The sequence below is a fragment of the Streptosporangium sp. NPDC053982 genome (assembly GCF_055585205.1).
This window is the reverse complement of sequence record NZ_JBVJKQ010000011.1, coordinates 311228-366841: the sequence shown is the minus strand read 5'-3', so window position 1 is coordinate 366841 and position 55614 is coordinate 311228. Positions and strand designations below refer to the sequence as shown.

Genomic DNA, 55614 nt, shown 5'->3' with positions numbered 1-55614 from the left:
GCCGCCGAGCCGGCCCTCGAACCTTTCAAACCCGCCGAGACCGGTCGTTCCACGGCCTCCGCCGAGCCTCCGCTCGAACCCTTCAGACCCTCGGGATCCGCGTCCGGGTCCTCCGGGCCTTCTGGATCCTCTGGGCCCGTGTCCGAGCCGTTCGAGCCCGCCGGGACCCCTGCCGACCCCGCCGAGTCCTCGCTCGAACCCTTCAGGCCCCCGGCTCCGAAGCTCGAAGGGTTCTCCTTCGGGAGCTTCGAGTCCCGCGGCGCCGACCGGGACCGCGACCGGCCCGGTTCCGGGGCCGCCGAGCCGGACGCCGCCGCGGAGCCGGCCGTCACCGACCCCGTACGGCGAGCACCCGAGACGTCCGGCTCCGGGGCGTCGAGCCCGGAGATCCCCGGGTCCGGAGCGCCGAGTCCGGAGATCTCCGGGCCCGAGAGGCCGAGCCCGGAGACCCACGGGTCCGGGAAGCCGGAGCCGGAGGCGTCCGCCGCCGGGACGCCGGGTTCGGAGGCGTCCGGCTCCAAGGCGTCCGGTTCGGAGCGGCCCGGTTCGAAGGCGTCCGGTTCGAAGGCGTCCGGTTCGGAGCGGCCCGGTTCGGAGCCTCCCAACCCCGGCGCCCCCGGCCCGTTCGGGGCCCCCGTCGCCTTCGGCGCCGACCGGCCGCAGCCCGGCGCGCCGGAACGGCAGACCCCCGGCTCGTTCGGCCCGGCCGCCTTCGGACTCTCCGACCCCTCCGGCCCGTCCGGCCCTTCGCCCTTCGCCGGGGGTTGGGACGCGCCTTCGGCTCCCCGGGACGGCACGGCTCCCGCGCCGTCCCCGGACGATCGAGACGGCCGGGACCGCGACGTCGCCCCCCGTGGGGAGGCCCCCTTCTCGCCGGAGCACCACGAGCGGCCGTTCACCCCGGCCGCCTCGGCGACCTCGGCCACTCCGGTGGACGCTCCGGATCGAGAGAGGTCCCCCGCTCCCGGGCAGGACCGCGACAGGCCCTCCGCTCCCGGGCGGGACCGGCCCGCCGACCGCGGTGACAGGCTCGCCGCCTCCCGCAAGGACAGAGGTTCCGCCTCCTCCGGCGGGGGCAACTCCTTCTTCCCCGACGAGGACGAGTACGAGGACGAGGAACTGCGGGAGCCGTACCAGCCGCGCCGCCGCCACTCGGCGCCGCCGCCCGCGTTCAGCGCCCCCTCCCGGCAGTCCTCGGGCACCTCCAGGCCGTCGGCCGACAGCCTGGACCCCGACTCGCTGCTCCGGGGCCGCCGAAACGGGCCGTCCAGCGGCTGGCGCAAGCTGGTCTACCGGGCCACCGCCGGCCTGATCAAGCCCGGCGAGTCGCCCGAGGTCCGTCGCCGCGGCGAACTGATGACCCGGGCCCGTACCCCGGTCGCCACCGGCCACCACCGCGTCGCCGTACTCAGCCTGAAGGGCGGAGTCGGAAAGACCACCACCACGGTCGGTCTCGGCGCGACCCTCGCCCAGATCCGCGGCGACCGGGTCATCGCGGTCGACGCCAACCCCGACCGCGGGACCCTTTCGGACAAACTGGAGCTGGAGACCTCCGCGACCGTCCGCGACCTGCTCAACGAGCGCAAGCAGATCAAGCGCTACGTCGACATAAGAGCCTTCACCTCGCAGGCGCCGTCGCGGCTGGAGGTCCTCGCCTCCGACCGCGACCCGTCGGTGTCGGAGGCGTTCAGCGCGTCCGACTACCAGGCGGTGGCGCAGGTCCTGGAGAACTTCTACTCGATCTGCATCACCGACTGCGGCACCGGTCTGCTCCACTCGGCCATGTCGGGAGTCCTGGGCCTGGCCGACCAGCTCGTCCTGGTCAGCTCCCCGTCCGTGGACGGCGCCCGAGCCGCCTCGGCGACCCTCGACTGGCTGGAGGCCCACCACTACGAGGACCTGGTCCGTTCGGCCACCGTGGTGCTGTGCAGCGTCCGTCCGAGGTCGAAGTCGACCGTCGATCTCGACCGGCTGGAGGCCCACTTCGCGGCCCGCTGCCGCGCGGTGATCCGCGTCCCCTACGACCCCCACCTGGAGGAAGGCGCCGAGATCGACCTGGAGCGGCTGCAGCCAGCCACCCGCGACGCCTACCTGCGGCTGGCCGCCTCCGTCGGCGACGGCTTCGCCGGACAGCAGGTGCCGCAACCCTGACCCGGACGGCGGCTCCGGCTTTCGGACAGCCGCCCCCGGGTTTCCGGCCCATGGCCGGAGCGGAGCGCCACCGAGTCGGGGACGCGCCGGTGGCGGTGAGAGGCTAAGGTGCAATCTGACACGTTCTTCGGGCGTGTCGGCCGGGAGAGCTCGCCTAGTGGACGATGGCGGCGGTCTTGAAAACCGCTAGGGCCGGCGACGGTCCTCGTGGGTTCGAATCCCACGCTCTCCGCTCACCACACGAAACGGCGCCTGACCAGGGGATTCCCTTCGGTCGGGCGCCGTTGGCCGTTTCGGGGGTGCGCAGTCGTAGGCCACCGTGAGCGGCTCTCGGCCGGGGGCCGCGGGATATACGCGAAATGATCTTCACGGTGACGGTCTTCTGGCCAGCCTTGACGGTGGGGTCGGCGTCCATGACGGCGACCTGCCACACCGGCTCACCGGTGGTCTTGTCCTTCGCGTGGACGGTCCGGTCGCCGGTGGAGGCGGTGAAGTCCTTGACCCGCTCGACCTCGCCGACGATGGGGCAGCCGTGCGGGAAGACCTGCTCGAAGCTGACGGGGACGGGGTCCTGAATCGCCATGGCGGATCGGTTCTTCATGGATGGTGATGGACAGCGGGATATTCGCTCGTCCATTTGTCCGAAAGAGTTGAGGCCGTCTTCCTCAACTTGTCCGAACGAGTGTTCATGAGGAGAGGGTGAGGCTCACCGCTGGCCGACATGCCTCAAAGGTTCAGTGACAGCGGATGTCCAACCCCGCGTCAGTGCCGTCGTTCAGCTCTACGAGTACCGGTCGGGGACCATGAACCGACTGCTCCGACGACGGCCGAATCCAGGCGGTGATGCTCGGCCGGCTCGACTCGACCCCCGCGATGTCCGCCCGCTTGTAATGGGCGAGGAGCTCCTCGATGGGCAATTCGGTGCTCAGGGTGAACCGGGCGCGGTAGTCGCAGTGGTTGCCGTTGCCCCGCAGCGCGATGGAGCCCTCCGCGTCGTTGCCCGCCCAGTATGTCTTCGGGGGCAGGGGGTGGTCCTCGAAACGTTCGATCAAGCTGTCCAGCTTCGCGTCATTGACCCACATGGGGGCCTTGACCAGCAGAAACAGGCCGGCCACCGGTAGGAGCACCGCCAGCAGGCAGCCGCCTCCCGCACCGCGCCGGAAAGACCGTCTGACCGGGGGATCCTCGCCGGGGGCAACAGGAGTATCAGACACGGCACCCTCCGGCGTCGGTCCAGGTCACGGGATGGACATCCTGTGACTCATGGAGATCGCCTGGTAAGGCTACCCCCATCACCAGGACCACTGTCCCCGCCGCGTCATGTACGGTGGCCGGCACCTCAAACACCGGCTTGGAGGAGCCGAGTACCTCGGCCTCGTCCTTGGGGAGGTTCCGGGCCGTCAGCCGTTCGGTGATGTGGTCGGTCTCTGCAAGCAGGACGTCAGGAACCCGGCTTTTCCGTCTCTGATCAACGACTCGTGGGTGCCGGGATGTCCGCCTTTCGGGAATCGATGACGGTGACTGCCCGGCTGATCAGGATCACCATGCCGACGATCATGATCACCACACCCGAAAGTTCGGCGAACGCTGCCATGACGTACTCGCCGTCCGGATCGCCGACTCCGGACGGTGAACCGTTGAGCCATCGTGATGCGGCCATCGCCTGGTGCAGGACCAGAGCACCGAACGCGAAGGTGATCCCTCCCAGGACGAAGTCCGGAGGTGCCGTCCGGAACAGCTCTCTGGAAGAGAAGGCCTTCCAGACTCCGGCCACCAGTGAGATCGGGACCAAGAAGAACCAGCCGACCTCCAGGCTCATGATCGCATTCAAGCGCAGGTGCTCGAATCCGTCACCTCGGGGAGAGTGCAGGAGCGGGATCATCAGGATCCCGCTGAGGAGTCCGATGGCGAGGAAGCGGAAGAACCACATGGCCGACATGATCTCGGATGGCGGAGAGGGTGGGTCAAGAGTCGAGGTGGGAGGGCTTCCGCGGACGGAAGGGCATGATCGGCTCCTGGGCCATGGTCGGAGAGGGGTGAGGAGCCTGCGGGATGACCTTCCGTCGTTCGGGTCGGGGAAGACGCTTTCGCCCTGGTCAGAAGCTCTGTCGTCGTCTGGAACGCGGCCCTCTTGAAACCGCTGGGGCCGCCGACGGTCCTCGTGGGTTCGAATTCCACGCTCTCCGCCCTGTGATGTCTCCGGACATCGGAAGCCCTCGAACCCGCGGGATCGAGGGCTTCGCCTTGCTGGGGATCTCCTTAGCCGGGCGTCGTTGATCGTTTCGGGGGATGCGGCCGGGCGCCGCCGTATCGGCCCGGCCCCGGCCTGCCCGGGACCTCCGGCCGGCAGGCCAGGCCATGGCCCTCGGAGGTCACCGCAACAATGACCGCCCGGTGGGGACGAGCCGCAGCCGTTGCGGAGACCTCGCCCACCGCTCGGAAAGGACGGGCAGCACCTCCTCCGTCCAGCGTTCCGCGCGCCGCAGGGAAGCCAGATGCCCGTCGAGCCGGCCTTCGTCGGCGAACCGTGCGAACCACACGAAGACCTCTTCGCCGGTCCGTACCGGCAGCGCCGGGAAGGTGTTCGGGGCGTGCTCCGACCGCAGATACGCCAGTGGCTCGCCGCCGGTCTCGGCGAGCACGGGCCGGACCCGTCGCTCGAAGAACTCGACGAACGCGGTGTCGAACGGGCCGGCGCCGTGCCAGATCGTGGCGAGGACGAGCGACGGCGGCTCGCCGGGGGCCGGTCGGGCGTCCGCCGGCGCCGGGAAGCCGCCCCGCGCCGAGGCCGGCCGCAGCAGTAGCACGTCATCGGAGTCGATCATCGTTGCGTTCGCCTCGTCGCGGTGTGCCCGCCAGATCGGGCCGCCGTAGAAGCTCTCCAGCGCCTTCGCGCGGCTCGGCATGTCCTCGAAGCCGCGGAGCCATACGAACCGGTCGGGATCGTCCAGGTCGCGGAACTGTCCCAGGACGGTCATGCCCGTCGCCTCCTGGGTCTCGACGAACTCCCGGTCGAACAGGTCGATCAGCACGTCGCGCCGTCCCGGGTGCAGCGTGTACTGCCGCAGTTCGACGATCGGGCACCGTACGGCTTCCATCAGGGTCACTCCTCGTTCAATGCTGTAACAATCTCTGTTACAGCAACGGCCGTGCTGTGACGCGGCGGGATTCGAACCGCCGCGACGTCGATTACTTCGTCAGCGTCTCGCGAAGCATGTCGGCGATGGAGGTGTCCGCCAGCTCCCGCCGGATGGCCCGCTCGACCCGGTCGTAGGTCTGGTTGAGGGCGGGCCGGATGCCCCGGCCGACCGGGCACTCCAGGTTGGGCTCGGTGTGGTGCAGGCCGAACGGCTGTTCGCCCCCGACCGCGTCGTACACCTGGAGCATGGTGATCTCCTCGGGCGCGCGGGCCAGGCTCCAGCCCGCGCCGGCGCCGTGGCGGACCTCCACGAGACCGGCTCGCCGCAGGTCGCCGAGGCTGCGCCGGATGATCACAGGGTTGGTGTTGACGCTGGCCGCGACCTGGTCGGAGGTCAGCACCTCCTGGCCGCGGCGTCGCGCCAGCGCCAGCCACGTCAGCGCATGCGTCGCGATGGTCAACCTGCTGTTCGCCGCCATCACCCCTCCTTGTCGTAACATCTTCTGTTACAGCCGTACGGTGGTCAAGCCGCGTCGACGGGCCGCTGTCGCGGAGGCGCGGGCGAGGACCGGCGGCGTGGCCTGGAGCGGCTGGGCTCATCCCCTTCCGTTCGCCGCGTGCCTGGCGCCCACCTCACGGCCGAACCGCGCCGCCGGATTTCGTGGAACCGGCGGCTCGGGCCTGGCCTCTCAGCCCGAGCCCGCCGGGAACCGGGTCGCCGTCCCGTCCGCCGCCGATGCCGTGCGGTGCGCAGGGAGGGCGCCGGTGGGACCAGAGATCAGGAGAGGGTGTCCTTGACCTTGAGCTGGCCGTTGTCGATCACGAACTTCTGGTTGTCGTTGGGCACGCACTGCCACAGGTAGACCGGCGTGCCGTTGGTGCGGGCATTGGTGACGTCCAGGCATACGCGGTTGCCCGTGTTGAGGGTGGACTTGAGGATGATCAGGCCCTTCTGGACCACCCAGAGCTGGTTGGCGTTCCCCAGACACTGCCACTGGTACACGCGGGTGCCGTTGGCGCGGCCGTTGGAGGCGTCAAGGCACATCTGCTGGCTCTTGCCGACGGTGTCCTCCACCTTGATGAGGCCGTCCTCGATGACGAACTTCTGGTTGGTGTTGTTGTCCTGGCACTGCCACAGGTACATCTGGGTGCCGTTGCCGCGGCTGTTGCTGACGTCGACGCACGCCGGGGAGCCGGCCAGGGCCGTACGGCCGGCGTGCTGACGGGTGGAGGCCGTGGCGGGCAGGGTGGTGACCGTACCCACTGCGGCGTAGACGACGGCGACGGCCAGCAGGCGGTGAGCAATCATGGTTGTCCCCCGAGAGAATTGATCAAGACGCCAGCACCATGTCATCACCGAATGTCACTTATCAATCACCCGGTGCATGAAAGCCGTCACGTGGCGGAGCAGGAGCAGGAGCAGGAGCAGGAGCAGGAGCAGGAGCAGGAGAGTGGGCCGGGGTGAGTCTCGCGGCGTTCGCCAGGCCCGTTGGGCGGTCCCCGTGTATGAACGAATCATGACCGCGCGATATGACGGCCAGGCCGAGTGGTACGACGGCTACATCGGACCCGGCGCCCAGGCCAACGCCGCCTGGATCGTTGATCTTCTCGGCCCCGGGAAGGGCCTCTGCCTGGACCTCGGGTGCGGTACCGGCCTGTACCTCGAAGCCATCAGGTCCACCGGCCGCACCGTCGTCGGCCTGGACCACTCGGCCGACCAGCTACGCCTGGCCCGCGCCAGGGGCGGGGCCCCGCTCCTGCGGGGAGACGCCACGAGGCTCCCGTTCGCCGCGGGCGCCTTCGACACGGTCACCGCGCTGTGGGTCTCCACCGACGTCGGCGACTTCGCCGGTCTGGTGAAGGAGGCCGCCCGTGTGCTGCGGCCCGATGGGATGCTGCTGTTCTACGGCGTACACCCGTGCTTCAACGGCCCGCACATCGAGCCGCGCCCGGACGGGGCGGTGGTCATCCACCCCACGTACCGGATCGCGGGCTGGCACAGGCGTTCGCCGTGGTGGCGCGAGGGCGGTCTCCGCGACAGGGTGGGCATGAGCCACGTGCCGCTGCCCGACCTGATCAACGCGTTCGCCGGCGCGGGGCTGAACATCGACCGGGTGACCGAGCCGCGCGAGGACCCCGTTCCCTACGCCCTGGCGGTCAGGGCGTTCAGGGCGTGAAGCGAGCGGCGGCCGGGCCGAGAGCGCAACCCGCAGCGCTGCCCGTCTCCTCCTGGACAAGGGATGGAGCATTCACGATGTGGGTCATGTGCTGATGTCGCCTCATCGGCGCGTCTCCGAGATCCTCGGTCTCGACGCCGAGTAGGTCGTAAGCGCTCACGCGGTTTCCTGTGGAGAAGCCGTGCAGGCGGTGTGAGGGTGTGCCGGGAGATCTGGTCGGGTCACGTCCGCGTCATGAGACTGCCGCCATGCCTCCGGTGAAGGACCCCGTGAAGAATCCGGGGAAGAAGGCGCCCGGCTGGGCCAGGTGGACGCTCCTCATGGCGTCGCTCGGGTGGCTGCTGCTGACCGTCGCGTCCTACCTGTCACTGCCGATGTTCCAGAAGATCTGGTGGTTCGGCAGGCTCGTGACCGGGGTGTTCTGGACCTGGGCCGTCCTGTGGTCCTTCGCCGCGGTGCTGGCCTACCTGTCGCTCAGGGCTTACGTCCGGTTCTTCGCCATGCTGGTGGTCACGGTGACCCTGGGAGTGGTCGTCTGGGGGATCGACTGGCAGGTCGTCTATATCGGCAGCCAGATCCGGCTGCACCGGGAGGAACTCGCCGCGCTCGTCGAGGCGAACGCGAGGGGGCGGCGGCTCACCGCGCCGTGGTGGATGGAGTACCTGTCGAAGAACGGCTGGGTGCGTCAGCAGGGAGAGGTCGTCTACCTCCCGGTGTTCGAGGACTCCTGGCGGGCGGAGAGCGGTGCGGGGATCGCCCATCTGCCGGCCCCGCCGACCGCGGAGACGATCGTCCGGACCGCCGCCGGTGACATCGGCCGTCCCGTCCGTGACCTGGGCGACGGCTGGTGGTGGGTGGAATAGACCGGCTGCGCAGGCAGGCCCCGGCGGTGGACGCCGTCGTCTCGGCGTGCCCGTCGGCAGGAGGGCCGCCGGAGGATCACACTCTTGTATTCCAACACATACGGGTGTAAACACATATGAAACCAAACCGAAACGGCGGTGAATCAACACCATGTACGCCGAGGAGCGGCAGCAGGAGATCCTGCGGCGCGCCCGGGAGGCCGGGCGGGTGGACGTCATGGCGCTGGCGGAGGAGTTCGCCGTCACCACCGAGACCATCCGCCGTGACCTGACCGCGCTGGAGCGCGCGGGCGTGCTGCGGCGGGTGCACGGCGGCGCCATCCCTGTGGAGCGGCTGGGCTTCGAGCCGGCCCTGGCCGCCAGGGACGAGGTGATGACCGCAGAGAAGGAGCGCATCGCCAAGGCCGCCCTCGCCGAGCTCCCGGAGGACGGCGCGGTCATCATCGACGCCGGGACGACCACCGCGCGGCTCGTCCAGGCACTGCCGCCCGACCGGGAGCTCACGGTCATCGTCAACTCCCCGCCCCTGGCGACCGCGCTGGCCGTACGGCCCGGCCTGAACGTGATCATGCTGGGCGGCCGGGTGCGCGGGCGGACGCTGGCCACCGTCGACGACTGGGCCCTGCGCCCGCTCGCGGACCTGCACGTGGACGTGGCGTTCATGGCGGCCAACGGCTGCTCGGTGGACAAGGGCCTCACCACCCCCGACCCGGCCGAGGCCGCGATCAAGCGGGCGATGATCGGCGCGGCGCAGCGGAGCGTGCTGCTCGCCGACCACACCAAGTTCACCAACACCTACCTGGCCCGCTTCGCCACGCTGGCCGAGATCGACCTCGTGATCAGCGACGCCGGCCTGGACGCCGTGACGGCGGCCGAGATCGCGGCGGCCGGTCCCGAGGTGGTGCGCGCATGATCGTGACGCTGACCCTCAACCCCAGCCTGGACCGGACGATCGAGATCGGGTCGCTCGACCGCGGCGCGGTCATCCGCTCCGCGGCCACCCATCTCGACCCGGGCGGCAAGGGGGTGAACGTCTCCCGCGCGCTGCTGGCCAACGCCGTCGGCTCCCGCGCGGTCGTCCCCTACGGGGGAGAGGAGGGCAGGCGGCTGATCTCCCTGCTGTCGGAGGAGGGCATCGACATGGTGACCGTGCCGGTCACCGGGCCGACCCGTTCCAACATCGCGCTGGCCGAGCCCGACGGCACGGTCACGAAGATCAACGAGCCGGGCACGGCCCTGTCTTCGGCCGAGCTGGACGCCCTCGCCGAGGCGGTGCTCGGCGAGGCGGGTTCCGCGGACTGGGTGGTCGCCTCCGGCAGCCTCCCGCCCGAGGTGCCGGTCGACGTCTACGCCCGCCTCTGCCGCCGCTTCGCCCGCGCGGGCATCCTCGTCGCGGTCGACACCAGCGGGCCCGCCCTGAGGGAGGCCCTGGAGGCGGGGCCCGCGCTCATCAAGCCCAACCGGGAGGAGCTCGCCGAGGCGACCGGCCGGGCGATCACGACGCTCGGCGACGCGATCGAGGCGGCCTCGACGCTGCGCTCCCGGGGCGCGGGCACGGTCCTGGCCAGTCTCGGGCCCGACGGCGCCGTCCTCCTCGAAGGCGACCAGGTCTGGTACGGCGAGGGCCCGGTCGCCGAACCCCGCAGCACCGTGGGAGCCGGCGACGCCATGCTGGCCGGGTTCCTCGCCGCCGGAGCGCGGGGCGAGGCCGCGCTGGCCGAGGCCCTGGCGTGGGCGACGGCCGCCGTGGGGCTGCCCGGCAGCCGGATGCCCGGTCCGGACGACATCCGCCGCGACCACGTCCGCACCTTCGCGGCCGATCCCGCCCTGCCGCTGCGGTCCGGAGGCTGACCGGCCGTGACCGATCCCGCCCTGCCGCCGCGGTCCGGAGTCTGACGGCCGCCGATCCCGCTCTGCCGCTGTGGTCCGGGGGCCGACAGCGGCGCACCACCACCCCCCGACCGGCGGCCCCGACGCGCCGCCGGTCACCCCGGAAGGAGCACACCGGATGAGCACCGACTACACACCCACCGTCCAGGGGACGGGGGCGAGAGCCACCATCCAGCGTTTCGGCGGGCACCTCGCCGGAATGATCATGCCCAACATCGGCGCCTTCATCGCCTGGGGCCTGATCACCGCGCTGTTCATCCCCACGGGCTGGCTGCCCAACGAGACCCTGGCCGCCCTCGTCGAACCGATGGTCAAGGTCCTGATCCCGGTCCTGATCGGCTACACCGGCGGGCGGATGGTCCACGGCCAGCGCGGTGCCGTGGTGGGCGCGGTCGCCACCATGGGCGTGATCGTCGGCGCCGAGGTCCCGATGTTCCTCGGCGCGATGATCATCGGTCCGCTCGCCGCCTACCTGATCAAGCTGGTGGACGGCTTCACCCAGGACCGGACGAAGGCCGGCTTCGAGATGCTGGTGGACAACTTCACCGCGGGCATCGTCGGCGGCGCCATGGCGATCCTGGGCGTCCTGGGCATCGGCCCGGTCATCCAGACGGTGACCAGGGCGGCGGGCGAGGCGGTCGGCTGGCTGGTGGGCAACAACCTGCTCCCGCTGGCCTCGGTCCTGATCGAGCCCGCCAAGGTCCTGTTCCTCAACAACGCCATCAACCACGGCGTGCTCAGCCCGCTGGGCGTGGCCGAGGCCGCCGAGAGCGGCAAGTCCATCCTGTTCATGCTGGAGAGCAACCCCGGCCCCGGTCTCGGACTGCTGCTCGCCTTCCTGTTCTTCGGCCCCCGGGCGCTGCGTCCCAGCACCCCCGCCGCGATGATCATCCACTTCTTCGGCGGCATCCACGAGATCTACTTCCCGTACGTCCTCATGAAGCCGCGCCTGATCCTCGCGGTCATCGCCGGCGGCGCGGCGGGGGTCTTCACCTTCATCGTCACCGGCGCCGGCCTGGTGGCCCCGCCGTCCCCGGGCAGCGTCTTCGCCTACTTCGCGGTGACCCCCAGGGGCGGCTGGTTCTCCTCCGCGGCCGGGATCGTCGTCGCCACGATCGTGTCCTTCGCGGTCGCGGCGGTGCTGCTGGGCTTCGGCCGGGGCGAGAAGGACGCGGACCCGGGCGCGGACCCCGGCACGAACGCGGATCCGGGCACGGAGGCGACCGTTCCCGCCACCTCATCCGCCACCAAGGAGGCATGACCCATGGCCGGCATCGACGGCAAGGACATCCGCAAGATCGTTGTGGCCTGCGACGCGGGCATGGGCAGCAGCGTCATGCTCGCCACCCAGGTCCGCCGCCAGCTCAAGGGGGCGGGGGTGGAGGTGGTGCACACCCCGGTCAACTCCATTCCCGGCGACGCCGACGTGGTGCTCTGCCACGCGGGACTGGCCGACCGCGCCAGGGCCGCGGCCCCGGGCACCGTACTGGTCCCCTTCCAGGTCTTCATCGGCGACCCCGCCGTGACGCGGCTCGTCGACACCATCAAGAAGGGCGGGACCGTCGGTGGCTGAGACGGCGCCCCTTCCCCTCGACCCGCGCGCCGTACGGCTCACCGCCTCGGCGACCGGCCGGGACGACGCGATCCTGCAGTGCGGCCGGGCACTGATGGAGGTCGGCGCGGTCGAGGCTCCCTACCTGGACGCCATGCTGGAGCGCGAACGCGCGGTCTCGACCTACATGGGCGAGGGGGTCGCGATCCCGCACGGCACTCTGAAGGCCAAGGAGGTCGTCAGGCACGACGCCCTCTGCGTGCTGCGCTTCCCGGACGGCGTCGACTGGGACGGCGAGCGGGTGACGGTGTGCGTCGGCATCGCCGCCCGCGGCGACGGCCATCTGCGGCTGCTCTCCGCGCTCGCCCGGATCCTGATGGACCCCGAGCGCGCCCGTGCGCTCCGCGAGGCGGATGAGGTCGCCGAGGTGCTGCGCCTGCTGGAACCGATCGAGGAGGAAGAATGAAGGTCGCCCGTTTCCACGCTCCCGGTGACATCCGGGTCGAGGACGCCGACGAACCCGTCGCCGGGCCCGGGGAACTCAGGATCCGCGTGCGCAACTGCTCCACCTGCGGCACCGATGCCAAGATCCTCAGGTACGGCCATCACCACATCAGGCCGCCGAGGGTCATGGGCCACGAGATCGCCGGGGAGGTGGTCGACGGGACGGGCGGCTGGGCGCCGGGCGACCGGGTGCAGGTGATCGCCGCCATCCCCTGCGGCCGGTGCGGCGAGTGCCTCCGGGGACGGATGACGGTCTGCCCGAACCAGGAGTCGATGGGCTACCACTACGACGGCGGCTTCGCCGAGTACATGGTGGTGCCCGAGAAGGTCCTGGCCGTGGACGGCGTCAACCGCATCCCCGAAGGGGTCGGCTTCGCCGAGGCGTCGGTGGCCGAGCCGCTCGCCTGCGTGCTCAACGGCCAGGAGCTGGCCCGGGTCGGCGAGGGCGACGACGTGGTGGTCATGGGCTCGGGTCCCATCGGCTGCCTCCACGTACGGCTGGCCCGCTCGCGCGGAGCCGCCCGGGTGTTCCTCGTCGACGTCAACGCCGGACGGCTGGAGGCGGCGGCGTCGCTGGTACGGCCGGACGCCGCCGTGCACAGCGGGGACGGCTCCGGGGACGTGGTGGACCAGGTGCTCAAGCTGACCGAGGGCCGGGGCGCCGACGTCGTCATCACCGCCGCGGCCTCCGGCGCGGCCCAGGAGCAGGCGCTGCGGATGGCGGCCCGGCAGGGGCGGATCAGCTTCTTCGGCGGCCTGCCCAAGGACGATCCGATCATCCGGTGCGACTCCAACCTGGTGCACTACCGGGAGCTGACCATCGTCGGCGCCAACGGATCCAGCCCGGCGCACAACGCCCAGGCCCTGCGGCTGATCGCCGACGGGAAGGTCCCCGTCGCGGATCTGATCACCCATCGGCTGCCGCTCCCGGAGGTCCTCGACGGGATCGGCATCGTCAGCCGCGGCGAGGCGATCAAGGTCACCGTCGAGCCCTGACCGACCCTGACCGACCCGACCGACCCTGACAGACACCGACCGACACCGACCGACACCGACCGACACCGACTGGCCCCGATCGGCCTCGGCCGGCTTCGGCCTGCCCCGGCCGGAGCGGTCGGTCTCGGTCCCGGCCCACACCGTGCCCCCTCGACCCGGCCGGCCGCCCCTTGGCCCCGGCCGGCGTTTCCCCGCCCCCGCCAGAGAGGAAGTCCGGACATGCCGGAAAGGACAGTCGTCATCGCCTCGCGTACGGGTCTGCACGCCCGGCCCGCCAAACTCTTCGTCCAGGCCGCGGCGGCGCAGGGGGTGCCGGTGCGGATCCGGCTCGGCACGGGCAAGCCCGTACCCGCCACCAGCATGCTCGCCGTGATGGCCCTCGGAGCGGGACACGGCGCCGAGGTCGTGCTGGAGGCCGAGGGGCCGGGCGCGGACGCCGCGCTCGACTCCCTGGCCGGGCTCCTCTCCCGCGACCTCGACGCCGAGGAGGCGCCCGATGCCTGACCCGACGCCCGCGCCCGTCCCCGTACCCGAGACTCCCGTATCCGTACCCGGGACGGCACCGGTCCCCGGGAGGACGGACGAGGCCGGGACGGAGAGCGGTACGGCGGCCGTGACCGGGCCGGCGGCGCCCGGTGGACTCGCGTCCGGGACGTTGCGCGGGCTGGGCGTCGGTCCCGGACGGGCCGCGGGCCCGGTCTTCCGGATGGCGGGCCCGCCTCCGCTCCCCGCCCCGGTCCGGGGCGCCGACCCGGACCGGGAACGCGGTGAGGCGCTGCGCGCGCTGGCGGCCGTCGCCTCGGAGCTGGAGGGCCGGGCCGCGGTCGCGTCCGACCCGGCCGCGAGCGCGATCCTGGAGGCGCAGTCATTCATCGCCGCCGACCCGGGCCTGCTGGAGTCGGTGGAGGGGAACGTCGCGGTGGGGATGGACGCCGCCCACGCCGTCGACGCCGCCTGCGCCGGCTACCGGGAGGCGCTGCTGGCGGCCGGCGGCCTGATCGCCGAGCGCGCCGCCGACCTCGACGACATCCGTAACCGGGCCGTCGCCGAGGTTCTGGGCCTCCCCGTGCCGGGCGTCCCCGATCCCGGCCACCCGTTCGTCCTCGTCGCCGACGACCTCGCCCCCGCCGACACGGCGGGACTCGACACCGGCACCGTGCTCGCCCTGGTCACCGAGCGGGGCGGGCCGACCAGCCACACCGCGATCCTCGCCCGCGCGCTCGGCCTGCCCGCCGTGGTCTCCTGCCCGGGTGCCATGAGCATCGGCGAGGGGACCCGGGTGGCGGTCGACGGGACCACCGGGGAGGTCCGTACCGGCATCGGGGAGGAGGAGGCCGCGGAGATACGGCGGCGCGCCACCGCCGACCGTCTCCGGCGGGCCGCGAGCGGCGGCCCCGGCCGGACCGCCGACGGCCACCCGGTCGAGCTCCTGCTCAACATCGGCTCCGCCGCCGACCTGAGACCGGAGGCGGAGGCCGAGGGGGTGGGGCTCTTCCGCACCGAGTTCCTCTTCCTCGACCGCAGGGAGGCACCGGGCTTCGACGAGCAGGTCGCGGCGTACGAGGAGGTCTTCCGGGTTTTCCCGGGAGGGAAGGTCGTCGTCCGCACGCTCGACGCGGGGTCGGACAAGCCGTTGCCGTTCCTCGGGGTGGGCCGGGAGCCCAACCCCGCGCTGGGCGTCCGGGGACTGCGCGTCGCGCGCGGGCGGCCCGCCGTACTAGACGTCCAGCTCGACGCGATCGCCGAGGCGGCCCGGCGGTGCGGCGCGGAGCCGTGGGTGATGGCGCCGATGGTCTCCACCGTGGCCGAGGCGGACGACTTCGCCGGGCGGGCGCGGGCGCGGGGGATCACTCGCGTCGGAGCGATGATCGAGGTCCCGGCCGCCGCGCTCCGGGCGGACCGCCTGCTGGAGCGGCTCGACTTCCTCAGTATCGGCACCAACGACCTCAGCCAGTACGCCTTCGCCGCGGACCGCCAGCACGGCGAGCTCGCCGACCTGCTCGACCCCTGGCAGCCGGGGCTCCTGCGGCTGGTCTCCGAGTGCGCGCGGGCCGGGCGGGCGGCGGGCAAGCCCGTCGGGGTGTGCGGGGAGGCCGCGGCCGACCCCCTTCTCGCTCCCGTGCTGGTCGGGCTGGGCGTCACCAGCCTGTCCATGTCGGCGCCGGGCGTCGCGCAGGTCCGGGACGCCCTGGCCCTCCGCTCCCTGGAACGCTGCCGGAACGACGCCCGGACCGCCCTGGAGGCCGACGACCCCGCACAGGCCCGGCAGGCGGTCGCCGCGGGCGGACCGCCGTGAACCGATCACCCGGCCGGTCGTCGCCCCAGCGGGAACGCGGCGACGGTGTGCCAGGAACCGGGTTCCCACGAGCCGCTGATGAGCAGGACGTCCTCGACCGCGGCCCGGATCGGCAGATGCGCGGAGACGGTCCGGGCGGCCCGGCCGAGGACGTGCCCGGGGGCGTCGTGCCCGACGGTCAGATGCGGCACCGTGTCGGCGTGGACGCCCTCGTAGGGCGGCGCCTCCGGAAAGCGCCGCCACACCGCGGCGGTGAGGTCGCGGAACGGGCGATCGGGCCGCGGGGCGAGCCACACGACCGACTCGCCGAACCAGGAGACGTGGGTGAAGACGACGTCGAAACGCGGGACGGCCGCGATCGTGCCGGTGAGGGCGGCGAGCACCTGAGAATCGATCCGTCCGGGCGGGAGGAAGGGGTAGAGCACCGTCACGTGGGCCGGCACGCCCCAGGCCGCCGAGGCGTCGAGCGCCGCCCGGAAGGGGCCCACCGCCTCCTCGGCCTCGGGTATCGGCACGACGAGGGCGGTCTGGGTCGGCTCCATGGCCTCAGTCTCCGGCCACCGCGGGCGGCGATCCACCTGATTTTCCACGTCCGCTGGAGCGGACGGCGGACCCGCGTCCATCACCCGATCGGGTGGCGGGACTCGCGGAGACGGGCGGCCGGTCAGGGTCGTGGCGATGCCGATCCACGGTGAGGCTCCGCAGAACGGAACCTAACGCGCGGGTGCGGACGCCTCGCGGGCGGAGACGAGGACGTCGAGGATGGCTCGCGTCTGGGACCAGGGGACCGGGCTCGGAGCGCCCTTGATCATCGCGAGGAACGCCTCGATGACGCCCTCGTAGCCGAGGTCGCGCGCCGGTGTCGCGCCGCCCTCGATGAGGACGGACTCACTGCCGTCGCGCCGGTGGAGCACGATCTCGTACGACTCGGTGTCCGACACGCCCAGGACCTCGACCGTTCCCGGGACGCCGTTCGCCCAGCGCATCGCGAGCACCCCGGTGTCCTCCGAGCGCAGCCCCTCGTACGCGCGGATCGACCCGGCGGCGCCGGCGAGCCGTACGTCGGGCCCGAGCAGTGCGACGAGCAGCTCCACCCCGTGCACGCCCATGGTGACGAGCGTGCCGCCGCCCTCATCGGGCGTGTCCTGCCAGGGGTTGTAACCGGTGGCCCACAGTCCCACGTCGTGCCGTACGGTCGCCCGGACCGCGAGGACACCCGTGAGATCGACCCCGGCGGCGGTGAACGCCGGGGCGAAGCGCAGCACGGACGTGGACATGACCCGGTCGGCGACCGGCGTCACCAGCCGGTCCACGGCGTCGAGCTGGGCGCGGGTGGCCGCGGCGGGTTTGTTGACGAAGACCGGCGCGCTCGTGTCCAGCACGGCCGCGAGCGCGTCCGGCACCCGCGGTCCCGGGACGGTCAGCACGACACCGTCCGGCCGGGTGGCGAGCAGGTCCGTGAGGCCGCCGGACACCGTCGCCCGCGGGTGTTCGTCGGTGAACACCCGCAGGCGCTCCGGATCCGGCTCCCAGACCACCAGGTCGGCGTGGCGCCCGAGACTGCGGGCATCGGCGTACGGGTGGCTGGTGGCCAGACCGGCCAGGGCGATGAGCACGGGACTCAGGATAGAGGAGGCGTCACGGCCGGTACCGGTACAGGCGGGGCCCCTCGGCGAAGTGGACGTCACCGGAGGAGTGCACCGCCAGGTGCTGGAACGCGCCCTTCTTCAGCGTCACGTGCCTGCGGTCGCGCGGGTCGAGTGAGAACAGCTCCCGGCCCGCGTGGGTGCCGTACAGCAGCCGGTCGACCGGGTCGAAGGCGAGCCGGCCGCCGGCGCTCCGGCTGTCCGACAGGGTGACGCGGCCGATGACGCGGCGCGCGCGCACCTCGACCGAGAAGACCTCGCCGCCCGCGATGCCCCACAGGCGACCGCGGTCGTCGAAGGTCAGCGCGGGTATGGCCGGTTTGCCGGGCGCGGGGACGATGTCCCACAGCAGCCGGTTCTCCGCGACCGACCAGGCGAAGAGCCGCGCCTCGGTCTGGGTCGGCTCGGTGGCCGACTGGCCGCCGTAGATGGAGGTGCCGCCGTAGAGGACGCCGTCGCGGTAGGCGAGGGAGACGATGCTCTGATCCTTGATCAGGTCGCGTTCGGTGTGCTTGAGCCCACCGGTCACCGGATCCCAGATGGCCAGGACGCCGCCGAGCCGCCCCAGGTCGGGCATGGTCCCGGCCGCGAGGTAACGTCCGGCCGAGGCCAGCGCGCGCGGGCGGATCTGCTTGTCCGCCGCGAAGTCGAACAGCCGGGCCGGGTTGGCCGCCGGGCCGGGTTCGGGACTCGGCGAGTACTCGGTGCTGTTCCACGGCAGCGCCGGGTCGTAGGCGTACACCCGGGCCTGGGGGTAGGCGCCGACGTAGAGCTTCCCGGCGTGGGAGGTCATGGCCTCACTCTGGGAGAAGGTGTGGAACTCCTCCCGCGCCCCCGTCGCCGGGTCGAGCGCGGCGAAGCCGCCGTTGAGGAAGCCGCCCGTGTAGACGCGCCCGTCCGGGCCCTCCGCGATCGCGGTGATGTCGATGGGCTCGCCGGGGATGTCCGTCTGGACGAATGACTTCGCCCCGGTCTGGGGGTTGTACCGGAACTCCAGGCCCCGCCAGAGCAGGCCGACCAGGCTCCTGCCCGGGTAGCCGTCGATGCCGAGCTCGGCCCAGCCGATCCCGCGGCTGTTGGCGACCCGGCCGGTGATCGGCATCCCGGTGGAGGTGACGGCGCGCGTCGCCGGGTCGTACCGGACGAGCTCGCCGGACTTGACGAGGTAGACCCCGCCGCGCTCGTCGGGGGCGGACACGTCCAGGCCGTGCGCCGCGTCGAGAGTGTCGGTCCACGCCCCGGCCGCGAGGTCGTACACGCGCAGGGAGCCGGGTGACGCGTCACCGAACCGGACGTAAAGATGATCACCGCTGACGTTCACGTCGTACGCCCACTTGCCGGCCGGGTCGAGGCCGTCGGGGGTGGGCAGGCCGCGAACGCTCCCGGTCGCGGCGTCCACCGCGAGGACCGCGGCCGGAGCCTCGGTGCCCACGTAGATCGTGCCGTCGTGTACGGCGATGCTGCGGGTGTAGTCGTGGGTGGGCGAGAGCCTGCCGTAGTCGCGGAAGCCGGTCGCGGGGTTGTAGGCGAACAGCCGCCCGCCGGGCGAGGTGCCGCCGTAGACGGTGCCGTCGGGTCCGGCCGCGAGGGACCAGACGAAGTCATCCGACGCGATCGGGCGGCCGAGGTCCCGGACCCCGCCGGCCTCGGTCCACCGGTAGAGCCGGCCGTCGCCGTATGAGCCGACGTAGACGTCCCCGGCGGGGGTCGCCTCGACGGCGTAGGAGCCGCCCGCGCCCGGCAGGTCGTAGCGGGCGAGCACCTCGCCGGTCGCGGGGTCGACCGCGTTGAGCCGGGCGGGGGTGCCCGAGGACGCGCTCCACAGCACGGTCCGGCCGCCCGGCCCGGGGGCGACCGTCCCGCCGATGAGCAGGACGTCCTGGAGGGGGACGCCGAGGTCCTCGATCGTCCCCGCGCCGGCGGCGGGGAAGGCCGGCGAGGCCGGGGAGGCCGTGAGCATCCCGGCCGCCAGGAGGCAGGCGAGCAGGGATCTCCAGATGCGGTTCATGTTCTCCGTCCGGGGGGTGTCAGCAGAGACGGTAGGTGTGGAAGTTCTCGTTGCGCGAGAGGTACATGTGTCCGTCGGGCCCCTTGAGCAGGAGCGAGATCGGGCGTGCGATGAGGGTGAAGGCGAGGGTGGTCCGGTCGATCCGGTAGGCCTTGCCCTGGGCCTTGCCGTAGAGGCGGCCGTCGGAGCCGAGGGTGATGGCGGTGTCGAGCCAGACCTGGGTCTGGGAGCCCCACGCGTAGGTCTGGTGCCTGGCCGTACGGAGGGTCGTCCCGGTGGCCGGGTCCATCTCGAAGACCGCGTCGGGGGTCAGGCCCCACAGCATGCCCCGGTCGTCGAAGGTGATCGAGCCGAGCGCGAGGTCGCCGGGGACGGGTGCGGTCCGCCACAGCACCTTGTCGGTGGCGATGTCGTAGGCGAAGACGTACGCCGCCGTGTCCTGTGGCACGCCGGTGGCGCCGAAGGCGGAGGTCGCGCCGTAGAGGACGCCGTCACGGTAGGCGAGGCCGATGACGCTGTGACCCGGGACGATGTTCCGCCTGATGACGGCCTCGCCGGTCTCCGGGTCGAGCAGGCCGAGCGCACCGCCCACGGTCCCGGCCTTGGGGACGGTGCCGAAGGCCAGCCGGTCGCCCGCCGAGACCATTGCGAACGGGCGGTCCTGTTCCTGGCCGGCCAGGTTGAGCAGGAGACGGGGCCGCGAGCCGTCCCATTCGTAGATCCGGGCCCACGGGTAGACGCCCAGGTAGAGCTTGCCCTTGTGGGTGACCATCCCCTCGCTCTGGCCGACGTTGGGCCAGAACTGCGACTCCCCGGTGGCCGGGTCGTAGGCGGCCAGGCCGCCGGTGAAGAAGCCGCCGGCGTAGATCCGCTGGTCCGGTCCGGCCGTCATGGAGCGGATGCTCACCGGCTGCCCGGTCAGCGTGGCGTCCAGCAGCTCGCCCCGGCGGGTCTTCCGGTCGTAGTGCCAGATGCGGCCGGTCGAGCCGGTCCCGATGAGGGTGGTGCCGGACCAGCCCAGGACCCTTGCCGCGCCGCCGCCGAAGTCGGTGAAGCCGGTGCGGGTGATCTTCTCGGTCTTCAGGTCGTAGGCGACGAGTTCGTCGTGCTGGACCAGGTAGACCTGGTGGCCGTGCCGCCCGCCGCCCACGGTGAGGCTGTCGACGTCGTCCACCAGGTCGGTCCAGGCGCCCGAGGCGAGGTCGTAGACGCCCATCGGGTTGCCGTCGGTGGAGGTGGCGAACCGGACGAGCAGGTGGTGGCCGACGACGTCCAGGTCGTAGGCGGTGCCGTGGCCCTCGATCGGCGGTTCGATGACGGCGGTGGTCGTGCCGTCCCTGACGACGGCCACCTTCATGCTCTGCGCGCCGACGCCCGCGTACACCGTGCCGTCCTCGCCGACGGCCAGGTCGCGGACGTACTGCTCGCCGGGGACGGGGCTGCCGAGGTCGGTCGTCTCGCCGGTGGCCGTGTCGTGGCGGAAGAGCCTGCCGGAGGGCGAGGTGCCGCCGTAGACGGACGTGCCGTCGGCGGCGACCGTCCAGACGAAGGTCTCGCCGGCGAGCGGGACGCCCAGCTCGCTGACCGTCCCGGTGTCCGGCGCGTACCGGAACAGCCGTCCCATCGCGTTCGCCGCCGCGTTGTACGAGCCGACGTACACCGAGTGGTCGGGCGCGACGGTCACGGCCCACGAGCCGAGCGCCAGCGGGAGCGGGCGCTCGGCGACGAGGCGGCCGTCGAGCGCGTCCCGGACCCCGAGGATCGCGGGCCCGGACGCGCTGGAGGTGACGGAGTAGACGCGTGGACCGCCGGGCGCGTCCGGGTCGTAGGCGGCGCCCGCGGTGGTGGCGCCGCTCAGCGGGAGCCTGCCGAGGGTGGTGAATCCGCACCCCGTGGGCGGCGCGGCGGCCGCCCGGGCGGGGGCCGGTGGGCTGAGCGGGGACAGAGGGGAGATGGGGGAGAGCGGCGTGAGCGCGAGGACGAGCGCGAGCGCCGCGGCCCGCCCCGCGCGTGATCGGAAAGCCGGCATGCGGTTCTCCTTTTCCGGTGAGGGCACCAGAGGGCGCCGGGGGAGTGTCCTGCCGGTGGCGGGCGGGTTCCCGCCCCCGCCCGGCCGCGCCGGCGTCACGTCAGCACCTTGTGCAGGGCTTCGACGAGGTCGGCGGGGTCGTCCATGAGCATGTTCTGGCGGACCCAGACCACGGTCCGGGCCGCCTCCTTCGCGGCCGGGCAGGGCTCGGCCCGCGCCGCGTGGAGGGCGTCCAGGGTGCCCAGGGGCGGGTATCCGGCCTCCAGCGGCACGCCCTCGGCGGCCATGGCGGCCAGCAGCCGGGCCCGGTCCACCGACGGGTCGTGGCGGAGCATGAGGAGGTGGCGCGAGTCGCGGGTGGTGCCGGGCGGTGCGGGCACCGCGCTGACGGGCAGGCCGGTGAGGTCGAGCGCGCGGCAGAACGCCTCCCGCCGGTCGATCTCCGCGTCGAGCCGGTCGAGCCAGGGCAGCAGGAGGGCGGCCTGGATGTCCGTCAGCCGCAGGTTCCAGCCGACGGCGGGATGGCCGTACCATTCGCCGCCGAGGGCGCGGCCGACGTTGCAGGCCGACCAGATCGCCGCGTGCGCCGCCGCGTCGCGGCAGACGATGAGACCGCCCTCGCCGGCGGTCATGGCCTTGCTCGACTGGAAGCTGAACACCCCGGCGTCCCCGAGACCCCCCACCGGCCTGTCGCGGTATTCCGCGCCGTGGGCCTGCGCGGCGTCCTCGATCACCTTGAGTCCGTGCCGGGCGGCCACCGCGGTGATCTCGTCCATCTCCGCCGGGCCGCCGGCCAGGTGCACCGGCATGACCGCGGCCGTCCGGCCGGTCACGGCGGCCCCGACGGCGGCGGGGTCGAGGCGCAGGTGCCCGGGGTCCACGTCGACGATGACCGGGGTCGCGCCGGTGAGCAGCACGGACGTGGCCGAGGCGACGAAGGTGTACGCCGGGACGATCACCTCGTCCCCCGGGCCGATCCCGAGTCCCCTCATCGCGGCGAACAGGCCGAGGGTGGCGTTGCCCACCGTGACGCCGTACGGGACGCCGGACCGGCGGGCGAAGGCGGCGGCCAGCTCGGCGCAGACCGGGCCGCCGCCCCACCGGCCGCTGTCGAGCACCTCGGTCACCAGGGCGCGCTGCCGGTCGTCGAGGGGCGGCGGCCACTCGGGCCAGGGGCGGGTGCGGACGGGGACGCCTCCGTCGATGGCGGGTTTCACGGCTGGTTCCTCCCGAGGACGCGTGCGAGGTTGCCGCCGAGGACGCGCGCCCGGTCGTCGTCGGTGAGCGGTGCGAGGGCGGCCCGTCCGAAGCCCTGCCGCAGGTCGAGGAAGCAGGCGTCGGAGCCGTAGATCACCCGGTCCGCCCCGGCCAGCTCGACGAGCCGGGCCGTCCAGCGGCCGGTCATCTTGGAGCCGCAGGTCTCCAGGTAGAGGCTGGGATGTTCGGCCGCGATGCGGGCCGCGCGGGCGAAGCCGTACGGGTGGAGCCCCGCGTGCCCCATCAGCAGCGGGACCCGCGGGTGTCGGCGGGCGACGGTGCCGAACCGCTCCGGGTCGCTCCACGGCGAGTCCGTCTGGCCGTGCGCGAGGACCGGCAGGCCCAGCTCCCAGACGGGTTCGTAGCGCGGATCGTCCAGGCGGCACTGATGGACGTCCGGGTGGAGTTTGATCCCCCAGATCCCCGGGGAGCCGACCGGGTTGCGCCGGTGCGGGTTGTAGACCTCCCAGACGCCGAAGCGCCCGGGGTGCGCGGCGGCGGCCTCGAAGGCCAGCCGGTTGCCGGTGACCGGGTCGGGGCCGACGGCGAGCAGATGACTGACGCCGATGGCGTCGATGCCGAGGCGGTCCATGAGGCCGACCATGCCGTCGGCGGACGGGTCGGGGATGAGGAAGTCGGGCCAGGTGCCGAGGTGCCCGTGGGCGTCCAGGATCATCGGCCCGCCTCCCCGAGCAGATCGCCCCCCGCGGCGATCAGGGCCACGTCGTCCGGGGGGAGGTCCAGGTGGTCGAGGAGGAGACGCGGGCCGCAGTCGTCCATGACGGGCGCCCCGGTGCCGAAGACCAGGCGGCGCGCGCCGAAGCGCTTTGCCAGCCACTCGACCCCGCGCTGGGTGTTCACCGTGCCGATCTCCAGGTAGACGTTGGGGGCCTCCGCCATCAGTTCGGCGACGGCGCGGAGCCGCCGGTAGCCGGGATTGAGGATCAGGAGTTTCGGGACGTGCCGTGAGACCTCGCGGAGCTGGGCCGGGGACGCCTCCTCCAGGTCGACGGCGACGGGAAGCCCCAGGACGTCCAGCCAGCGCCGCGTCGTCGGCCCGGTCACGTCGAACCGGTGCCGTTCCGGGCAGAGCCGGACCATCGGCACGTCCCACATCGGCGGCTGCTCCGTCGCCATCGGCACCAGCACCGGGACGGGGAGGAGCCGGGGGTCGTCCAGCGCGCGGAGCGCACGGTTTCCGTCCTCGGGGTCGCTGTACAGGCTGAGCGTGTGGGTCACCAGGGCGCGGTCGATGCCCAGCCGGTCCATGTCGGGCCGTGGGTCCGCCGGCAGGTCGTCGAACGGCACGGGTCCTATGAGCCGGTGGGCATCGATCACTAGTTTCGGTACGGGCCGAAACATGGATCAGTGTTCCGCGACGGTCAGGGCCGGGCGGCGCGGGTCGAGCGTCACCTTCGCCAGGTCCCGCCCGACGAGCGTCCAGGCGTCCCAGGAGCCGGGGGCGAAGTGGAGCTGCGGGTTCGTGTACCACTCGTCGCCCAGGCCGGTGGCCAGGAGCGTGGCCGTGCCGCCCAGCTCGTACGCGTTGCCGCCGCCGAAGAAGGTCTGCGCGAAGACCCGCCCCCGGTGGACGGTCAGCTCGCCGTACCCGGACAGCGTGCCCCGGTGCCTGATCGTCCGGTCGGCGAGGTCGAGCGCGATCCAGGTGCCGGAGTTCCGCTTGTACAGCGCGTACAGCAGCCCGTCGTGGACCTTGACGTCCTGGATCGTGCGGTTGCCGGCGAGCGGTTCCGCCTCCCACAGCACCGTACGGCTGCGCAGGTCGAACGCCGCGACCGAGGCCGACGTCCGGACCGGGGGCGTGCCCCCGCCGCCGAGCACGTCGCCGCCGAGGTAGACGACGCCTGCCTTGGAGTCCACGCTGAGGCTCATCAGGCTCTCGTCGCGGATGACGCCGACGTAGACGTCCATCTTCCCGGTGTCGGGGTCCACCACCGAGAGCGCGCCCTCCAGGGCGGCGCCCAGCGGAGCCGAGGCGACGAGGAGTCTGTCGGTCACCTCGTCGTACTCCAGGTCCCACGGCCGCTGCTGCCCGTGTCCGAGGAAGCCGAGGCTGCGGACCGAGTCGTCGCGGAGGCCGATCGAGATGATCTCCCCGCTGGGGTACATCGCGGCGTAGATCTTGTCGCCGCGCCGGACCAGGTCCTTCGGCTCGCCGGGCACCCGGAAGCGCCGCTTCTCGCCGGTGCGCAGGTCGCGGACGTCCATCCAGAAGTGGCCGCCGACGTAGAGCGCCCGGTTCGGCACGAGCAGCATGCTCTGCGGCCGTTCCGCGCCGGCCGGCAGGCCCGCCTCGATCAGGTCGGTGAACTGCGACTCCGCCGTGGACAGGTCGAGCCGCCACATGCCGCCGCTGCCGGCGAAGCCGGTCAGCGTCCGCCCGTCGAGGACCAGCCGCCGGGTCTCGTCGCGGAGCGAGGGCGGCTCGGCGATCTTCGTGACCGCGCCGTCCCGGTAGGCGTGGACGGCCCCGTCGGGGCGGGAGGTGAGGTAGACGGTGCCGTCCGGCGCGACGGCGAGCGCGTCGAAGCTGCTCAGGCCGGTGTCGACCATCCGGGTGTCCGTGCCGTCCCCGCGCGTGTCGATCAGGACGCCGCCGCTCGCGGCGTACACGCGGTCGCCGCCGAGGGCGATGGCGCCGATGCCGGTGGGGCCCTGGGCCAGTTCCCGGACCGCGCCGGTGGCCCGGTCGATCGCCATCAGCCTGCCCTTGTCGAGGAGCCCGGCGTAGACGGTGGTGTCGTCCGCGGCGACCGCGCGCACGTACCGCTCACCGGCGGCGAGGACCCCGAAGTCGCGCACGGCGCCCGTCGAGGGGACGTACTCCCAGACCCGTCCACCGGGATAGGTGCCGAGGTAGAGGGTGCCGTCGGGGGCGGCGGCGAGGCTCCAGACGTAACCGCCGTTGGCGCCGAACGAGCGCAGGCGCGCCACCTCGCCGGTCGCCGGGTCGAAGCTGTAGAGATCGGGGACCGGATAGGTGCCGATGTAGACCTTGCCGCCGGAGACGGCGGTCGCCCACCCTCCCTCCGGCTCGCCCGCCGCGGGGCCGTCCGGCAGCGTGGCGGTGCGGGTCACCTTCCGGGTGGCCAGGTCGATCTCCGCGACCACCGGCGGCTTCTGGCCGCGCGTCACGACGTACGCCTTGCCGTCGGCCACGGCGGCGCCCACGATCGCGCCGGTCAGCGAGGCGGGGCCGTAGGTCTCGTACGCCGGGGTGTCGCGGTCGGCAGCGGAGGCGGGCTGGGCCGCCATCGGAAGTAAGGCCGCAAGCAGAGCCAGTACGACCGCGCGGGCACGGATCATGGCCACACCTCCACAGGTGCTCACTCTTGCCGAATAATGGTCCAGACCGTAACCTTTCCCGCAAGCTCGGTCAATGGGCTGACCGTTTTGCGGTCGCGCCCGTATCCGAAGGGACCCCCCGTATGCTCCCCCGTCGCAGATTCCTCCAGGTCGCCGCCGCTTCGGCGGCCGTCGCCGCCTCCCCTCTCGTCCCCGCCTCCGCCGCGCGTGCCGCGGCCGGGGACGTCACCGACCTCGGGCCCGCCAGCGTGGCCAGCCCGCTCGGCAACGGCGTCTTCGTGGGCGGCGTCCTGTACGTCGGCTCCCGCGGCCTGTCACCGAACGTGGTCGGCGCCTACGACCTCGCCTCCGACAGGATCGTCGCGCACTACGAGATCCCCACGGGGATCGGCGTCTGGGCCATGTGCGCCTCCGGCACCGACGTCTACGTCGCCACCCACGTCCGCTCGGACCTCTACCGGATCGACACGCTCACCGGGAAGGTCACCAAGGTCGGCGAGTATCCCGACCACTACGTCTGGACCATGGCCGCCGCCCCCGACGGCAAGGTCTACCTCGGCTGCTCCGAGCCGGGCCGGGTCTGGGAGTACGACCCGGCGACCGGGAAGAGCCGCGACCTCGGACAGCCCGCCCCGGGCGAGGCGTACGTGCGCAGCATCGCGGCCGACGACAGGTACGTCTACTGCGGGATCGGCTCCCACGCCCATCTCATCGCGATCGACCGGGCCACCGGCGAGACCCGCGACCTGCTCCCGGCCGAGGTCGCCTCCCGCGACTGGGTGGCCAGCATGTCGATCTCGGACACCCACGTCGCGGGCGGCCTGAACTCGCTGGCCGAGCTGCTCGTGCTCCGCAAGGACGACCCTTCCGACCACCGCGTCGTCAAGGCCACCGCGGCCGGCGAGAAGTACACGGTCGCCGTGCTGATCCACAAGGACTCCGTCTACTTCGCGGGACGGCCGACCGGCACGTTCTACCGCTACCGCCTGGACACCGGCGTCCTCGACGTGCTCGGCGTGCCGTACTTCGAGGCCGCCACGCACCGCATCCTCGCCTACGAGGGCAGGATCTACGGGGTCCAGGACAACGCCGTCTTCGTGTACGATCCGGCGACCGGGGACATCGAGTACCGCAACCTCGTCCAGCGCGGCCTGCGCGCCGCCCCCGAGGAGCCCATGTCCGTGCACAGCGACGGCCGCCGGGTCTACGTCGGCGGCAAGAGCGGCGCCGACGTCCACGACCTCGCGACCGGCGCCGTCACCCGGCTCGGCATCCCCGGCGAGCCGAAGACCCTGGTCACCGTACGGGACCTGACCTACCTGGGCGTCTACACCCAGGCCGCGCTCTACGCGCACCGCGCGGGCGACCCCGAGCCGGACCTGCTGCTGCGCGCCGGCAACCAGCAGGACCGGCCGCGCGACCTCGCCTACGACGAGAGGACCGGGCTGATCGTCATGCCGACGCAGCCGGAGCCGGGCCACGAGAACGGCGCGCTGACCCTTTACTCGGTGAAGGACGGCACCCACGTCACGTACCGGCCGATCGTCGAACGGCAGACCGTGTACGCGGTGACGACCCGGCGCGGCGTCGCCTACCTCGGCACCCAGACGCAGGAGGGCCTCGGGCTGCCGCCGGTCACCACCACGGCCCGGCTGGCCGCCTTCGACCTGACCTCCCGGAAGCCGCTCTGGCAGGTCGAGCCGGTGCCCGGCGCGCCCGGCATCACCGGGCTCGACAGCACACCCCACGCCCTGTACGGCATCACGCGCGGCGGCCTGCTGTTCGAGTACGACCTGCGCCGCAAGGCCGTGACCCGCACCCTCCAGGTGAGCGCCCGCGGCGGCGACCTGCTGATCGTCGGACGCACCGCGTACACCGGGGACCGGGACGCCGTGTACGCGGTCGACCTGGACCGCTGGCGGGCCGCCGCGCTCGTCACGGGCCTCGCGGGAGAGTGGTTCGGCGGTGAACCCAAGCTGGCCCTCGACCCCTCCCACCGGGCGCTGTACTCGATCAAGGGCCGTAACCTGATCCGGATCGCCATCTGAGGGGTCCCCGGGCGACCGGGGTCCAGGGCATCCAGCCTCCGGGACGGCCGAGTTCCGAAGCAGCCGAGTTTCCGAGGAGAGAGACGTGTTCGACGCCCGCAGGCTCATCGACGGGCTGGAGGTGACGCTCGACGCCGACGTCCTCGCCGGGGCCTACCCGGACCGGGACGTGCCCGAGCCCTGGCCGGACCTCCTCGCCGGGAACGGCATCCGGGCGGGCGCCGTGGCGAACCTGCGGGCCGCGCTGTTCGACGTGGTCTCGGGCAACGACGAGATCTCCGGCCTGGCCGCGCCGCACGTGCCGGTCGGCGTGGTGGACCTGCGCGACCCGCTGCGCGCGGCACGCGAGCTGGAGCGCCTGGCCGGGGCAGGACGGCGGGCCGTCCGGCTGTTCCCGGACGAGCAGGGCGTCGAGGCGGGATTCCCGGGCGTCCGGCACGTGGCCCGGCGCGCGGCGGCGCTCGGGCTGACGGTCCTGACGGGCGGCGACGTGCGGCGCTTCTGGCAGCCGTTCGCCGGGCTCGGCGGAAACGTCGTCTTCCTCGACACGCACTTCTACCACCTGGGGGACTTCCTGGTGGCGGCCGCCGACGAGCCCGGCTTCCACACCTCGACGCGCCTGCTCAACTCCCCCGACGCGCTGGAGACCGTCGCCGCCGAGCTGGGCGCCGACCGGCTGCTGTTCGGGTCGCGCGCGCCGTACTACGAGCCGGCGGTCCCGCTGCTGCGGCTGGCGACCGGCGGGCTCAGGCCGGAGGAGGTCACGGCCGTGGCCGGGGAGAACGCGCGGAGGCTGCTCACATGATCATCGATGTCCACGCCCACTGGGGCCCGTGGTTCTTCACCATGGACGTGGCCGGGGCCACCCTGCCCGCCATGGACCGCTACGGCATCGACCTGGCCGTCGTCTCGGCGAGCGAGGCCGTCATCTACGACGCCCCGGCGGGAAACCGCGCGCTGGCCGCGGCCCTGCCGGACCGCTGCTACGGCTACGTCACGGTCAACCCGCGCCGCCTGGCCGACGCCGAACGGGACCTGCGGACCCACCTCCCCGGGGGCCGCTTCGTGGGAGTCAAGATCCACACCGACTACACGGGCTCCCCGGTGACCTCCCCGCAGCTGCGCGACGCCCTGGAGCTCGTCGCCGCCCACGGCGTCCCCGCGCTGGTGCACACCTGGGGCACCTCGGTGCTCGACCTGGCCCGGCTCTGCCTCGACATCTCGGGGCTGCGGGTGATCGCCGGTCACATGGGCGCGGACGGCTTCCGCCACGCCGTCGAGGCCGCGCGCTCCTGCGACCGCCTCTACCTGGAGCCGTGCTGGTCCCACTTCCCCGCGGGACGCATCGCCGAGGTGGCCGCCGCGGTGGACCCGCGGCAGCTGCTGTTCGGCACCGACTCGACGCTCATCGACCCCGCCTCCGCCTACGGCTCGGTCGCCGCGGCGAGCCTGCCCGCCGACGTGGCCGAGCTGGTCGCCTGGCGCAACGCGGCCGGTCTGTTCGGCCTGCCGGTCGGCTGATCCGTCCCGTTCCGTCCCGCCCGCGCCGGCCGGTCACCGGCGGAGCCGCCCGGCGGCCCCCAGCACCGCCGCGCGCTCCCCGGCCGGCAGCGGCGGCCCGTACGGGTCCACGGCATGGGACTCGGGGACGCGCCCCTCGGCGGCGGCCAGCCACAGCATGCGCTGGACGTACCCTTCCACGGGCTCGGCGAAGGTGACCTCGGCGAGCCGGTCCAGCCGTCCCGACGCCTCCTCGAACGCCCGCAGCCCGGAGCCGCGGTGGGCCCGCAGCACGTCCGCCGTCACGCCGACGCTCGCCGCCGCGACGCCCACGAGCGCCGCCTGCGCGCCCCAGAGCAGGGAGGGGCCGAACATCCGGTCCTCGCCGGTGACCGCCAGGCGGCCCGCCTCGCGGGTGAGGGCGATGGTCCGCTGGCATCCGACGGCGTCCGCCAGCAGGGCCGTCTTGAGCCCCGCCACCCCCGGATGCGCCAGCAGCTCGCGTATCGTGTCCTCCGGGCACGGCATCGTGTAGAGGTCGAAGGCGATCATCGGCAGGCGGCCCGCCCGCCAGACCGCGTCGTGCAGCGCCACCCGGTCGTGCGCGGACGGGAACACCAGCACGCCGGCGGCCCCCAGCTCCGCGGCCACCCGCGCCTGCTCCGCCGCGACGGAGGGGCCGGCGGGCCCGGTCGTGTCGGCGGGGCCGGCGGGGTCGTCCGAGCCGCCCACCCCGACCAGCACGGGGACGCCGAGCGTGACCGCACGGCCGATCACCGCGGCGCGGACCTCCGGCGTCAGGTACGGCCCGCGCCCGGTGTGGGCGAGCACCGCGAGGGCGGACGCGCCGTCGGCCACCAGGCCGGTGAGATAGCGCGAGACGACGTCGAGGTCCACCTCACCGGACGCCGTCATGGGGGTGGCCGCGGCGGCGATCAGCGCGCCCCGCAGCCGATCCCGGAGGTTTCGGGCAGAGATGTCCACCCGGGAGAGCTTATTTCAGCCCGGTCATCGCGATGCTGTTCACCAGGTAGCGCTGCAGCAGGAAGAACACCAGCAGGCACGGCACCACGGACACCGCCGCCGACGCCATGAGCACCGACAGCTGCACCTCCTCGGTGCGCAGCGTGGACAGGCCCACGGTCAGCGTGCGGGTGGCGTCGCTCTGCCCGACGACCAGCGGCCACAGGAAGTCGTTCCAGTGCCACAGGAAGACGAAGACGCCCAGCGTGGCCAGGACCGGCCTGGTCAGCGGCAGCACGATCGTCCAGTAGACCCGCCACTCCGAGGCGCCGTCCACCTTGGCCGCCTCGAACAGCTCGTCCGGCAGGTCCAGGATGAACTGCCGCATCAGGAACACGGCCTGCGCGTTGGCCAGGGTCGGCACGATCAGGCCCCAGAACGTGTCCACCCCGTCCAGGCTGTTGACCAGCACGAACGTCGGGATGAGCGTGGCCTGGAACGGCACCATCATGGTCGCCAGGAACGTCCAGAACATCGCCTCCCGCCCGGGGAAGCGCTTCTTGGCGAAGGCGTACCCGGCCATGGACGAGGTCAGCAGGATGACCACCACGGAGACCACGGCGTAGACCAGCGAGTTGACCGTCCAGGTGATGAACCCGGACGACTCCAGCACCCGCGTGATGTTGTCCAGGGTGAGCGACGAGGGCCACTGCCGCGGCAGGGTCGGCCGGCCGGCCGGGGACAGCGCCACGACGAGCATTGCCACGAACGGGCTCACGGTCAGCACCGAGAGCACCGCGAGCAGTGCCGCCAGCGGCCACCCGGTCCGCCAGCGGCGCCTGCGGGCCGCGCGGGCGGTCCCGGCCTCGGTGACGGGACGTGCGGCGGTGAGCGTCATGTGTTCCCCCGGTCCATGAAGCGGCGCTGGACCAGCGAGACGACCAGTACGATCGCGAACAGCACCATGCCCCACGTGGCCGCGTAGCCGAAGTCGAAGGACCGGAAACCGAGGTCGTAGATGCCGTAGATGAGTGTGTAGGTGGCCCTGGCCGGGCCGCCGCCGGTCATCACGTACACGGTGTCGAAGGTCTGGAACGCGCCGATCGTCTCGATCACCATGACGAAGAAGATCGTCGGTTTGAGCAGGGGGAGCGTGATGCGGCGGAAACGCTGCCACGTGCTCGCCCCGTCGACCCTGGCGGCCTCCAGATAGGAGGACGGGATCGACTTCAGCCCGGCCAGCAGGATCAGCATGGAGTAGCCGAAGCCCTTCCACACCGACACCACGGCCAGTGCGGGCAGGACCAGCGACGACTGCTCCAGGAACATCGCCGGGCCGAGCTCGGCCCGGGCCAGCAGGCCGTTGATCAGCCCGTCGAACTCGTAGATCCACCGCCAGATGACGCCGGCGAGCACGAAGCTGGTCACGTACGGCAGGAACAGCATGCCGCGGAACAGCCCGCGCATGAAGACCACCTTGTTGAGCAGCAGCGCCGTGCCGAGCGCCACGAGCAGGGTGAGCGGCACGTAGATCACCGCGTACACGAGCGTGACCCGGAGGCTCAGCCAGAAGTTCACGTCGTCGAACAGCCGGGCGTAGTTGTCCGCGCCGATGAAGTTCCACTCGCCGCCGATGTTCCAGTCCGTCAGGCTCATCCCCGCCGCGCCCAGCGACGGGAAGATCCGGAAGATCAGGAAGAGCACGAGCGCGGGCAGCACGAACAGCAGTCCGGCGACCGGGTCACGCAGGCGATGACGCACCAGAATCCCTTTCCTCGCTCAGCTGCCGCCGAGCAGTTGGTCGGCCTCCTTCGCCGCCGCGTCGAGCGCGGTCCTGGCGTCCTCCTTGCCGAGCAGTGCCGCCTGGATGTGCGGGGCGAGGACGCCCATCACCTGGCGGGCCTTGGGGTGGGTGTCACCGGGGAAGGCGTACTGCAGGGACTTGGCGAACTCCTTGGAGGACTCCGTCTGGCCGGGCACGGTCACGTCCGTGCGCGCGGGGAAGAAGCCCGACTCCTTGGCCAGTTCGGCGGTCACCGCGGGGGAGGCGACGTACGCGGCGAACTTCTTGGCGGCGTCCTTGTTCTCGGAGTGCCTGGCCAGCACCAGCGCGCCCGGGATGCCGAACGCGATCCGCTTCCTCCCTTCCAGGGGCAGGCCGATCCCGACGTTCTCCGCGCCGATGGCCGTGCCGAGCTGGTCGGCCTGGAGCGCGGTGGCCGCGTGGTACATGGCGGTCCTGCCGCTCGCCAGCGCGCCGCCCTCGATGTCGTTGCCCTTGCTGGCGGTGTTCTCCGGCAGGCCGCCCGCGGCCTTGAGATCGAGCAGGAGCTGCAGGCTCTCCACGCCCTCCGGCCCGTTGAACGCGACGGATTTCCCGTCGGCGGCGAAGACCGTACCGCCGTTGGCCCACAGGAGCGGGTAGAAGCTCTGGTTGAGGCTGACCTCGGGCTTGCCGGGGTAGTCGAGCACGGCGACCTTCTGGGCGGCCAGCTTGGGGGCGGCCGCCTTCAGCTCGGCCAGCGTCTCCGGCGCCTTGTCGACGCCGGCGTCGGCGAACAGCTTCTTGTTGTAGATGGGGGCGGTGATCGTCTGGTAGATCGGGACGCCGTACAGCTTGCCGCCGACGGTGAGGCCGGTGAGCGCGTTCGGCAGGTAGGCGGCCTTGTCCGGGGCGACCACGTCGTCGACCGCCTCGATCGTGCCCTGCTCGGCGTACTGCGGAAGCTGGTCGGGGCCGAGCACGACCAGGTCGAAGCCCTTCTTCGAGACCAGCGCCGTGGTGACCTTCTCCTGGCGGCCCTCCCACGGCTGCTGGTCGATCTTGACGTCCACCGTGGCGTTCGCGGCCTCGAAGTCCTTCTCGACCTTGCTCCAGAACGCCTGGTTCTTCGCCTGGTCCGAGATCACTGGGTACATCCACAGCGTCACGACGCTCTTGTCCGATCCGCTGCCGGCTCCGCACCCGGCGGCCGCGAGGCTCAGCGCGGCGGCGACGCCGGCTGCCGTTGCCTTCTTCATCGGCGGCCTCCTTTCCACTTAATACCGGTCCCGGTTAATACCGGTCCCGACCGAAACCTAGTAAGGCCTCGTCCGGCGGTCAATAGGTGATACATGACCGTAACTACGGTCACGCCCGGAACTTCGTCATTTCTTGGATGATCAGATCGACGTGCTCGGACGTGTAGTTCTCGTTCCAGTCGATGACCAGCAACGTACGGTCCACCATGGCCTCGGCCCGCGGGCAGGGGTTCGGCTCGTAGCCGTCCAGGGGGTAGCGGGAGGCGCCGTAGATCGGCGCGTCCCACACCGGCGCCCGGTTCAGCGGTTCGGCGAGGTAGCCGGCCCGCGCGGGGATCCCGGCCGCCGCCAGATGCGCCGCCAGCTCGGGCGCGTCGCCGCCGGGGCACACGACGGGGAAGAGCCACCAGGAGTGGCCCTCCGGGCGCGGCGGCCGTACCCCCGCGAGGCCGTCCAGCGCCCTGAGCAGCCGTCCGGCGGTGCGGCGGCGGTCGGCGACCACTCCGGGGAGCTTGGCGAGCTGGGCGCGGGCCACGGCGGCCTGCAACTCGGTCATGCGGTAGTTGAGCCCGAAGGCGGCGTGCGACCTCCCGGTCGCGCGGTCCCAGCCCTTGTCGGCGAAGAGCCGCATCCTTCTGGCCAGCCCGTCGTCGTCGGTGATCGTCACCCCGCCGTCCCCGCAGGTGATGTGCTTCCACTGCTGCAGGCTCAGGCAGCCGACCTGGCCGGCGGTTCCGGCGAGCCCTCCGCCGGGGAGCTCGGTCAGCCACGCCTGCGCGCAGTCCTCGATCAGGGTCAGGCCGTGCTCGTCGGCGAGCGCGCGCAACTCACCCACCCTCGCGGGGGCGCCGAACAGGTGGACGGCCATGATCGCCCTCGTCCGGGGGCCGATGAGCTCCGCCACGGCCGCCGGGTCGAGGTTGCCGTCCGCGGGATCCACGTCGGCGAAGACAGGGACGGCGTTCTGCGCCAAGATGGGGGCGACGGTCCCGAAGTCCGTGATCGGGGTCGTTATGATCTCGTCTCCCGGGTCCGGCGCGGCCGCCACGATCGACAGGTGGAGGGCCGCGGTGCCGGAGCTGCAGGTGATCGCGTGGCGGGAGCCGTACATCCGCGCGATCTCGCGCTCCAGCGCCCGCGCCTCGGTGCCCCAGACGGAGTTGAGCATGCCGGAGCGGATCACGCGTTCGGCGGCGGCCACCTCCTCGGCGCCGAGCGTGCGGCCGTCTGCCTCGGCCATGGAAGGAAACTTCACGGAACACCTCACACGATAAGATTGCGGTCGGGGCCGAAACAGGAGAAGGAGACGCGATGGGGACCGTCATCGGGGTCGTCGGCCCGCACGACCTGGTCGACGACGTGGCGGCCGTCTGCGAGGAGCAGCCCGGCGTCAGCACGCTGCGTCTCGACTACGACCATGAGTCGCAGGCGCCCGCGATCGTCGAGGCGCACGCCGCCGCGGTCGAGGGATGGCTGTTCACCGGCATCGTGCCGTACATGCTCTCCCGGGACGTCGAGGTGCTCACCCGTCCCGCCGAGTTCGTCGACTATCTCGGCGCGACGCTGCTCAGCGCCCTGGTGCGCCTCCAGCACGAGGGCCAGGACGTCACCCGCCTGTCGATCGACACGCTGTCCACCGCCGAGGTCAACGCCACGTTCGCCGAGGCCGGACTGCCCGCCGGCGAGGTGCGCACGCTCCCCTACCGGCCGAAGACGACCTCCCAGCAGGCCGTCGCCTTCCACCGGAAGGGCCCGGCGCACGCGGTGATCACCTGCCTGAGCTCCGTGCACGAGGCCCTCCGCGACGAGATGCACGTGCTGCGCCTGGTGCCGTCCGTCCACTCCGTCCGGGTGGCGCTGCGCCAGCTCCTGCTGAGCGCCGAAGGGCAGGCACAGGAGGACGCGCAGATCGCACTCGGCCTCGTCGAGGTGGAGAACGGTGAAGGGCTGCTGCGCGAGGCCGCGGCGCTCGGCGGCACGCTGGCGGCCTTCCGCGGCGGCACGCACCTGCTGGTGACCACCCGCGGCCCCCTGTACGAGGCCACGGGCGGTTTCGCCGGACTGCCCATGCTGACGCGGCTCGCCACCGACAACGACATGGTCCGTGTCGGTTTCGGCCTGGGCCGTAGCGCGGCGGAAGCGGAGAGCCTGGCCCGCCGAGCGCTGGCCCGGGCCCGCCGGATAGGGCCGGTGGCCGCGGTCCTGTCGCTGCGGGCCGACACCGACATCGTGCTGGAGTCGGCGCCGGTCGCCCGGGCGGAGGAGCAGAGCCTGTCGGTGATCGCCCGGCGGGTGGGACTGTCGGTCTCCACGCTGGAGAGACTCCAGGAGGCGCGGACCGCCGCGGGGAACGAGCCGCTGACGACGCGAGAGATCGCCGACCGCCTCGCCGTCCAGCAGCGCACCGCCCGCCGCATGCTGCACCGCCTGGAACTGGCGGGCCTGGCGGAGCGGACCGGCAACCTCAGCAGCGGCTCCAGCGGACGCCCCCTGACCCTCTACCGCCTCACCCTCTGACCGGGCGGACGGGGACACCGGCCCGCCCCGCGACCTGGCGGGCGCGAACGCCGTCTCGCCCCGCGAGCGGACGGCCGTGGAGCGGAGGGGGGCCGAGCGGGTGGGCACGGCCTCAGGAGAGCCAGCGGCTCAGGCCGTCCGCGACGAACTCGTCGTCCCGGAGCCAGGGGTAGGCGGCCCAGATCCGGTCGATCTCGGCCAGTTGCCCCGGCGAGAGGTCCTCGTCCGGGTCGAGACACCAGCGCCCCGCCAGCAGGCCCTGACGGCGCAGCACCTCGTGGATGCCCGGGATGCACCCGTGGAAGCCGTTGGCCGAGTCGAAGATGGCGGCGTTCGCGTCGGTCAGGTGACCGTCGAGGCCGAGCAGCCGCCGCACCGCCGCGTCGTCCCCGCCCCGCGCGAGCCTGGCCTCCTCCAGCAGTTCCACGGCCCGCCGCACCCACACGGCCCACTGGCCGAGCAGCCCGCCGACGAACTCGACCTCCACCTCGCGGCCGTCCACCACCACCCGGTGCCCGGTTATGAGGTCGGCGAGGATGTGGTCGTCGTTGCCGGTGTAGAGAGCCACCTCACCGGCCCGCCCGGCCCGCACGACGCCGTGCAGGACGTCCAGCGTGCGGTAACGGTCGAAGGGGGCGACCTTGATGCCCACCACGGACTCCACGGAGGCCAGCCTGGCCCAGAAGTCCCGCGACAGGGGCCGCCCGCCCACGGCCGGCTGCAGATAGAAGCCGATCACCGGCAGCACCTCGCCGACGGCCCTGGCCCGTTCGACGAGCGCGTCCTCGTCCAGCTCGCGGTGCGGGCTGAGCAGCACCATGTGGTAGCCGAGCGACCTGGCCAGCTCCGCCTCCGCCACGGCCTGCGCCGTGGGCCCGGTCGCCCCGGCCACCAGGACGACCTCGCGCCCGGACTCCCCGGCGGTCCGCGCCGCCAGTTCGAGCACGGGAGCCAGCAGGCCGGTGCCGTGGATGGCGAACTGCGTCGTGTGCACGCCCACTGCCAGCCCGCCCGCGCCCGCTTCGACGTAGTAGCGGGTCAGCGCCCGCTGACGCCGCTCATCCAGCCTCCGGTCCTCGGTGAGCGCCAGCGGATGCGCCGGGATCACCAGGCCGCGCCGGAACAGGTCGCGTACGGACGTCTGCGCCTCCGAAACCATGCTGAGCACGTGAGGGCCCCCTTCGAACGGTTGAGATGGCATGCGGGTCAGAAGCGCCCGTCGCGGCGCTCGAACTTGGTGGGTTTGCCGAGCAGCGGCCCGCCGTCCGCCACCCACCGCGCCGTGTGCTCGATCAGCTCGGCCGGGGTCAGCTCCGGGTAGCCGAACAACCGGTGGCAGCGCCCCGCGTTCGACAGCAGCGCGGTCGGCGCCTCCTCCCCGGTGAAGACGGGCTCCTTGCCCAGCGCCGCGCCGAGGGCCAGCGCGGCCTGCCGTACGGAGATCGTCTCGGGACCGGTCACGTTCAGCACGTACGGCGGCGCGGAGGCCAGTGACAGCGACCGGAGCACGACCTCGTTGGCGTATCCCTGCCAGACCACGTTGACCTGCCCGGTCGCCAGGTCGACGGGCTCGCCCGCCAGGATCCTCTGCGCCAGGTCGACGAGCACGCCGTAGCGCAGTTCGACCGCGTAGTTGAGGCGGATCAGCGACATCGGCGTGCCGTGCGTCTCGGAGAAGTGCGTCAGCACCCGCTCGCGGCCCAGGCAGCTCATCGCGTACTCGCCCACCGGGCCCTCCGGCGAGTCCTCCGTGCTGCCGCCACCGGTGACGGGGACGAGCGGGTAGACGTTCCCGGTGGACAGGGCGGCGATCCTGCTGTCCCGGAACCGGTCGGCGACCCGGCCGGGCAGGTACGTGTTGGTGAACCAGGTGGTGTGCTCGCGCCCCTGCGTGCCGAACTTGGCGCCGACGAGGAAGACGACGTTCTCGGCGTCCGGCAGGTCGCGCAGCGCCCGCTCGTCGGCCACGTCGGCGGGCACCACCGTCACCCCCTCCGCGGCGAGCGCCTCAGCGAGCCCCGGCTCGGAGAAGCGTGACACGGCGATGACCCGCCGCCCGCTCCCCGCAGCCCGGCCGGCGTTGAGCGCCAGCCGCACCAGGCTCGGCCCCAGCTTGCCCCCGGCGCCCAGGATCAGGATGTCGCCGTCGAGCCCGCCCAGATCCTCCACGAGCCCGGCGCCCGGCCGCGCCAGCCGCTCCTCGAGTTCCGCCGTCGTCCGCACGCCCGGTCTCCTCTTCTTCGATTTACGGTCCAGACCGTAACCGGCAGAGAGTCGGGCTGTCAACGGATCGGAAGGGGCGGGTGCTCCCGCGGACGGAGGACGACACGCCGGAGGCGTCCCTCGCCCTCCTGCTCTCACCTCCCGCTTTCCCGGTGGACGGCGGTGGCTTCCCGCCCGGTGAACGGGGCCGATCGGTCGCCGGGGAACGCCGGGGCGGGCGGTGCGCCCGCCCCGGCCCGGCGGATCGGTCCGCGGGAGGTGGTTCCGGGGCGGGCGGGAGACCTCAGCCTTCGAACGTGACCAGGGAGTACCGGTAGGTGGTGGAACCGTTCTCGTCGCCGGTGTGCGAGCGGCCGGTCATGACCCGCCCGGCGCCCGCCTCCGAGTAGCAGTTGCTCTCCTTGGCACAGCTGCTCGACACCGGGGAGGTGAGCCGCACCTGCCTGCCCTGCCAGTAGATCGCGGCGGTGCGGTACTTCGTGATGCCGTTCTCGTCGCCGGTGTGCCACCTGCCGGCGATGGCCTGGTCGGGCGGGGCGACGAAGTTCGACCGGCTCTCCCGCTGGCCGGTGTCCCAGTCCCCGAGCAGCACCTGGGCCTGCTCGCCGTTGACCAGGATCCAGCTGCAGTAGTAGGTGGTGGGTTTGTTCTCGTCACCGGTGTGCGAGCGGCCGGTCAGCACCTGGTTGGTCGGGCAGGTGAAGGGGATGCCACGCCATTCCTGAATGGTCTCGGTGTACGAGCGATCGACGCGGATCGTCACCTCCGCGGTGGCGGCCGCGGCCGCGGGGACCGCGGGAAGCACGGTCAGGGCGGCCAGTGCGGCCGCCGCCATCGTGGTGGGCAGAACCTTCTTGGGCATCTCATGTCCTCTTGCTCAGTGGTCTGTCGTCGTCCGGCGCGCGGCGGAGGGCGTCCGGGTCCCCACGGTCCGCGCCATCGCCACGGGACGTGAGGACCCGGCATGCGCGATCGGCGGTGCGCCATCCCCGTTCCCGGCGCCGATTCAGCCCCCCTGCCGCCCGCGAGTGCCGGAGGCCGTCGCGGGGACGGGTCACATGGTGTCCGGCGCCGCTTCATCGGGTCGTCCCTCCGCAGGGGGATCGCGGGTCCGCCGCGGGAGTTACCGCCGGCATTCCGATGAACGATCGCTCGAAGGGCCTTTCGGACTTCTCCGTTGATATCAGTGGGATGAAAAGGGCGCGGCGCTGTCAACCGGACGTCCCCATGCCTCGTCTCTCCTGTGCCCCTCCGTCACGACAGGAGATGTCTTGCGCATCCGTCCCGCTCTCTCGGCCGTCGCCGTGGCCGGCGGCCTGGTCCTGCTCTGCCCACCGGCGCACGCCGCGGCCTCCGAGGCGCGGCGGACGGTCTCCGAGGTACGGCAGGCCGCGGTCCTGGCCACCGACGTCGTCTCATACCGGTGCGAAGTCGCTCCCAGCGGTGAGAAGCAGGACGTCAGGGTCAGGGTCGAGATGGAGATGCCGTCCGACGCCAGGGCAGGTGTGCAGACGACCATCCGATGGCGCGGCACCTACGCCGACCAGACCGGCGTGCTGAAGGTGCCCCCCGTGGGACTGCCCGCCGGGACCAGGCTGTACGCGTACGCCTCCATCAGCGGGATCGAGAACCTCACCTCCGCCACCGGGACGGAGGACCTCGGAGCCCTCAGGGCGGACCAGGCCCTTCAGTTGCCGGAGGGGTGGGTATCCCTCAAGACCACGCCGAGGAACGCGGGCACCGCGACGGTGAAGCCGGCGACCATCAACTTCGGGACGGATTCCGACAAGCGGCTGATCCACTGCGAGACCCTGAACGACGACGCGCTGAAGACCTACTCCCTCCGCGTCGCCTCGGGAGACGGGCAGCCGGCCGGCCCGACCCCGACTCCGGATCCGACCGATCCCCCCCAGGCCACCCCGACCCCGGACCCGACCCGAACCCCGGACCCGACGCCCGAGCCCACCCCCACCGTCACGGTGACCACGGTCGACGAACCGGCGGACTCCGGCTCGGACACCCCGGATCCGGCGACGGCCGTGGCCGAGGAAGCGGTGGAGCCGGACGGAGGGGTGGACGAGACCCCGTTCGGAGCCGCCGCGACCGGAGGCGGCGGCGAGGCCGGCCCTGATGCGCGGACGTTCGTGGTGGCCGGCTTCCTGCTGACCCTCACCGCTGGCATCGGGCTGCGGTCACGCCGCCGCGGCATCCTCGACGGGTGACCGCTCCGGCGCCGGTTCCCGCCCGTGGCACGCGAGCCGCGGCGCGCCGGCGGTCCGGCGGCGTACGGCCTGCCGCCCGGTGTCACCGCCGCGGCTACGCGTCCGGTTCGGACGCCGCCAGGCGGTCGGCGAGGCGGTCGAGGCCCTGCGTGATCATCCGGCCGTAGCCGTCGTCGCCGAGCGCGTCCACGGCGGCGCGGCCGCGAGCGAGGTGGTCGTGGGCACGGCCGAGGTCGCCGAGCCGGTGGTAGGCGTCGGCCAGGTTGAGGTGCAGGGAAGGGTAGAGGCCTCTCGCGGATCCGGTGACACCGGCCTGACGTGCCCGTTCGTCGGTGATGAGATCCGCGGCCTCCAGGGCGCGCAGATCCCAGAGCAGTTCCTCGTGCACGTCGTCCTGGACGTCGGCCATCGAGTGGGCGAGGGTGCACCGGTGCACGGGGTCGCCGCTCACGCCGATCTCTTCCCACAGGTCGGAGAACAGCAGACGGGCCGCCTCGCGCTCACCTCGGTTGCCCAGCTCGATCCCCTGACCGATCCTGGCCATCATCGCGTCGGGCCCGGTCATGCTGCACCTCGTCTTTCTCACCGTCTCCCCGATGGACGGCGTCGTCCGGACATCATGTCAGCGGTCCGGGCGAGGTCCGCCGGTCGGTCGTCCGGGCGCACGCCGGGGCCGCGGGCCCGTGGCCGGGACCGCGCGGGAGGGGACCGGTTCCGGGGTTTCCTGAGCGTCCTGGTGGAGCCGTACCGGGAGGGGAGCAGGATGCGTGCCGCGTCGCGGAAGCGCTGGAGCCGTGGCGGCACGGCGGAGGGGTGCCGGTGGCGCCGGTGCCGTGCCCGCCTCGGGGCAGGGATCGATGCGTCCTCAGGGCAGGGGGTCGATCATGATGTGCTGGTCGTACTGGGAGAGTTCCTCGCCGCGGTCGGTCAGGATGGGCCACTTGGTGTTCCGGGCGCACCAGACGGCGTGCCCGGCGGTGATGTCCCGTGAACCGTCGAGGATCTCCGCGATGTCGCCCACCTTTCCGTAGGTGAAGTCGTCGACCACCACGCCGGGCGTCGTGACCAGCTCGAACAGCTCGACCTGGGTGGATATCGGAGAGATCGACAGCACGGCCGCGAGGCTGGTGGCGGGGATGCATATCCCGCCGCCGCGAAACAGGCACATGGCGGCGATGCTCCGCGAGTACTCGGTCTTCGCCACCGCGATCTCGATCAGGGCGCTGACGTCGAGGACGCGTCCAGGCAGCATGCTCAGCCCCTCCGTACTCGCCGGATGCCGATCTGTCCCCACTCGGTCTCGGTCAACTGCTCGACGCCCAGGGCGCCGGCGGCCCGGTCGAGGTCCTCGCGGTGGAGGTTCCAGCGCTGCATCAACGTGATCACCTGCGGCTTGTTGCCGATCTCACGCTGCAGGGCGGCGTTGATCACATCCGAGATCCTGCTGCCGGTCGCCCGCGCTTTATGAGAAAGCGCCTCATAAGCCGCTTTATCCAGCTCTATCGTGATAGAGGTGTTGGGGTCTGGGGGAATTGCTCTTTGTTGCACCTTTCTGTGGTGAAGATGCGCCAGCCACAGAGGGACGGGCTGCGACTCCTGCATGGTTACATCCTGGTCGTCGGGTTTTGGCGTATCCGGGCTTTTGCCGTTTTGCCAGTCCGGTAGGGGATGGGCCATACATCTGACATTAGCTGTGAAACCTCCTGATGGCAGCACTCTCCTTCCAGCCCGATGACCGGCCGCCGGGACAAAAGGGGCAGTGCCGGTCACCTCGGCGGGATGTCAGGACTCCTGGGCGGGCGGCGCGGAGGTGGGATCGGACGGCGGCGCCGACGGATCGGAGGAGGGGCCGCCGTCCGAGGAAGGTTCGCCGTTCGAGGAGGGCCCGTTGTTCGAGGAGGGCCCGGAGGGGGGACCCGCCGGATCCGAGGAAGGTCCGGAGGACGGTCCCCCCGGATCCGGAGAGGGGGCGTTCGAGGAGGAACCGTTCGCGGGAGGGCCGGAGGAGGGATACCCCGGATCCGTGGAGGGGCCGGTGGACGGGTCCGCGGGGGCCGGGGAGGAATCAGGCGCGGGTCCCGAGGACGGATCCGCCGGGCTCGCCGGATCGGCCGGTTCCGGTACGGCGGCGCCGCACAGCCCCGCGCCCTGCCGTTCCCGCGCGATCTGGTCGGCCGTCTTCGTCCGGTACTCCTCCCGCTCCTGCGGTGACGGCGCGTACCGCCACGAGCCCTCCTCGAAGCGGAACCCGAAGCCCGTCGTGGTGCCGGACCGGACCGCCCGGACCGTGGCGTCGTCGCCGCGGACCTCGACGGAGCCGATCGTGAACGCGGCGCCCGACGGCGGACCGGTGGAGGAGGAACCGGTGGACGAAGTGCCGGAGGAGGAGGGGTCGCCGGGCGAGGCGTCGTCCGTGAGCGGCGGGCACAGCCGGAACAGCCGGATGTAGTCCTCGCGCTCGATCAGATCCTTGGCCCCGGCGCTCCACAGGTCCCAGAAGTCGCCGTAGGAGCCGCTGGCGTAGGCGTCGAGGATGGGCTGGACGTTCCGGCGGACCTCCTCCTCGGAGTGCGCGGCCCCGCCGGTGGCCGAGGCGCTCCGCACCGGGGCGGGCGGGTCGAGCACCGTCACCATGGTGACGACGGCGCCGATCACCAGGCCGACCGCCAGGAGCACGATCACCGCGAGTCCCCGGCCCGTCTCGTCCGAGGGCCGGCCGTACCGCGGGGGGTGGCCCACGTGAGGTCTCCGGAGGGGAGGGGAAAGCGGACGGACGCGATCGTACCCCGTCCCGGTCATCCGTCCGGGGAATCGGGCGAAACCGGCGAACGGGTCGGCGGGTGAACCGCAAGGGCTGGATAATGCGCCGGTGGGTGCGACGATCGGTGCGGCCGCGGCCGTCTTCGCGGGGACCAACACCGACGACATCGTCATCCTGCCGGTGCTGTTCCGGACGATCGGGCCGGGCGCCGTCACCGTCACCGTCGCCGTGTTCGCGGTCCTGGTGGCGGTCTGGTGCGCGGTGGCGTCGTGGCTCGGGTCGCACCGGAAGGTCATCGCCCTGGTGGAGCGGTCGGGCAGGTGGCTCGTTCCGGTGGTCTTCATGGTGATCGGCGCGGCCATCGTGGCTCAGTCCATGATTCCCTAAAGATGGACTAATCATCCGAATTTAGGACATTCCACTCGGGGAATTACTTCACATGCGACAGCATCTGCGGTTTCACCGGCACCGTTGGTTCAAGGTGTGGCTCGCCATGACGGCCCTGTCGGCCGCGCTCATCATCATGATGGAAGCGGTCGGCAACCACGCGGTCAGGCCCGCCGCCTTCTTCTACGGCGCCGCGGCGGGACCGATGGCCCTGCTCGTCGCCATCCACGACCGCACCGGAATCGGCACCAGCGTCCCGGGGGTCACGCTGGTGGGGATGTTCCTGTTCGGCGGAGGCGTCGCCCTGCTGCTCGGCGGATACTTCGACTCCCTCCTGATCCCCGACGGCGCGAGCCTGGACATCCTGCGGGTCGGCTGGATCGAGGAGCCGGCCAAGCTCGTCCCGATCCTCGCGCTCGCGCTCACCGGCCGCCATCTCACCAAGGCGGCGGGGGTGGCGCTGGGCCTGTCGTGCGCGACCGGCTTCGCCGTCATGGAGTCCATGTCCTACGCCTGGAAGAACGTCGAGAAGGACAGCGCCGTCGGGGCGGGCATGGTGCTGTTCACCCGAGGTCTCACCACCCCCTTCGGGCACCTCGTCTGGACCGGGATGGTGTGCGCGGTCGCCTTCGAGGTCTGGCACCTCGTGGGGCGGGTCGTCGTCACCGTCGCCATCGCCTGCGCGTTCACGGTCGCCGCGACGCTGCACTCGATCAACGACGGTCTGCTCGTCCTCGACGTCCCGCCGGCCGTCCGGCTGCTCTTCCCGGTGGTCGCGGCGGTGAGCTACTGGCTGTTCCACCGGGCCACCGGCGACCTGGTCCCGCGGGTGCCGGCCGGCGCCTCGGTGCCCGCCGTACGGATCATCGCGCCGCCGGGCCTGCAGCCGCCGGGCCTGCAGCCACCGGCCGGAGCGCCACCGGCCCGACCCGCCTGACCGCGCCACCGCCGTCCGGCGGCGCCGTGCGCCGGGTGGAGCATCGGTGCGTCCGGCCGCGTCGCAGCGAGTCGTGGTGGATCGAACCGGGAGCGGGTCGGAGCCGGGTCGTGGTGGGTCCGAGCCGGGTCAGAGCCGGGACAGCAGCCATCGGGGGCCGGTGACCAGGGCCCCCTCCGCGGTGACGCGCCCGCGCAGCTCCCGGTCGGCGGTGACGACCAGGACGCGCCGCCAGCGGGGGACCTCCCGTACGGCCCGCACGATGGCGTCGTCGCCGCTCCCCGGGGCGGCGACGACCGTCACCCCGTGGACGGGCGCGACGCCGCGGGCGGCTCCCTCGACGACCATGACGAAGCGGGGGAACCACCGCTCCAGGGGCGGCAGGGGCGCGGGCACGTCCCGCACCCCGCACATGCCGAGCGCGGCGACCTCCGAGGCCAGCTTCGCGGCGGCCCCGGCGCGGTCCCTCCACCATCCGTGCTCGGCGCGGGCGCCGACGATGTTGGCGACGTCGAGGACGACCGTGAGCGGTGCGAGCGCCCGCCTGATCTCGGGCCAGGTCGCCGCGAAGCCGGGATGCAGGTTCCCGGAGGGGATCGTCTCGGGGGTGAACCAGCGCAGTGCGACGCTCTCGCCGTTGGCGGGGAACGCCTCCAGCAGCCCGGACGCCTCGGCGATGACGGTCGCGAAGGACCAGCCGCCGTGGTCGTCGAGGTACAGGCCCTGGACGCGGAGGCCGTCGCCGGTCAGGCCGGCCTCCTCGTGGGCCTCGCGGAGCGCGCCCCGGACGGGATCCTCGTGGCTGTCGAGGGCGCCGCCGGGCAGCGCCCAGGTGCCGCCCTGGTGACTCCACGCGGCGCGCTTCTGCATCAGGATCCGGGGCGTCCCGTCATCGTCGTGGTGGACGGCGAGCAGGCCGGCCGCGTGGTGCAGACCCCAGTGACGGTGACCGAGGTCGCACCGGGCCCACCCGTCGCCGTCACCCGCAGCCATGGGTCCATGATGCCCCAGGTGGGGGATGCCCGTCGCTCCGGTCCCGGCCCGGGGACACCGGGACACCGGGACCGTGTGGGCTCGCGTGGCGTCCCGGTCGGACCGGGAGCGCCGGGACACACCGGACCGGGCGGGCTCGCGGGGCGTCAGGCGGGTTGCACGGCGGCGCGCAGGGCGGCGACCGTGAGCCCGAGTCCGGCGGCGGAGGCCCGGTCGAGGGCGGCGGTCAGCGTCTCCACGTACGTGCCGCTCGCCGCGTCCCGGCGCGACCGGCCCTCCTCGGTGATCACCGTGTAGACCCCGCGCCGGTCCTTGGCGCACAGGTTCCGCCTGGTGAGCCCGGCGCCCTCCAGTCGTCCGACGAGCCGGGTGACCGAGCTCTGGTTCAGCCCGAGCAGGTCGGCCAGCTCCTGCATGCGCAGTTCGCCGTCGTGCGCGGTGGACAGGCGGCACAGCGCCCGGTACTCGGACAGGCCGAGCCCATGGCGCTGGAGCGCGGTGGACAGCTCGTGCTCCACCCGTGCGTGCAGCCGCACCACCCCGATCCACACGTCGTCGTCGATCGTCATCGGGCCGCTCCCTCCTCAGCGTTGGCGACACCCTACATGCATAAACAGAATATGCATATGCAAATAAGAAACGAGGAGTGCGTACGGCACGGCCCGGGCCCGCCTCTTCGTCCCGGGCGTCTTCGCGGCGGCGGGGACGGCCTCAGCCGCCGCCCTTGCTGAAGTGCTGGAGGTCCCTGGGTCCGCTCCAGTAGCCGCCCCACTCCCAGCCGAGCCGCTGGAACGCCTTGACCACCCTGTCGCCCGGGTTGATCACCCCGGGCTCGTCCAGCGGGCGCTTGACGAACTTGCGGGCGTTCTTGTGCGCCACCGAGCCGTTCCCGTATATGTAGGGGTTCTCGCGCGGGTTGATGTCGATGGCCTTGCCGTAGGCGTGCTGGGACCAGCTGCTGGACCCGGTCGCCGGGCGGCAGTTGAAGGCTGAGGTGTTGTCGGCGTCGATCGAGTCGAAGTCGTCGCCCTTGTAGGCGTCCACGGGCACCATCTTGTAGATCGGCCATCGCCAGCCGTACAGGCGCTTGAAGACCGTGACGATGTCGTCCGTGACGCTCTCGTGCACCACGAGCCTGCCGGTGTGCGGCTTGTCGTCGAAGCCCCAGTAGGTCATCGTGACCATCCGCAGGTCACCGACCGGGACCGGGCAGCCGGGCCGCCAGGAGTAGGGCAGCTGGTCGCGGGTCACCTTCGAGACCTTCGCCGAGAACTCCGGCGGGCCGGTCGGGCTCGGGCTCGCCGAAGGGCTCTCGCTCGCCGGGGCGCTCTCACCCGGAGTCGCGCTCGGAGCCGGCGTCGGGCTCACGGCGACCTGCTCGGGCGTGGTGGACGACGAACCTGGCGTCGGAGAGCCCGACGGCGGTGTGTCGGACGTGCCGCACGAGGCCGCCAAGAGGCAGCCGGCGGTCACGGCGACGGCCGCCCGGACGCGGACGACGGACCGGGTGGTTGGCATCTGATCGCCCCCGTATCGAGGTGAGACGTCGAGGTTTCCGATGTGGCCAGCCTGCTACACGAGGTGGGCGGCCGTCGTGGCGGGGTCCGGTCGCGGGCCTGCGGGTGGATCCGCCGTGCCCGCGACAGGGCCTGGTCGCGGGGCGTCCGGGCGGACCCGCCGTACCTGCGAGTCGTGCCTGTGGTGGGGTCCGGTCCCGGATGTCCGGGCGGACCCGCCGTACCTGCGATGGGGGCCGGTCCCGGACGCCCGGACGGGCCCGCCGTACTTCTTGGCCGAGCCTTTCCGTGGAAAACCTCGTTCCTGTGTTCGAAGGGGCGCTACAGTCGGAGGCACTGGATCGAACACGGGTTCGGACGCTCACTCGGATGGCGTTCGCCCAGGTGGGAGGGGTGCGTCATGGTCATGCTCGCGACGCCGCCGGTGACCCGCACCCCGATCCGGCGGCCCGCCGCCCGCCGCCGCGCGACACGCCGTAGCTCTTTCTACGGAAATCTACGTCGGCCGCTATATCCCGTCATAAAGTCCGAGAGCGTGGACCCCGTGCGCAATCCCTACGCCCCCGGTGCGGGGCAACGCCCCCCAGAGCTCGCCGGGCGCGACCGTGAGCTGCAGCAGTTCGAGATCGTCCTGGAACGGGTGGCCCGCGGCCGCCCGGAGCGCAGCATGGTCATCACCGGCCTGCGCGGCGTCGGCAAGACCGTCCTCCTCAACACCTTCAAATCGATGGCCATGCAGCGGCTGTGGGGCACCGGGAAGATCGAGGCCCGGCCCGACCAGTCGATCAGGCGCCCGGTGGCCGCCGCCCTGCACCTGGCGATCCGGGAGCTGGCGCCCCGGCATCGCGCCCCCGACCGCATCGAGGAGTTCCTCGGCGTGCTCAAGGCGTTCGCGATGCGCGACCCGACCGCGGCCAAGGGCACCTCGCACTGGTCGCCCGGGATCGACGTGCCCGCCGCCCGGGGCCGGGCCGACTCCGGCGACCTGGAGATCGACCTCACCGAGCTGTTCGTCGACGCCGCCGGGGTCGCCACCGATCTGGGCGTCGGCATCGCCCTGTTCATCGACGAGATGCAGGACGTCCAGTCGCCGGACGTCTCGGCGCTCTGCGTGGCCTGCCACGAGCTCTCCCAGAGCGGCGGCCCGCTGATCGTGGTCGGCGCCGGCCTGCCGCACCTGCCCAGCGTGCTGTCGGCCAGCAAGAGTTACTCCGAGCGGCTCTTCCGCTACGCGCGGATCGACCGGCTCGACCGTCAGGCGGCCGACCAGGCGCTCATCGCCCCGGCAGAGGGCGAGGGGGTGGAGTTCACCCAGGAGGCGCTCGACGCCCTCTACGAGGCGGCCGACGGCTACCCGTACTTCGTCCAGGCGTACGGCAAGGTCGCCTGGGACGTGGCGCTGCGCAGCCCGATCACCGCCGACGACATCAAGGTCTCCGCGCCGGAGGCCGAGGCGGAGCTCGCGGTCGGCTTCTTCGGCAGCCGGTACGAACGCGCCACCCCCGCCGAGCGCGACTACATGCACGCGATGGCCGCCATCGGCGACGAGCCGGTCGCCACGGCCGAGGTCGCCGAGGGCCTGGGCCGCAAGCCGTCCAGTCTCTCCCCGGCCCGTGACAGCCTCATCAAGAAGGGCCTGATCTACAGCGCCGAGCGCGGTCTGATCGCGTTCACCGTGCCGCACTTCGGAAAGTTCCTGCGTTCCCAACCCGTCTGAACATGTGTTCGATATACTCAAGGCGGGTCCTAGACCCCTATACGGCTCTCTAGTGGGGAAGCTAGAGAGCCGTATAGACCTCCATCGACCGCGCCCTAGAAAAATCTAGGGTTCTCTAGCCACGTGCCGATACAGGGCTAGATTCCGTCAGAGTTCCGATGTCGACCGCCTGTCCGGCGGCGTCCACCAGTGCCATCCGCACCGCCGGGTGCCTCCCGCTCAGATAGACCGCGAAGACCACGTCCACCGGCTCGTCCGTACGGCTGCGCCCCGGATAGACGAAGAACCGCCAGCACAGCTCCCGCCAGCTGTCGACCGGCTCGCCGGAGGCCAGCAGCCGCTCGTGGGCCCGCCAGACCGCGCTGGTCCGCAGCCGGTGGAGCGCCTGCTCCGCGGGCATCGGCCGCTGCTCACAGGGGGCGCGGTGCCGGATCCGGGCGGTCGCCTCCTCGATCTCGGGGGACAGCGCGGCCAGCACCACCAGCCCTCCGGCCGCGGCCAGCGCGTCCGGCCACGTCATGGCGGCCAGCAGCGACCAGCCGGAGACCGGCGGGGCCCAGACCGTCCCGGCGGCCATGGCGGTCAGCACCGTCGTCCGGCCCAGCGAGCGCAGTCCCACCGGCGCGGCGCTGACCTCGCCGAAACAGCCGCACCCCACGTCGGGGCGCTGCCGCCGCAGCTCCCACAGGACGTAGGTGGACATCGCGAAGAACCCGGCCGTCGCCCAGCGGAACGCCGCGTGCCCGCTCGCCAGCAGGCCGGTCAGCAGGGCGGCCTCCCCGGCCGCGCAGACGAGCATGGCGGACGCCCGCCAGCGGTCGGGCACCAGCACCGCCGGCCCGAGCCTGCCCAGCGCGCCCGGTTCGGCGTCGCCTCTGGCCGTCCACAGCTTGGCGAGCGCGCCCGCCGCCAGCAGGACGCACAGCACCGGCAGCTGCGCCACGGCGATCATCGTCAGCGTCCACGTCATCACGGCGTCACCCCGGTGTCCTCCTGAGGTCCGGTGTCCTCCTGAGGTCCGGTGTCCCTCCGGATCCCGGCGATCCCGGATCCCGGCGTCACCGTGGTCCGGGTCGGTGTCCATGTCATCACGGCGTCATCCCAGTCCGATCCGCGCGTTGAAGCATCCCTTGGTCAGGTCGCCGCCGAGCTCCACGAAGGAGGTGGCCGACAGCTCCGCGATCCGGCCGCGCGGGGAGGTGCCGCACTCCAGGCACCGGTCGCAGAACCTCCCGGCCATGCAGCCGCACGCCACCAACGGCAGGACCGAGGTACGGCCGGCGCACACGTTGCGCACGGTGAGCGCCGAGCCCAGCGCCAGATAGGGCAGCCCGGTGCACGACACTCCCGTGTCATGGCAGTCGGCGTCGGAACGCTCCAGCATGGGATAGGCCGCGCCGCGCTCCGCGTAGTCGAAGGCGTCCGACCAGGTGGCGGTGCCGGAGATGCGTGACTGAGTGGCGCCGTAACCGGGTGGAGGCTTGGGCACCGCCGTCCACCGGTAGGGCGGCTGCGAGGTCGCCGGCAGCCGGGCCTTGGCCACGCCGTCCTCCCGCACGCCGATGGCGTCGAAGAGATAGCCCGGCTCGAACTTCGGGTGCCGGACGCGGAGCCGGCCGGAGGCGCCGTAGGGCACGACGATCGTGCGGCGTCCGCGGTGCGGCCCGCAGTACAGCTCCACCGTCTGGTCCCGGCTCCCGGCTCCGATGGTCTGGATCACCCCGGTGATCCGGGTGATGTCCGCCCAGATCCGGTCCACGACCCGGCCGGACCGCAACGCCCTGATGATCACGTTGGCGCCCCGCGGCAGGTCCGCCGGGGCGACGTTCTCGCCGCGCCAGGCGGTCGCCCACGGTGCGATGACGAGCCGCTCGTGGTGTCCCTCGGGGGTCTCGACGAGGATCAGGTGCGGGCTGACGTCCAGCAGCTCTCCGGTGACCGCCTGGAAGACGCCGTCCCCGTCCGGGGCGGGGCCCGGCACGTCGAGGCTCCGGCCAAGCGCCGCCGCCGCCAGGACCCGGCGGCGGTCAACGCTGCGGTATGGCATCGCCACTCCCATGCTCAGGTGAGGTCTTCCGGAGCTAGCCTCACACGACCGCCGGTGGCCGGGCGCCGACTTCGGCCCCTGGAACCGGCAGGACTCCGACCGGGTATCAAAATTCCCATCCTCGATGCAACGCGTTACCTCCCGTAACGGGATGAAACCAAGCGCGGCGTACGAGTACACCGGGGTTCCCGCCGAACTCGTTTTTTGCCGTTGACCGTATGAAATATGGGTTCCGGTTCAGCCGGATCAGGGGCGCGGGCTGCGATTCTGGCGACTACACGCACCCTGACCGCAGGCGGGCTGGTGATCGCGGTGACCGGCGGGAACCACGAGGAGTTCCGCGAGTACGTCGTTGCTCGCGGCCCCGCGCTGCTGCGCGCGGCCCGGCAGCTGACCGGCCACCACAGCGACGCGGAGGACCTGCTCCAGGCGGCCCTCGCCCAGACCTACCTGGCCTGGGACCGCATCCAGGACCGCGGCGCCCTGGACGGCTACGTGCGGCGGGCGATGGTCAACATCAACATCTCCTGGTGGCGCCGGCGCAAGCTGGAGGAGTACCCGTCGGAGGACGTCCCCGAGCCGGCCCTCGCGGGCGTCCGCGCGCCGCTGCCCGAGCGGGTGGAGCAGGCCCTCGGCCGGTTGCCGACCCGGATGCGTGCGGCGATCATGCTGCGCTACTACGAGGACATGACCGAGCCGGAGATCGCCGAGACCCTGGGGATCAGCATCGGCACGGTCAAGAGCACGGTCTCGCGGGCGATGGCCAAGCTCCGCGGCGACCTCACGATCCCCGAGCAGCGCAGGTCCGGGCCGCGGTCATGACCGACGCCGGGGGCCCGCCGGCGGCTTCGCCGGACGGCCGGGGTCCGTGCGGTCCGGGTGGAGTCTGCGCGCCGGGGCGGCTATCCGGTGTGGTCCTCCACGCCCGCCGTGGCGCAGGGCCGTACGGCGTCGCGGATGACCCTGAGCGCGTCCAGGAAGGCGTCGAGCCGGGCGGGGGGCAGGAGGCCGGTGAACCAGGTCTCGATGTCGTCCAGGTGCCGCGGGACGACGGTGGCGAGCCGTTCGGCGCCCGCGTCGGTGATCGCGGCGTAGGAGGCCCGGCGGTCCTCCGGGCACGCCTGCCGGGCGACCAGGCCGTCACGTTCCAACCGGTCGACGACCCTGGTCATGCCGCTGGTGGAGAGGTTCGTCTGTGCCGCGAGGTCGCTCATGCGCAGGCGTCCGCCGGGTGAGCGGGCCAGCCGGAGGAGCGTCTCGAAGTCGATGTCCGACAGCCCCGCCGCCGCGAAGGTCGACCGGGTCTTCGCCGCCAGGCCGCCGTGGACCTCGGCGAGGAGGCCCATCGCGGTGAGGCGGGAGTCGTCAAAGGGGATCACGCTCTCACTGTATCCGAAGGTAGTTGACGGAATGAATATTCCTCATGTAGAAACATGCTGACTCAAACATCCGCGCCGCAATATCCACTCGGGAGTAGACCATGAGCACTCGTACCTGGGAAGGGCTGCAGCTCCCCGCCCCCGGCACCTTCGTTCTCGACGCCGCGCACACCCGCGTCGGTTTCGTCGTGAAGCACATGATGGTCAGCAAGACCCGGGGCAACTTCACCGATTTCGCCGGCAAGGTCACGGTCGCCGAGAACCCCCTGGAGTCGTCGGCCGAGCTCACGATCCAGGCCGCGAGCATCGGCACCGGCAACGCCGACCGCGACGTCCACCTGCGCAGCGGGGACTTCCTGGAGTCCGAGAAGTACCCCGAGATCACCTTCCGCAGCACCCGGGTGACCGGCCACTCCGGTGACGAGTTCACCGTCGTCGGCGACCTCACCATCCGTGACGTCACCAAGGAGGTCGAGCTCACCGTCGAGTACGGCGGCGCCGGCACCAACCCGTGGGGCCAGGACGTGTGGGGCTTCTCCATCTCGACCGAGATCGACCGCGAGGAGTTCGGCCTCACCTGGAACCAGGCCCTGGAGACCGGCGGCGTCCTCGTCGGCCGGAAGGTCAAGATCGAGATCGAGGGCGAGGCCAACCCGGCCTGACCCGTCCGGGCCGGCCGTCCGGTCCCGCCCGGTTCCCCGGGGAGAGGCGCCGCGCCCGTCAGGTCTCCTGAGGGGGCGCACCACGGTGGGAACGCACCGCGGGGGGCGCATCCCGGAAGGGCGCATCGTGTCCACCCTCCGGGAGCCCGCGTCGCGTCGGATGGAATCCCCAGCCTCCGATCCGTGCTGAGCTGGGGATTCATTCTTCTGTCCACAGCTGTGGATCAAGTTTTCCACAGCTGTGGACGACTCGGCGGGTCCGCTTCCCGCCGGGACCCGGGCGGTTCCCCCGCGGTTGATCCTTCGCGGGGCCGGGCATTCCCGGAGGCTCGCCCGCCAACCGCTTTGCCGCACTGCCTGATGGCCGGTACGCTGTTCTGAGCCACACGGCAACCAGGAGGCTTCGCCTAGTCAGGTCTATGGCGCCGCACTGCTAATGCGGTTTGGGTCTACAGCCCATCCGGGGTTCAAATCCCCGAGCCTCCGCAGGTCAAAGGCCCTCTCCCAGATTTCGGGAGAGGGCCTTTCTGTTTCCCGGACACCGCCGGGGCTGCGGTTCGGGTCGCAGTTGTCACCCGCCTGTCACCCGTCGCCCCCGAGAGCGGCGCCCATGCGCGTGCTCGCGTCCCGCCGCCGGGTCAGCGGTGTCGCCGGTACCGCAGATCCACGATCCCGTTGCGGGAGGCGGTGCTGGAGACCAGGCCGAGCCGGTAGGACCCGGGGTCGCCGTCGAACAGCCGGGTGCCCTCGCCCGCGACGTAGGGGAACACGCTCAGCTGGAACTCGTCGATCAGATCGAGCCGCATGAGCGACCGCCAGAGGCCGACGCCGCCCCAGACCACGATGTGGCCGTCGCCGCCCAGCCTGAGCCTGTCGATCTCTTCCGCCGTGTCACCGGCGGCGATGACGGTATCGGCCCAGTCGGCCTTCTTCAGGGTCCGGGAGAAGACGACCTTGCGCCCGGAGTTCAGGATGTCGGCGAACGGGTGGTCGGTGGACGCCGTCATGGCCTCGCTGATGCTCTCGTAGGCGGTGCGGCCCATGAGGTGGGCGTACGCGCTCCGGAGGAAGTCGAGCTGCGCCGGGTCGTCGGGCTCACGGTTCTCGGGCAGGTCGAAGCAGAACTTCCAGAAATCGGTGCCCTCGTCGGCGAGGAGGCCGTCGAGGGAGTAGTTGAACACTGTCGCCGTCAGCTTTCGCATGATCAGAACTCCGTGGTCTCGGGTCGTCCGGGGGCCGTGTTCGCCGGGGAACGTGCGCCTCCCCGGGCCGCGGCACCCGCGTGGCCACGCCGTCCGTGGCCTGCCGCTGACGCTTCAGACGACACCGCCGCCCGGAAATCATCGGTGCCCGGTCCATCGGCCGGTCGCGCGGTCAGGCACCGCGCTCGCGTCCCGCCTCGGCCCTGACCCTCCCGCGGCGACCGTCTCGGCGGTGGGTCACCCCGGATCCGGCAGATCCATCGACGCGAGCCTGGCCGGATCCGCCACGACCGCGATGTCGGCGATCCGGCCGTCGACGACGGTGAACGCCATGACCGACAGTGGGGTGCCGTCCTCGAACCAGGACACGAACCCGGGAAGGCCGTTGACGAGCACCGCCCGTCCGCGTGCGGCCTGCTGCCGGCGCAGCCGCGCGCCGGCGGCGACCTGGGTGGCGCCGAGGACGACGACCACACCGCCGGGGGTGTCGACGGTCAGCTTCACCTCGGGGTCGAGCACGCGCAGCAGCCCTTCGAAGTCGCCGCGGCGGGCCGCCGCCAGGAACGCCTGGACCACCTCGCGCTGTTCCCGTCCGGCGGACACCGGCCGCCCGGTCCCCCGTACCTTCCTGCGGGCGCGGCTGGCGAGCATCTTGGTGGCGTCGGCGGACCTGCCGAGGATCCGGCCGATCTCGTCGAACGGCACCGCGAACAGATCGTGCAGCACGAACGCCAGCCGCTCGCTCGGCCGGAGCGACTCCAGGACGATCAGGAGCGCGAGCCCGACCGAGTCGGCCAGCGCCACGTCGTCCTCCGGCGCGAGGCCGTCATCGGCCGTCACGACGAGCTCCGGCAACCGGTCGTCGTAGGACGCCTCGGGGCGGGCCTGCCGCGAACGCAGGACGTCGAGGCTGATCCGGCCGACCACCGTGGTCAGCCAGCCGGCGAGGTTGTGGATGGTCGCCGGGTCCTGCCGGCGGAGCCGCAGCCAGGCCTCCTGGACCACGTCCTCGGCGTCGGCGTGCGATCCGAGCATGCGGTGGGCCACCGCGCGCAGCCGGTCGCGCTGGGCCTCGAACGCCTCGTCCACCGGGTCCGCCGGGTTGGCGCCGGACATGTCGTTACCTCCCTCGGATCCACTCCGTCATGGGGATGACGGGCCCGGACGGGCACAGGTAACCGATGAGGGAGCAAGGCCAATGGAAGCACGCATGAAGAGCCGCGCGGACGCCGACGTGATGACGGCGATCCAGCGCCTCCACAAGGCGATTCACGCCGGTGGCGTCGACCCGCTCGTGCTCGGCCTGGTACACCTGCGGGTCAGCCAGATCAACGGCTGCAGCCCGTGCGTGTTCGCCGGGGTCGCGTCGGCCAAGAAGCAGGGAGAGACGGACGAGCGGCTGCACAGCGTGGCCGCCTGGCGTGAGACGCCCTTCTTCACCGAGACGGAGCGGGCGGCCCTCGCGCTGGCCGAGGCCGCCACCCGGATCCAGGACGGCGCGCCGGGCGTGACCGACGAGATCTGGGACGCGGCCGCCGCGCACTTCGACGAGAAGCAGTTGTCCGCGATCAACCTGGAGATCGCGCTGACCAACTTCTTCAACCGGATCAACCGTACGATCCGCGAGCAGGCCGGCAAGACCTGGTGAGCCGGACGGGGCGTCGTCCACCCGGCGACCGCGCC

55 protein-coding genes and 2 tRNA genes (1 of these 57 running past the window's edge) are annotated in these 55614 nt (G+C 72.2%); 24 read left to right on the top strand and 33 right to left on the bottom strand.

The features are described from left to right. Positions 1–2151 carry the 3' portion of a MinD/ParA family ATP-binding protein gene (locus tag ACZ6W9_RS22350; protein ID WP_470119425.1) on the top strand. It extends 681 nt beyond the left edge of the window, so the window shows 2151 of its 2832 coding nt (coding positions 682–2832); its start codon lies beyond the left edge, outside the window; the stop codon is at positions 2149–2151. Between the two features lie 143 nt (positions 2152–2294). After that, a tRNA-Ser gene (locus ACZ6W9_RS22345) sits at positions 2295–2383 on the top strand. A 502-nt stretch (positions 2384–2885) separates the two neighbouring features. On the opposite strand, the gene ACZ6W9_RS22340 is transcribed toward ACZ6W9_RS22345, so the two are convergent. The 5 genes from ACZ6W9_RS22340 to ACZ6W9_RS22320 form a co-directional block, all read right to left on the bottom strand. Continuing rightward, positions 2886–3266: a hypothetical protein gene (locus ACZ6W9_RS22340; protein ID WP_389969900.1), complete on the bottom strand. Its 381-nt coding sequence runs from the start codon at positions 3264–3266 to the stop codon at positions 2886–2888. Positions 3267–3619: 353 nt separating this feature from the next. Then, positions 3620–4081 carry a hypothetical protein gene (locus ACZ6W9_RS22335; protein ID WP_470119423.1) on the bottom strand — a complete coding sequence of 154 codons (462 nt, stop codon included), beginning with the start codon at positions 4079–4081 and terminating at the stop codon, positions 3620–3622. Positions 4082–4523: 442 nt separating this feature from the next. Beyond that, positions 4524–5249, bottom strand: a complete 726-nt coding sequence (locus ACZ6W9_RS22330) for an NIPSNAP family protein (protein WP_470119421.1) — start codon at positions 5247–5249, stop codon at positions 4524–4526. Positions 5250–5340: 91 nt separating this feature from the next. Then, positions 5341–5769, bottom strand: coding sequence for an Rrf2 family transcriptional regulator (locus tag ACZ6W9_RS22325; protein WP_470119419.1), 429 nt, complete (start codon positions 5767–5769; stop codon positions 5341–5343). A 299-nt stretch (positions 5770–6068) separates the two neighbouring features. Further along, on the bottom strand, positions 6069–6599 hold the full coding sequence (locus ACZ6W9_RS22320; RefSeq protein WP_470119418.1) for a ricin-type beta-trefoil lectin domain protein: 531 nt from the start codon (positions 6597–6599) through the stop codon (positions 6069–6071). 208 nt (positions 6600–6807) lie between these two features. On the opposite strand from ACZ6W9_RS22320, the gene ACZ6W9_RS22315 reads away from it, so the two are divergent. The 10 genes from ACZ6W9_RS22315 (at position 6808) to ptsP (ending at position 15568) form a co-directional block, all read left to right on the top strand. Further along, positions 6808–7467, top strand: coding sequence for a class I SAM-dependent methyltransferase (locus tag ACZ6W9_RS22315; RefSeq protein WP_470119416.1), 660 nt, complete (start codon positions 6808–6810; stop codon positions 7465–7467). Between the two features lie 248 nt (positions 7468–7715). Then, the gene (locus ACZ6W9_RS22310; RefSeq protein WP_470119414.1) at positions 7716–8330 is read left to right on the top strand and encodes a hypothetical protein; all 615 of its coding nucleotides are present in this window, start codon (positions 7716–7718) and stop codon (positions 8328–8330) included. A gap of 151 nt (positions 8331–8481) precedes the next feature. Next, positions 8482–9243: a DeoR/GlpR family DNA-binding transcription regulator gene (locus tag ACZ6W9_RS22305; protein ID WP_362943256.1), complete on the top strand. Its 762-nt coding sequence runs from the start codon at positions 8482–8484 to the stop codon at positions 9241–9243. After that, positions 9240–10181, top strand: coding sequence for a 1-phosphofructokinase (gene pfkB / locus ACZ6W9_RS22300; protein WP_389969916.1), 942 nt, complete (start codon positions 9240–9242; stop codon positions 10179–10181). The genes ACZ6W9_RS22305 and pfkB overlap by 4 nt, the downstream gene beginning before the upstream one ends. A 157-nt stretch (positions 10182–10338) precedes the next feature. Next, the gene (mtlA, locus tag ACZ6W9_RS22295; RefSeq protein ID WP_389969918.1) at positions 10339–11481 is read left to right on the top strand and encodes a mannitol-specific PTS transporter subunit IIC; all 1143 of its coding nucleotides are present in this window, start codon (positions 10339–10341) and stop codon (positions 11479–11481) included. Between the two features lie 3 nt (positions 11482–11484). Further along, positions 11485–11793 (top strand): PTS sugar transporter subunit IIBC family protein, encoded by a 309-nt coding sequence (locus tag ACZ6W9_RS22290; RefSeq protein WP_189250402.1) that lies wholly within the window; start codon positions 11485–11487, stop codon positions 11791–11793. Continuing rightward, positions 11786–12238: a PTS mannitol transporter subunit IIA gene (locus ACZ6W9_RS22285; protein ID WP_389969921.1), complete on the top strand. Its 453-nt coding sequence runs from the start codon at positions 11786–11788 to the stop codon at positions 12236–12238. The genes ACZ6W9_RS22290 and ACZ6W9_RS22285 overlap by 8 nt, the downstream gene beginning before the upstream one ends. After that, positions 12235–13272 carry a zinc-dependent dehydrogenase gene (locus tag ACZ6W9_RS22280; protein WP_470119411.1) on the top strand — a complete coding sequence of 346 codons (1038 nt, stop codon included), beginning with the start codon at positions 12235–12237 and terminating at the stop codon, positions 13270–13272. The genes ACZ6W9_RS22285 and ACZ6W9_RS22280 overlap by 4 nt, the downstream gene beginning before the upstream one ends. 219 nt (positions 13273–13491) lie before the next feature. Then, positions 13492–13776, top strand: coding sequence for an HPr family phosphocarrier protein (locus ACZ6W9_RS22275; RefSeq protein WP_362943271.1), 285 nt, complete (start codon positions 13492–13494; stop codon positions 13774–13776). A 109-nt stretch (positions 13777–13885) separates the two neighbouring features. Continuing rightward, positions 13886–15568, top strand: a complete 1683-nt coding sequence (gene ptsP, locus ACZ6W9_RS22270; protein WP_389970013.1) for a phosphoenolpyruvate--protein phosphotransferase — start codon at positions 13886–13888, stop codon at positions 15566–15568. 5 nt (positions 15569–15573) lie between these two features. Here ptsP and ACZ6W9_RS22265 read toward each other — a convergent pair whose 3' ends face one another. The 8 genes from ACZ6W9_RS22265 to ACZ6W9_RS22230 all read right to left on the bottom strand — a co-directional run bounded on the left by ACZ6W9_RS22265 (position 15574) and on the right by ACZ6W9_RS22230 (position 25784). Further along, complete coding sequence (locus ACZ6W9_RS22265; protein ID WP_389969925.1) at positions 15574–16110, bottom strand: 2'-5' RNA ligase family protein; 537 nt, start codon at positions 16108–16110, stop codon at positions 15574–15576. A gap of 171 nt (positions 16111–16281) precedes the next feature. Beyond that, positions 16282–17184: a Gfo/Idh/MocA family protein gene (locus tag ACZ6W9_RS22260; RefSeq protein WP_389969927.1), complete on the bottom strand. Its 903-nt coding sequence runs from the start codon at positions 17182–17184 to the stop codon at positions 16282–16284. A gap of 22 nt (positions 17185–17206) precedes the next feature. Then, entirely contained in the window at positions 17207–19222 is a 2016-nt protein-coding gene (locus ACZ6W9_RS22255) for a hypothetical protein (protein WP_470119408.1), read from the bottom strand. A gap of 19 nt (positions 19223–19241) precedes the next feature. Beyond that, on the bottom strand, positions 19242–21251 hold the full coding sequence (locus ACZ6W9_RS22250; protein WP_470119406.1) for a ligand-binding sensor domain-containing protein: 2010 nt from the start codon (positions 21249–21251) through the stop codon (positions 19242–19244). 95 nt (positions 21252–21346) lie between these two features. Beyond that, a complete protein-coding gene (locus ACZ6W9_RS22245) occupies positions 21347–22468 on the bottom strand; it encodes a DegT/DnrJ/EryC1/StrS family aminotransferase (protein ID WP_389969933.1) in 1122 nt (373 codons plus the stop codon). Beyond that, positions 22465–23184 carry an amidohydrolase family protein gene (locus ACZ6W9_RS22240; RefSeq protein WP_362943289.1) on the bottom strand — a complete coding sequence of 240 codons (720 nt, stop codon included), beginning with the start codon at positions 23182–23184 and terminating at the stop codon, positions 22465–22467. Before ACZ6W9_RS22240 ends, ACZ6W9_RS22245 begins: the two co-directional genes overlap by 4 nt. Next, the gene (locus ACZ6W9_RS22235) at positions 23181–23816 is read right to left on the bottom strand and encodes an amidohydrolase family protein (protein WP_389969935.1); all 636 of its coding nucleotides are present in this window, start codon (positions 23814–23816) and stop codon (positions 23181–23183) included. The genes ACZ6W9_RS22240 and ACZ6W9_RS22235 overlap by 4 nt, the downstream gene beginning before the upstream one ends. 57 nt (positions 23817–23873) lie before the next feature. Then, positions 23874–25784, bottom strand: coding sequence for an outer membrane protein assembly factor BamB family protein (locus tag ACZ6W9_RS22230; RefSeq protein WP_470119403.1), 1911 nt, complete (start codon positions 25782–25784; stop codon positions 23874–23876). Positions 25785–25957: 173 nt separating this feature from the next. Between ACZ6W9_RS22230 and ACZ6W9_RS22225 the strand changes: the two genes are divergently transcribed. The 3 genes from ACZ6W9_RS22225 (at position 25958) to ACZ6W9_RS22215 (ending at position 29404) form a co-directional block, all read left to right on the top strand. Continuing rightward, entirely contained in the window at positions 25958–27883 is a 1926-nt protein-coding gene (locus ACZ6W9_RS22225) for a PQQ-binding-like beta-propeller repeat protein (protein WP_470119401.1), read from the top strand. A gap of 85 nt (positions 27884–27968) precedes the next feature. After that, positions 27969–28688, top strand: a complete 720-nt coding sequence (locus ACZ6W9_RS22220) for an amidohydrolase family protein (RefSeq protein WP_362943302.1) — start codon at positions 27969–27971, stop codon at positions 28686–28688. Then, positions 28685–29404 carry an amidohydrolase family protein gene (locus ACZ6W9_RS22215; protein WP_470119399.1) on the top strand — a complete coding sequence of 240 codons (720 nt, stop codon included), beginning with the start codon at positions 28685–28687 and terminating at the stop codon, positions 29402–29404. Before ACZ6W9_RS22220 ends, ACZ6W9_RS22215 begins: the two co-directional genes overlap by 4 nt. 33 nt (positions 29405–29437) lie before the next feature. Here ACZ6W9_RS22215 and ACZ6W9_RS22210 read toward each other — a convergent pair whose 3' ends face one another. From ACZ6W9_RS22210 to ACZ6W9_RS22190, 5 genes are all read right to left on the bottom strand, one after another. Beyond that, positions 29438–30367, bottom strand: a complete 930-nt coding sequence (locus ACZ6W9_RS22210) for a dihydrodipicolinate synthase family protein (protein ID WP_389969941.1) — start codon at positions 30365–30367, stop codon at positions 29438–29440. A gap of 10 nt (positions 30368–30377) precedes the next feature. Then, complete coding sequence (locus ACZ6W9_RS22205) at positions 30378–31244, bottom strand: carbohydrate ABC transporter permease (protein ID WP_362943311.1); 867 nt, start codon at positions 31242–31244, stop codon at positions 30378–30380. Further along, entirely contained in the window at positions 31241–32107 is an 867-nt protein-coding gene (locus ACZ6W9_RS22200) for a carbohydrate ABC transporter permease (protein WP_470119396.1), read from the bottom strand. The genes ACZ6W9_RS22205 and ACZ6W9_RS22200 overlap by 4 nt, the downstream gene beginning before the upstream one ends. A gap of 18 nt (positions 32108–32125) precedes the next feature. Then, on the bottom strand, positions 32126–33367 hold the full coding sequence (locus ACZ6W9_RS22195) for an extracellular solute-binding protein (protein ID WP_389969946.1): 1242 nt from the start codon (positions 33365–33367) through the stop codon (positions 32126–32128). A gap of 109 nt (positions 33368–33476) precedes the next feature. Next, positions 33477–34607: a DegT/DnrJ/EryC1/StrS family aminotransferase gene (locus ACZ6W9_RS22190; protein WP_362943320.1), complete on the bottom strand. Its 1131-nt coding sequence runs from the start codon at positions 34605–34607 to the stop codon at positions 33477–33479. A gap of 71 nt (positions 34608–34678) precedes the next feature. Here ACZ6W9_RS22190 and ACZ6W9_RS22185 point away from each other — a divergent pair, with 71 nt between their 5' ends. Then, on the top strand, positions 34679–35884 hold the full coding sequence (locus tag ACZ6W9_RS22185) for a hypothetical protein (RefSeq protein WP_470119394.1): 1206 nt from the start codon (positions 34679–34681) through the stop codon (positions 35882–35884). A gap of 112 nt (positions 35885–35996) precedes the next feature. On the opposite strand, the gene ACZ6W9_RS22180 is transcribed toward ACZ6W9_RS22185, so the two are convergent. The 3 genes from ACZ6W9_RS22180 to ACZ6W9_RS22170 all read right to left on the bottom strand — a co-directional run bounded on the left by ACZ6W9_RS22180 (position 35997) and on the right by ACZ6W9_RS22170 (position 38969). Beyond that, on the bottom strand, positions 35997–37043 hold the full coding sequence (locus tag ACZ6W9_RS22180; protein WP_389970015.1) for a dihydrodipicolinate synthase family protein: 1047 nt from the start codon (positions 37041–37043) through the stop codon (positions 35997–35999). A 47-nt stretch (positions 37044–37090) separates the two neighbouring features. Then, complete coding sequence (locus ACZ6W9_RS22175; protein ID WP_389969951.1) at positions 37091–38107, bottom strand: NAD-dependent epimerase/dehydratase family protein; 1017 nt, start codon at positions 38105–38107, stop codon at positions 37091–37093. Positions 38108–38390: 283 nt separating this feature from the next. Beyond that, complete coding sequence (locus ACZ6W9_RS22170; RefSeq protein ID WP_389969953.1) at positions 38391–38969, bottom strand: hypothetical protein; 579 nt, start codon at positions 38967–38969, stop codon at positions 38391–38393. A 409-nt stretch (positions 38970–39378) separates the two neighbouring features. Between ACZ6W9_RS22170 and ACZ6W9_RS22165 the strand changes: the two genes are divergently transcribed. Next, positions 39379–40329, top strand: coding sequence for a hypothetical protein (locus tag ACZ6W9_RS22165; RefSeq protein WP_470119391.1), 951 nt, complete (start codon positions 39379–39381; stop codon positions 40327–40329). A 94-nt stretch (positions 40330–40423) separates the two neighbouring features. On the opposite strand, the gene ACZ6W9_RS22160 is transcribed toward ACZ6W9_RS22165, so the two are convergent. The 4 genes from ACZ6W9_RS22160 to ACZ6W9_RS22145 form a co-directional block, all read right to left on the bottom strand. Further along, a complete protein-coding gene (locus ACZ6W9_RS22160) occupies positions 40424–40894 on the bottom strand; it encodes a hypothetical protein (protein ID WP_389969957.1) in 471 nt (156 codons plus the stop codon). A 300-nt stretch (positions 40895–41194) separates the two neighbouring features. Beyond that, positions 41195–41581: a hypothetical protein gene (locus tag ACZ6W9_RS22155; protein WP_362943333.1), complete on the bottom strand. Its 387-nt coding sequence runs from the start codon at positions 41579–41581 to the stop codon at positions 41195–41197. A 2-nt stretch (positions 41582–41583) separates the two neighbouring features. After that, positions 41584–42006, bottom strand: coding sequence for a hypothetical protein (locus ACZ6W9_RS22150; RefSeq protein ID WP_389969959.1), 423 nt, complete (start codon positions 42004–42006; stop codon positions 41584–41586). A gap of 105 nt (positions 42007–42111) precedes the next feature. Then, a complete protein-coding gene (locus tag ACZ6W9_RS22145; RefSeq protein ID WP_470119389.1) occupies positions 42112–43068 on the bottom strand; it encodes a hypothetical protein in 957 nt (318 codons plus the stop codon). A 130-nt stretch (positions 43069–43198) separates the two neighbouring features. On the opposite strand from ACZ6W9_RS22145, the gene ACZ6W9_RS22140 reads away from it, so the two are divergent. Together ACZ6W9_RS22140 and ACZ6W9_RS22135 are read left to right on the top strand one after the other, a co-directional pair. After that, positions 43199–43477, top strand: a complete 279-nt coding sequence (locus ACZ6W9_RS22140) for a cadmium resistance transporter (RefSeq protein ID WP_470119387.1) — start codon at positions 43199–43201, stop codon at positions 43475–43477. 52 nt (positions 43478–43529) lie between these two features. Next, positions 43530–44414, top strand: a complete 885-nt coding sequence (locus ACZ6W9_RS22135) for a PrsW family glutamic-type intramembrane protease (RefSeq protein ID WP_389969965.1) — start codon at positions 43530–43532, stop codon at positions 44412–44414. A gap of 129 nt (positions 44415–44543) precedes the next feature. On the opposite strand, the gene ACZ6W9_RS22130 is transcribed toward ACZ6W9_RS22135, so the two are convergent. From ACZ6W9_RS22130 to ACZ6W9_RS22120, 3 genes are all read right to left on the bottom strand, one after another. Further along, positions 44544–45407 (bottom strand): NUDIX domain-containing protein, encoded by an 864-nt coding sequence (locus tag ACZ6W9_RS22130; protein WP_470119385.1) that lies wholly within the window; start codon positions 45405–45407, stop codon positions 44544–44546. A gap of 146 nt (positions 45408–45553) precedes the next feature. Beyond that, on the bottom strand, positions 45554–45976 hold the full coding sequence (locus ACZ6W9_RS22125; protein WP_389969969.1) for a MarR family winged helix-turn-helix transcriptional regulator: 423 nt from the start codon (positions 45974–45976) through the stop codon (positions 45554–45556). 142 nt (positions 45977–46118) lie between these two features. Then, a complete protein-coding gene (locus ACZ6W9_RS22120) occupies positions 46119–46775 on the bottom strand; it encodes a M15 family metallopeptidase (RefSeq protein ID WP_470119383.1) in 657 nt (218 codons plus the stop codon). Between the two features lie 684 nt (positions 46776–47459). On the opposite strand from ACZ6W9_RS22120, the gene ACZ6W9_RS22115 reads away from it, so the two are divergent. Continuing rightward, positions 47460–48641: an AAA family ATPase gene (locus ACZ6W9_RS22115; protein ID WP_470119381.1), complete on the top strand. Its 1182-nt coding sequence runs from the start codon at positions 47460–47462 to the stop codon at positions 48639–48641. Positions 48642–48756: 115 nt separating this feature from the next. On the opposite strand, the gene ACZ6W9_RS22110 is transcribed toward ACZ6W9_RS22115, so the two are convergent. Then, positions 48757–49611: a MauE/DoxX family redox-associated membrane protein gene (locus ACZ6W9_RS22110; protein ID WP_389969975.1), complete on the bottom strand. Its 855-nt coding sequence runs from the start codon at positions 49609–49611 to the stop codon at positions 48757–48759. A 126-nt stretch (positions 49612–49737) separates the two neighbouring features. Further along, positions 49738–50688, bottom strand: coding sequence for a hypothetical protein (locus tag ACZ6W9_RS22105; RefSeq protein WP_389969977.1), 951 nt, complete (start codon positions 50686–50688; stop codon positions 49738–49740). A 303-nt stretch (positions 50689–50991) separates the two neighbouring features. Here ACZ6W9_RS22105 and ACZ6W9_RS22100 point away from each other — a divergent pair, with 303 nt between their 5' ends. Further along, entirely contained in the window at positions 50992–51510 is a 519-nt protein-coding gene (locus ACZ6W9_RS22100) for a SigE family RNA polymerase sigma factor (RefSeq protein WP_389969979.1), read from the top strand. An 80-nt stretch (positions 51511–51590) separates the two neighbouring features. Here ACZ6W9_RS22100 and ACZ6W9_RS22095 read toward each other — a convergent pair whose 3' ends face one another. Next, entirely contained in the window at positions 51591–52067 is a 477-nt protein-coding gene (locus tag ACZ6W9_RS22095) for a MarR family winged helix-turn-helix transcriptional regulator (RefSeq protein WP_362943372.1), read from the bottom strand. 101 nt (positions 52068–52168) lie between these two features. On the opposite strand from ACZ6W9_RS22095, the gene ACZ6W9_RS22090 reads away from it, so the two are divergent. Both ACZ6W9_RS22090 and ACZ6W9_RS22085 read left to right on the top strand, forming a co-directional pair. After that, positions 52169–52729 (top strand): YceI family protein, encoded by a 561-nt coding sequence (locus ACZ6W9_RS22090; RefSeq protein ID WP_389969982.1) that lies wholly within the window; start codon positions 52169–52171, stop codon positions 52727–52729. Positions 52730–53125: 396 nt separating this feature from the next. Beyond that, a tRNA-Ser gene (locus ACZ6W9_RS22085) sits at positions 53126–53215 on the top strand. Between the two features lie 152 nt (positions 53216–53367). Here ACZ6W9_RS22085 and ACZ6W9_RS22080 read toward each other — a convergent pair. Further along, positions 53368–53931 carry a dihydrofolate reductase family protein gene (locus ACZ6W9_RS22080; protein WP_389969984.1) on the bottom strand — a complete coding sequence of 188 codons (564 nt, stop codon included), beginning with the start codon at positions 53929–53931 and terminating at the stop codon, positions 53368–53370. Between the two features lie 237 nt (positions 53932–54168). Continuing rightward, entirely contained in the window at positions 54169–55047 is an 879-nt protein-coding gene (locus ACZ6W9_RS22075; protein WP_389969986.1) for a sigma-70 family RNA polymerase sigma factor, read from the bottom strand. 82 nt (positions 55048–55129) lie between these two features. Here ACZ6W9_RS22075 and ACZ6W9_RS22070 point away from each other — a divergent pair, with 82 nt between their 5' ends. Further along, a complete protein-coding gene (locus ACZ6W9_RS22070; RefSeq protein ID WP_362943384.1) occupies positions 55130–55579 on the top strand; it encodes a carboxymuconolactone decarboxylase family protein in 450 nt (149 codons plus the stop codon). Positions 55580–55614: the final 35 nt, after the last annotated feature.

Coding starts and splice junctions, on each gene's coding strand:
- ACZ6W9_RS22335 (WP_470119423.1), bottom strand. CDS start 4,081: ATGTGGTTCTTCCGCTTCCTCGCCATCGGACTCCTCAGCGGGATCCTG.
- ACZ6W9_RS22330 (WP_470119421.1), bottom strand. CDS start 5,249: ATGGAAGCCGTACGGTGCCCGATCGTCGAACTGCGGCAGTACACGCTG.
- ACZ6W9_RS22325 (WP_470119419.1), bottom strand. CDS start 5,769: ATGGCGGCGAACAGCAGGTTGACCATCGCGACGCATGCGCTGACGTGG.
- ACZ6W9_RS22320 (WP_470119418.1), bottom strand. CDS start 6,599: ATGATTGCTCACCGCCTGCTGGCCGTCGCCGTCGTCTACGCCGCAGTG.
- ACZ6W9_RS22315 (WP_470119416.1), top strand. CDS start 6,808: ATGACCGCGCGATATGACGGCCAGGCCGAGTGGTACGACGGCTACATC.
- ACZ6W9_RS22310 (WP_470119414.1), top strand. CDS start 7,716: ATGCCTCCGGTGAAGGACCCCGTGAAGAATCCGGGGAAGAAGGCGCCC.
- ACZ6W9_RS22305 (WP_362943256.1), top strand. CDS start 8,482: ATGTACGCCGAGGAGCGGCAGCAGGAGATCCTGCGGCGCGCCCGGGAG.
- pfkB (WP_389969916.1), top strand. CDS start 9,240: ATGATCGTGACGCTGACCCTCAACCCCAGCCTGGACCGGACGATCGAG.
- mtlA (WP_389969918.1), top strand. CDS start 10,339: ATGAGCACCGACTACACACCCACCGTCCAGGGGACGGGGGCGAGAGCC.
- ACZ6W9_RS22290 (WP_189250402.1), top strand. CDS start 11,485: ATGGCCGGCATCGACGGCAAGGACATCCGCAAGATCGTTGTGGCCTGC.
- ACZ6W9_RS22280 (WP_470119411.1), top strand. CDS start 12,235: ATGAAGGTCGCCCGTTTCCACGCTCCCGGTGACATCCGGGTCGAGGAC.
- ACZ6W9_RS22275 (WP_362943271.1), top strand. CDS start 13,492: ATGCCGGAAAGGACAGTCGTCATCGCCTCGCGTACGGGTCTGCACGCC.
- ACZ6W9_RS22265 (WP_389969925.1), bottom strand. CDS start 16,110: ATGGAGCCGACCCAGACCGCCCTCGTCGTGCCGATACCCGAGGCCGAG.
- ACZ6W9_RS22255 (WP_470119408.1), bottom strand. CDS start 19,222: ATGAACCGCATCTGGAGATCCCTGCTCGCCTGCCTCCTGGCGGCCGGG.
- ACZ6W9_RS22250 (WP_470119406.1), bottom strand. CDS start 21,251: ATGCCGGCTTTCCGATCACGCGCGGGGCGGGCCGCGGCGCTCGCGCTC.
- ACZ6W9_RS22240 (WP_362943289.1), bottom strand. CDS start 23,184: ATGATCCTGGACGCCCACGGGCACCTCGGCACCTGGCCCGACTTCCTC.
- ACZ6W9_RS22230 (WP_470119403.1), bottom strand. CDS start 25,784: ATGGCGGCCCAGCCCGCCTCCGCTGCCGACCGCGACACCCCGGCGTAC.
- ACZ6W9_RS22225 (WP_470119401.1), top strand. CDS start 25,958: ATGCTCCCCCGTCGCAGATTCCTCCAGGTCGCCGCCGCTTCGGCGGCC.
- ACZ6W9_RS22215 (WP_470119399.1), top strand. CDS start 28,685: ATGATCATCGATGTCCACGCCCACTGGGGCCCGTGGTTCTTCACCATG.
- ACZ6W9_RS22205 (WP_362943311.1), bottom strand. CDS start 31,244: ATGACGCTCACCGCCGCACGTCCCGTCACCGAGGCCGGGACCGCCCGC.
- ACZ6W9_RS22195 (WP_389969946.1), bottom strand. CDS start 33,367: ATGAAGAAGGCAACGGCAGCCGGCGTCGCCGCCGCGCTGAGCCTCGCG.
- ACZ6W9_RS22190 (WP_362943320.1), bottom strand. CDS start 34,607: ATGGCCGAGGCAGACGGCCGCACGCTCGGCGCCGAGGAGGTGGCCGCC.
- ACZ6W9_RS22185 (WP_470119394.1), top strand. CDS start 34,679: ATGGGGACCGTCATCGGGGTCGTCGGCCCGCACGACCTGGTCGACGAC.
- ACZ6W9_RS22180 (WP_389970015.1), bottom strand. CDS start 37,043: ATGGTTTCGGAGGCGCAGACGTCCGTACGCGACCTGTTCCGGCGCGGC.
- ACZ6W9_RS22170 (WP_389969953.1), bottom strand. CDS start 38,969: ATGCCCAAGAAGGTTCTGCCCACCACGATGGCGGCGGCCGCACTGGCC.
- ACZ6W9_RS22160 (WP_389969957.1), bottom strand. CDS start 40,894: ATGACCGGGCCCGACGCGATGATGGCCAGGATCGGTCAGGGGATCGAG.
- ACZ6W9_RS22155 (WP_362943333.1), bottom strand. CDS start 41,581: ATGCTGCCTGGACGCGTCCTCGACGTCAGCGCCCTGATCGAGATCGCG.
- ACZ6W9_RS22150 (WP_389969959.1), bottom strand. CDS start 42,006: ATGGCCCATCCCCTACCGGACTGGCAAAACGGCAAAAGCCCGGATACG.
- ACZ6W9_RS22135 (WP_389969965.1), top strand. CDS start 43,530: ATGCGACAGCATCTGCGGTTTCACCGGCACCGTTGGTTCAAGGTGTGG.
- ACZ6W9_RS22130 (WP_470119385.1), bottom strand. CDS start 45,407: ATGGCTGCGGGTGACGGCGACGGGTGGGCCCGGTGCGACCTCGGTCAC.
- ACZ6W9_RS22125 (WP_389969969.1), bottom strand. CDS start 45,976: ATGACGATCGACGACGACGTGTGGATCGGGGTGGTGCGGCTGCACGCA.
- ACZ6W9_RS22110 (WP_389969975.1), bottom strand. CDS start 49,611: ATGACGTGGACGCTGACGATGATCGCCGTGGCGCAGCTGCCGGTGCTG.
- ACZ6W9_RS22105 (WP_389969977.1), bottom strand. CDS start 50,688: ATGCCATACCGCAGCGTTGACCGCCGCCGGGTCCTGGCGGCGGCGGCG.
- ACZ6W9_RS22090 (WP_389969982.1), top strand. CDS start 52,169: ATGAGCACTCGTACCTGGGAAGGGCTGCAGCTCCCCGCCCCCGGCACC.
- ACZ6W9_RS22080 (WP_389969984.1), bottom strand. CDS start 53,931: ATGCGAAAGCTGACGGCGACAGTGTTCAACTACTCCCTCGACGGCCTC.
- ACZ6W9_RS22075 (WP_389969986.1), bottom strand. CDS start 55,047: ATGTCCGGCGCCAACCCGGCGGACCCGGTGGACGAGGCGTTCGAGGCC.
- ACZ6W9_RS22070 (WP_362943384.1), top strand. CDS start 55,130: ATGGAAGCACGCATGAAGAGCCGCGCGGACGCCGACGTGATGACGGCG.